Below are 54856 nucleotides of genomic sequence, written 5' to 3'. Positions count from 1 at the left end.
GCCCGGCGCCGTCGGTGACCAAGGTGACCCCAATGGTTCCCTCGACGCCAAGGCCCTGTACGGCACGCCCGGTAGCGGCGGCGGTAGTGGCGGCGGCAACGGCCTGGAAATGGCCGGCTGGGCATTCGAGGACCGGCCCAGCGTTCCGGCTATCGACAACAACTCGGGGACCGTGCGCTTTAAAGTCAAAATTAACGCCGACGGCGAAGTAGAAGCCGTGACGAAGGTTTCCGGTAACGTGTCGCCGGCCCAGGAAAAAGCGTGTAGCGACGCGCTGTACAAGTCGTCCTTCCGCCGTACCACCTCGGCAGTCGGCGGCGCCACTGGCTTCTATACCTTCCGTATCACGGTCCGGTAAGGCAGGCATTTGATATTTCAGGAGCCGTCGGCGGGAAATTCCGGCCGGCGGCTTTTTCTTTGCGCATGAATTACGAAGAAACCCTGGCCTACCTCTACACTCAGCTGCCCATGTTTCAGCGGGTAGGCGCGGCGGCTCACACTAAGAGTCTGGCCAACATCGAGGCGCTGATGGAAGCTATGGGCCACCCCGAGCGGCAGTTCCGGAGCGTGCACGTAGCGGGTACCAACGGCAAGGGCAGTTCCTCACACTGGCTGGCGGCGGTGCTGCAGGCGGCGGGCTATAAAGTAGGCTTGTATACCTCGCCCCACCTGCGGGAGTTCACGGAACGCGTGAAGCTGGACGGCCAGGAACTGCCCGCCGACTACCTAGTGGACTGGGTGGCGCGCTGGCAGCCCGTGTTTGAGCAGCTGCAGCCCTCATTTTTCGAAATGACGGTGGCCCTGGCGTTCCAGTACTTCGCCGAGCAGCAGGTGGATATAGCCATCATTGAAGTAGGCCTGGGTGGGCGGCTGGATTCCACCAACATCATCCACCCGCTGGTGTCGCTCATCACCAACATCAGCTTCGACCACATGGCGCTGCTGGGTAATACGCTGCCCGAAATTGCCGCCGAAAAAGCTGGCATCATCAAGCGCGGCGTGCCCGTCGTTATCAGCCAGTACCAATCCGAGGTGGCCGAGGTGTTCCGCCGGAAAGCCGCCGAGGAAAGCGCGCCCATTGTCTTTGCCGCCGATGAATACGCGGTAGAATTGGTGCGCGAGCCGGCCTTTGATGAGGAAGAGCAGTCGGTGCGCGCAGTACGCCGTGCCGACGGAAGTAGTGTCGAGTACACCCTGGGCCTGGTAGGCGACTACCAGCGCCTGAACCTGCCCGGCGTGCTGGCTTCGGTGGACGAGTTGCGCCGCCAGAGCTTCACCATTTCCGACGAGGCGCTGCAAACCGGCCTACGCAAGGTGCGGGAGCTAACCGGCCTGCACGGGCGCTGGACCATACTGGGCCGCAGTCCGCTCATCATCTGCGACACGGGCCACAACGAGGCTGGCCTGGGTATGGTGATGGCGCAACTGGCCCGCGTGCCGCGCCGGCAGCTGCACTTGGTCCTGGGCACCGTCAACGACAAGGACGTGCCTCACATGCTGGCCCAACTGCCCGCCGAGGCCACCTACTATTTCTGTCAGGCCAGCATTCCAAGAGCCTTACCGGCCTCGGAGCTGGCGGCGCAGGCTGCCGCCGCCGGGCTGCGGGGCACTCCCTTTGGCACCGTGCCCGCCGCCGTGCAGGCCGCCCGCGCCGCCGCGCAGGCCGATGACGTCATCTTTATTGGTGGCAGTACCTTCGTTGTGGCTGAAATCCCCGAGCTGTAAGTTTCTGGTTGCTGGTTTATAGTTGCTGGTTGTTCTTCAATGAAAATCAACACATCAGCACATTTTCCACATTAGCGAAGCGCCGCACATTTGCACATTTTCATCACATTAGCACATTCCCTTCGTGAGTCGAATTAAACTTGTTCGTTTTGCCGAAAATGCCACCCGGCCCGAGATTGTAGAGCCGGGCAAGGACACGTACCAGCAGCTGACCGGGCGCTGGAACGAAGCCTTTTTTCTTCAGCGCAGCCGATAACGCTGGAAATGGGCTGCGGCAAGGGCGAATATACCGTGGGGCTGGCCGCCCGCTACCCCGAGCGCAATTTCCTGGGCCTCGATATCAAGGGTGAAAGAATCTGGCGGGGGAGCACCCGCGCCCGGGAGCAGGAGCTTACCAACGTGGGTTTCCTGCGCACCCAGGCCCTCACGCTGTTGGCGCATTTTGCCCCGGGCGAGCTAAGCGAAATCTGGATTACCTTCCCCGACCCGCGCCCCCGCCTCGGCGACGCCAAGCGCCGCCTCACCGCCCCGCGCTTTCTGGATCTGTACCAGCGGGTGCTGCGCCCCGGCGGCCTGGTACACCTCAAAACCGACAGCGAAGCCCTGTTCGACTACTCCCTGGAAACCGTGCAGGCACGGCCCGGAGCCACGGTGCTGGCTCATACCAAGGATTTGTACGCCACGCCCGAACTGCTGCCCCACGCCGAAGACATCCAGACGCATTACGAGCGGCGCTACCGCAGTGAGGGTATTCCGATTAAGTATCTGCAGTTTCAGCTAAGCTAACCCTTGCCGTTCGTTATGGAGCCTATTCCGACCATTCACCTCTTTCCGGTGCTGGATGAGCACCTGCTGGCGCTGCTGCGCGGCCTGCGCCCCGAGCAATGGGAGCTGTCTACCGTCGCGCCCAAGTGGCGGGTGCGCGACGTGGCCCTGCATCTGCTCGACGGCAACCTGCGCGCCCTTTCCATGCTCCGCGACGGGTACTTCGGGCAGGCTCCGGCCTCTACGGACTACGCGGGCATTGTGCAATTTCTGGATGAGCTGAACCACAGCTGGGTGCAGGCCGGCCAGCGCCTCAGCCCGGCCGTGATTACCTGGCTGCTGGAGCTGTCGGGGCCGGAGTACTGCCGGCTGCTGGCCTCGCTCGATCCGCAGGCGCCGGCCGCATTTTCGGTGGCCTGGGCCGGTGAGCAGGAATCCCGAAACTGGTTTCATGTAGCCCGCGACTACACCGAAAAGTGGCACCACCAGCAGCAGATCCGGCAGGCAGTAGGCGAGGAGCAGGCCCTGCTAACGGCTGAGCTATATCATCCGTTTCTGCAAACCTGCCTGCGCGCCTGGCGCTGGCACTACCGCCACGTAGCCGCCCCCGAAGGCACGCAGGTAAGTCTGCACATTACGGGAGAAGGCGGTGGGTACTGGCAATTGCGTCGCGCAACGAGCACCTGGGAGCTGGCAGAATCCGAGGCCACGGAGCCAGTAGCGCGCATCACCTTGGCAGGGCCGGTAGCCTGGCGGCTGTTCACCAAAAGTCTGCCCCGGGCCGCTGCCGAGCAGTACGTGCTCTTGGAAGGTGACCGGGCGTTGACCGAGCCATTCTTCAGCCTGCTCACGATTATGGGGTGAACGGTTTTCTGGCTGAGTGGTTGGTTGCGTTATAGCGTCCAGTCATTCAATCATTTAACCATTTAATCCTCCAGCGCTTCGAAGACTTTCTCCATTTCATCAAAATCCCGCAGGCCGGGCTTGATTTCGTGGCCGCCTTCGAGCACGATGCCGGCCACTTGCACCTGCTGGAGCAACTGGCGCAGCGTGATACCCTCAGCAAAGCCCGCGGCCAGCCAGACCGGGTAGGAGCGGGCCTGCTCGCTAAGGTGGGCCAACTGCACACCCGTGAGCGGGGCGGGCGGGACGTCGGGCAGCACAATGCCCTCCGTATGGGCTACCAGCTGCCGGAAGCGCAGGTCCACGTCTTCGGGCAGCATGTCAGGAATCCAGTGCGCGAGCTGTAGTGCCGGGCAGGCAAGGCGGGCCAGCTCGTGGGCGGGCCGGGCGCGGTGCAGCAGCACGTAGTGCAGGCCGCACTGCGCAACCAGGGCGTTGATATCGTCGATGGGCAGGGAATGAAATTCGCCTACTAGCTGTACGCCGGCTACCCAGCCGCTCAGCTCCTGCACCACGGCGGGCTCCAGGAAGCCGGGCAGGGCGGGGTCGAGGCGGAAGGTGAGGTAGTCGGCGCCCATGCCGGCGCAGTAGCGGGCATCCGACAGGTTATTGATGCCGCGCACCAGCACGGAAGTAATCAGAGACATACGAAACGGTGAGGAAAGGCGAGCAGAGCGGGAGGCAGGCAGTTAAGGCCGCAATATCCGAAACCCGGTCTAATTATTCAGTTCTAAATGCAATCCGCCTGTTTTCTCCCCGCCGCCCCACTATCCAGCCAGCTAATTAGAACGTCCTGCAACCCTCCAAGTATTCCACCAGAAAACCATCCAACGACCCAACCTCCGTACCTTTGCGCATTCGGCCGGAACCTTTCACGCTTCGGGCGCAATTCACATCACGTATGAATACTTCGAAAGGACGGGTGCTGGTAGCCATGAGCGGCGGCATCGACAGTAGCGTAGCGGCCGTGCTGTTGCACGAGCAGGGCTACGAGGTGGTCGGGATGACCATGAAAACCTGGGACTACGCCTCGGCGGGCGGCTCCAAGAAAGAAACCGGCTGCTGCTCGCTCGACAGCATCAACGATGCCCGCCAGATTGCCGTGGAGCTGGGCTTCCCGCACTACATCATCGACATCCGCGACGAGTTCGGCGACTTTGTTATCAGCAACTTCACCGAGGAATATCTGGCCGGACGCACACCCAACCCCTGCGTGCTCTGCAACACCCACATCAAGTGGGATGCCCTGCTGCGCCGCGCCGATCAGCTCGGCTGCCAGTTTATTGCCACCGGCCACTATGCTCAGGTGCGCGAGGAAAACGGCCGCTACGTTATCAGCAAGGGCCTCGACGACAATAAGGACCAAAGCTACGCGCTCTGGGGCGTGAGCCAGGAAAGCCTGAGCCGCACGCTGTTCCCATTGGGCCAGATGCGCAAAACCGAAATCTACGACGAGGCCCGGCGCCGCGGCTTCACGGAGCTGGTAAACAAGCCCGAGAGCTACGAAATCTGCTTTATTCCCGACAACGACTACCGCGGCTTCCTGCGGCGGCGCGTGGCCGGGCTGGAGGAGCGCGTGGCCGGCGGACAGTTTGTGCTGCGCGACGGCACCGTGATTGGCACCCACGAGGGCTACCCGTTCTACACCATCGGGCAGCGCAAGGGCCTGGGTGTGGCCCTGGGCTTCCCGGTGTACGTGACGGAAATCCGCCCTGAAACCAACCAGGTAGTGCTCGGCAACTACGAGGAACTGGCCAGCACCCGCACCGTGGTGGGCAAGCTGAACATGGGCAAGTACGCCTCCCTGGTCGGCCGCGGGCTGGTGCCCAGCACCACCAAAGTGCGCTACAACCACGGCGGCTCCCCGGCATTTCTGGAGCAGATCGACGATAAAATCTACGTATATTTCGAGGAGCCCGTGCACGCCATCACGCCCGGTCAGGCCGCTGTTTTCTACGAAGGCGCCGACGTACTGGGCGGAGGCTGGATTGAGCGTCACATTATCGAGGAAACCCCCGTATCAGCCACTCAAACCGTAACAACTCTATGATGCACGTAGCTGGGTGGCTGCGCCGCGCCCTCGCGGTGGTAGCTGTGGCCGGGGTGGCCTACGCCTGTGATTCTGAAACCGAGGAAGCCACGCCCCGGGGCACGGACTACTACCCCGTAGCCACCGGCACCTACCGCATCTTCGAGGTGGAAGACGTAGAGTGGAAAGACAATCAGCCGACCAGCACGCATTCCCAGTTCCGGGAGCGGATTACCGACACCTTCACCGATGCCGCCGGGCTGTTGAGCTACCGCGTTATCCGCTCGAAGCGCGCCTTGGTCTCCGATGCCTGGCGCGACGACAGCGTGTACGTGTTGACGCCCACCAGCCAGACGCTGCAGCTCTCGGGCCAGAACATGCGCACTGTGGAGCTGGTGTTTCCGGTGCGCGAAGGCCGCCGCTGGAACCCCTACGCCTTCTCCGATACCGATACGCTGGGCCGCCGCTATATTGACGTGAACAAGCCCTTCACGGCCGGGGCCAAAACCTACGACGAAACCATCACCACCACCGACGACGGGGACGACGACGCCTACTACTTTTCCAGCCGCCGGCAGGTGTTTGCCAAAGGCGTAGGGCCGGTGTTCCGGGAACGGAAGCGGTATTTCTATTGTCAGAACCCGAACCCCGACCAGGGCGGCTGCCCCGTGGCCGCCGGCTACATCCAGACCGGCCGGGAGCGGCGGGAAGTGCTGCTGGAAACCGGCCAGCTGTAAGTAGCTTTTGTTTTTCTACGTCCAGTATTCGGGCCGGCGTTGGTCGGCCCGTTTCTTTTTCTCTTCTTCTATGAAACGACTTGTTACGACTCTACTGGTAGGCGCGGCCCTGTGGGTCGGCAGCGTGCCCGCTTCGGGCCAGACTACGGCGCGCAAGCGGCTGGTTTATTTCAAGGATAAAACTGAGTCGCCCTTCCGCCTCGACCAGCCCGGAGCCTTTCTTTCCCCGCGGGCCCAGGAACGGCGCCAGCGTCAGAACATTCCTCTCACCGTGCAGGACCTACCCGTGAACCCTGGCTACGTAGCCCAGGTGAAGGCTGTAGCCGGGGTGAGCTACTGGTACCCTTCGCGCTGGTTTAATGCCGTCATGATCAGCTGCGACGATGCTACCCTGGCCAAGGTGCAGGCCCTGCCCTTTGTGCGCCAGGCCAGCACCCTCAACCGCCCGGCCGCTACCACGCCCCAGCCCACCACCTACGCCCCCCGGCTGCCAACGCAACTGCTGCTCCGGCCGGGCAGCGCTCCACCTATGGCAAGGCCTACGCCCAGGCCGTGCAGATCGGGGCCGTGGCCATGCACGATGCTGGTTTCCGGGGTGAGGGAATGCAGATTGCCGTATTCGACGCGGGATTCCCGAGCGTAGACAAGCTGGCTCCTCTGCAGCCCCTGTTCACCGAAAAACGCCTGGCCAGTACCTTCAACTTCGTGGATAAAAGCAAGGGCGTGTTTCTGCGCGACTCTCACGGCACCAGCGTGCTGTCTACCATGGCGGCGGATCAGCCGGGCTTTTTCACCGGCACGGCCCCTAAGGCAACGTATCATCTCTGTATCACCGAAGACGTTAATTCCGAAACCCCGGTGGAGGAAATGAACTGGCTGGTGGCCGCCGAGTACGCCGATTCCGTGGGCGTGGACATTATCACCTCGTCGCTGGGCTACACCACCTTCGATTCGCAGGTGCCCAGCCACACCTACGCCGACCTCGACGGCAACACGGCCATTGGCTCCCGCGCCGCCGACCTGGCCGCCCGCGTGGGCATTCTGGTGCTCAACAGTGCCGGCAACGAAGGCAACAAAGAATGGAAATACGTGGGCGTACCCGCCGATGCCGACTCCATCATTGCCGTGGGGGCCGTCGATTCGACAGGGGTGCGCAGCGCCTTTAGCTCCGTGGGGCCCACCGCCGACGGCCGCATCAAGCCCGACCTGGCCGCCCGGGGTGGCTTGGCCGCCGTGCTTCGCCCCTCGGGCACGGTGCAGCTGGGCAACGGCACGTCCTACGCCTGCCCCATTCTGGCGGGCATGACGGCCGGCTTCTGGCAGGCCAACCGCACCCGCACGGCCCAGGAAATCATTGCGCTGCTCAAGCAGTCCGGCACCCAGGCCGCCGCCCCCGATAATCTGCTCGGCTACGGCATCCCGGATTTCGTGCGGGCCTACAACCTGGCTAATCCCGGTACGCCCCTGGGTAACCGTGCGGCCCGCACCGTGGGCACCGTGCGTGTTTTTCCCAACCCCACGGAGGCTGACTTCGTGCTGCTGGCTTTGCCCGCCGAGCTCCAGCGCCAGACCCTGAAGGTACGTGTGTACGATGGGCGCGGCACCCTTATCAGCACCCAAACTCTCATGGGCCAGACCGCGCCGATAAGCCTGCGTACCGGCCGCCTTGCCGCCGGCGCCTACACCTGCCTGATCAACGCCGGCACCGCGCAGTATTCCACCCGCTTCGTGCGCCGGTAGCTGAGCTGCTGTAGGGGCTTGTCCCCGCCTGGTCGTTGAACAATAGATGCGGATGAGTGCTGAACTCGTCCAACGGCGGGCGGTGACAAGCCCCGCGCCCTCCTATATTCGCTTTACACTCCACCCTCTATTCCTTTGCTTTCATGCTACAAATGATGATTTCCAAGCGCATTGGGCGCCGCCAGTTCCACTTCACCGTGCAGGGCGTCAACTTCCACGAGGTGGTGGCCGAGTACGACCGGCTCAGTTTCCCCGATGTGCTTAACTGCGGTATCTGTGGGTCCGACAACCTCGATTTATCGTCCCGCGTGGCTCAGGACAAGTTCAAGTACACCTCCGTGAAGTGCGTGGACTGCCGCGCCGACCTGACCTTCGGCAAGATGCAGCGCGACGACCAGACCGTGTTTCTGCGCCGCCGCGAAAACGGCGACCTGGACTGGCAGCCCTGGCGCCGCCGCGACGAGGCGTAGTCGGCCGCATGCTGGCGGGCCCAGCGTACAACGTCTGACTGGTTGAAGGTAGAACCACTGCCCCAACCGGCCGACTTTGTACGCTGGGCCCGCTTTTTTACGTTCTGTGCTGCCGCCGGTATCCAACCCAACGCCTACCTTCGTGTTCATGACCGCACCTCGCCGCCCCATACCGCTGCTGGCTCCTTCCTTGCTGGCCTCCGACTTTGCCAACCTGCAGGCTGAAACCGAAATGCTGGCCCGCAGCGCCGCCGACTGGCTGCACTGCGACGTGATGGACGGCCGCTTCGTGCCCAATATCTCCTTTGGCCTGCCTGTGCTTCAGGCCATCCACCGCCATGCCCGCCAGCCCCTGGATGTGCACCTCATGATAGAGGAGCCCCAGCACTACCTGGCCGCTTTCCGCGACGCGGGCGCCGCCAACCTCACCGTACACTACGAGGCCTGCCCGCACTTGCACCGCGTAATACAGCAGATCAAGCAGCTGGGCTGCCGGGCCGGCGTGGCCCTCAACCCGCACACTCCCGTGTGGGTGCTCGAAGACATTGCCGCCGACCTCGACCTGGTGTGCATCATGTCCGTAAACCCCGGCTTCGGGGGCCAGAGCTTTATTCCAAATACCCTGCGCAAAGTAGCGGCCCTCAAGGAGCTATTGGTGGATTGCGGCTCGCCCGCGCTGATTGAAATCGATGGGGGCGTGAGCAGCGACAACGCCGCTGCCCTGGTGCAGGCGGGCGCCGACGTGCTGGTAGCCGGCTCCTTTGTGTTCAACTCCGCTGACCCCGTGCGGACGCTGGCCGAGCTGCGCGAGCAGGTAAGTGCCACCGTAGCTACTGAGGAAGCCGAATGAAGAACGTGGGGTGGAGCGGGCGGCCAGCCGCTCTGTGGTTGGTGCTACTGCTGTTGGCGCTGGGCTTGCCGGCCGCTATAGCTCAAACGGCCGCGCGCGTGCTGGTGGAAGGCGTGGTGCTGGACGCCGCCGGGCAGCCGGTGGAGCTGGCGGGCGTAGGCGTAGAAGGCCAGCCCGGCGGCACCAACACCGATGCCGCCGGCCGGTTTTCTTTTTCCGTGACTCCACCTACCGGGGCGCGCCCACTTATGCTGGTGGTGCGCCGCATTGGCTTCCAGCCCTTGCGCCAGCCCCTGGACCTGGCCAACTCCCGGGAGCTGAAGCTTACGCTGCAAACCGATACCCGCTCCCTGCGCAACGTGACTATTCGGGCCCGCCCCGGCGCCACCGACGTGCGCGAGCAAGTCAGCATCACACCCCTTGACCCGCGCGCGGCCAAGGAGCTGCCTTCCGCCTTCGGCGACTTTAATAAGATCCTGACCACGCTGCCCGGCGTAGTCGCCAACAACGAGCTGACGAGCACCTACGCCGTGCGCGGGGGCAACTACGAGGAAAATCTGGTGTACGTGAACGGCTTTGAGGTGTACCGCCCGTTCCTGGTTACCTCCGCCCAGCAGGAAGGTTTGAGCTTCGTGAACCCCGACCTGGTAGACAACGTGGAGTTTTCGACGGGCGGCTGGCAGCCCCGCTACGGCGACAAGTTGGCCTCGGTGCTGAGCGTTAACTACAAGCGCCCCGAGCGGTTTGCGGCCTCGGCCACGGCCAGTCTCACCGGCGGCACGGCCCACGTGGAGGCTACCTCGCCGGGCCGCCGGCTTACCTACCTGGTGGGGGTGCGCTACAAGAACCCCACCTACGTCTTCAACACGCTCAAAACTGCCCAGGGCCAGTACAATCCCACGTTCTACGACGCGCAGGTGTACCTTACCGCCGCCCTGGGCCGCGACACCACCGACCCCGGCCGCACCACGCTCAGCCTGCTCACGGCCGTGGCCCACAATGATTTTCTGTTCACGCCCGTGTCGGGCAAGGCCACTTTCAGCACCGGTACGGCCCAGTTTCAGCGCCTGACCATCCTTTACGACGGGCACGAGCGGATGCAGTACGACACCTACCAGACGGGCCTGAGCTTGCGCCGCCGCTTTTCGCGCACCTTCACCGGGGAGCTGCAGGCGGGCTTGCTGCTATCCAGGGAGCTGGAATACCGCGACGTGGAGGCTGGCTACTTTTTCGCCGATATCAACCGCGACCCCAACTCGCCCGACTTCAACCAGGAAGTGCGCCAGCGCGACGTAGGCTCCCGCTTCAATAACTCCCGTAACACCCTTCGCGCCCGCGTGGGTACCCTGGAAGCCCGCACCGAGTGGACGCCCGGCAACCGCCACAGCGTGCTGGCTGGCGCCAAGGCCGGGCAGGAGCAGATCGAGGACGTACTGAATGAGTACAGCTACGTCGACTCGGCCGACTTCGTGCCTGACTTCCGGCGCACCCGCCTGCGTTCCGACCTGAACCTGGACAGCTACCGCTACCAGGGCTACGTGCAGGACCGTGTGGCCCTGGACTCCCTGCGCACGCTCACCTACGGCCTGCGCGCCCACTACTGGACGGTAAACGGGCAACTGGTGGTGAGTCCCCGGGCCCAGTACTCGTTTATCACGCGTCGCAACCCGCGCCTCTCGTTTAAGTTCGGGACGGGCCTGTACTACCAGCCGCCATTCTACCGCGAGCTGCGCCGCCAACAGGCCGAGCGGGCCACGCCCCAGGCCCCGCTGGTGTACGCGGCCTCCCTGAACCCGGAGCTGCGCGCCCAACGCTCTTTGCACGTCATTGCTGGCTCCGACCTGCAGTTTGAGCAGTGGGGGCGGCCCTTCCGCCTCACGGGCGAGGTGTACTACAAGTACATGACGGACGTGGTGCCCTACGATATAGACAACGTGCGCCTGCGCTACTACGCCCGCAACAACGCCACGGCCTACGCCGCCGGCTTTGATGCCCGGGTGAGCGGGGAGTTTGTGAAGGGCGACGAGTCCTGGATCAGCCTGGGCGTGCTCACCACCCGCGAGAATCTTTCCGACGACTCCCTGACGGTATTCAATGCCGATGGGCAGGCTGTGGGTAAGGAGCCAAAGGGTTACATCCGTCGCCCGAGCGACCAACGCCTGAACCTGGGCATCTTCTTCCAGGACCATTTGCCCAACATCCCCTCGGTGAAAGGCTACGTGAATCTGGTGTTTGGCTCAGGGCTACCGTTCAGCCCGCCTGATGCGCCGGAGCTACGCGGCACCACCAAGCTTACCCGCTCCTACAAGCGCGTGGATATTGGCTTTTCCAAAGTGCTGAGCTTGAATAGCAACGCGGCCACCCGCCGGGTCGGGCAGCTGGAAAGCCTCTGGCTGGGGCTGGAAGTGCTCAACATCATTGCGGCCAACAACGTGGGCGGCTACAACTACGTGCAGGACCTGAACGGCCTGACCTACGCCGTGCCCAACTACCTCTCGCCCCGCGTGGTGAACGTGCGCGTAATTGCACGGTTCTAGACAAGGTGCCAGCAAGGCAAACCCTTTATGGGCTTACTCCCAGCCAGCCGAACAGCGTAAGGTGAACACCCAGGATGAGAGGAAAGACCAGATAAGCGGCCCATTGCTGGCGCCGCGTACCAGACGACGACATACTCGCTTGGTTTAGCACCAGCAGGTAAGCCGGCAGCAGGCCGAAAAAGAGGAAGGCGTGAATGAAACCCTGACCTTCATGGTCGTGGGTGCCGCCGCCGTAGTGCTTAATACCAGCATCGTGCGCGCAGATTAGCAGAGCCGCCAGCGTGGAGCGCAAAGCCAGAGGGCCAGGCGCCCGGAGCAGCAACAGCGTGAGAACCAATACCACCAGGGGCGTGAGCAGGATTTCCAGGGGAGCGGCATAGTAGGCGAGCAGGACGTTGGCACCGACCAGCATCAGGCTGGCTAACAGGGCCAGGAACAGTTGCATAACGAGGCCCGGGTTACTGATGCACGTCCTTAAACCGAAGCATAGCGCCTAACTGCTCTTCCTTTTCGGCATCGAAGCCGCAGGTGGCCGTAAAGCGGACAGGGTTGCGGTAGGTGCCAAACAGCCAGTCCCACACCACCAGGTCGCCGTAGTTGTGGCTGTGCTGCTGGTACTGGTGATGGACGCGGTGCATTTCGGGCCGCTGAAAAATGTAGCCCACCCAGCGGGGCGTGCGCACGTTGGTGTGGTAGAAAAACTCACCCAGGGCCGTGCAGAGGGTGTAGATGGCACCGGCCGCCGGACTCAGCCCCAGCACCGTGTACACCAGCAAGCCGCCAAGGAGCGAGTTGACCGTCATTTCCAGCGGGTGCTTGTAGAAGGAGGTAATAACCTCAATGCGCCGGGGGCTGTGGTGAATCTGGTGAAAGTGCAGCCACAGAAAATCCTGGGTGTGGCGCCAGCGGTGCCACCAGTAGAATACGAACGTGGCCACCACGTAGGCCAGCAGGCCGCCGGCCACCGGCCCCAGGTGCCGGGAAACGTGCAACAGCGAGTAGGCCGAAAACCATTTTTCCCAAGTGAAGCCCGCCACCACAACCACCAGCAGTTGGGCCAGGTTGACGGTCAGTACCCGCCGCGGCCAGGTGAGAACCCAGGGCAGCTGCCAGCCTGGAACTACACGCTCCAGCACAAAGCAGAAGACAAACGCCAGAAAAATAACGACCAGCAGAGGCGGAGCTGACAGGCGGTAGCCGCCAACGAGCAGCGCAGCAAATAGAGAAGCCATAACCAAAGGAGCTAAGAGGGTGTTTGGGAATTCACTCGGTTGTAGCACGTCGTAACGTCATGGTCAGATTGGCGAGCAGTATCCAGGCCGCATGGCTGGCCGGGGTGCGCTCGTAATCCACGACGATGCGCCGAAAGCAGTTGAGCCAGGCGAAGGTGCGCTCCACGACCCAGCGCTGGGCCACGGGCACGAAGCCCCGGTCGGCACTGGGCGGGCGGCTGGCCACTTGGTGCTGCCAGCCCAAGGCCCGGACCTGCTGCGCAAAACGACCGTGGTAGGCCCGGTCGGTGAGCACGGTGCGCAGCCGGCTGGCCCAGGCCGGGCGCAGCTGCTCGCGCCGGGGCAAGAGCGGGTGGGCCGCCCGGCTGTCGTGTCCGCTGGCCGCGTGCACGACCACCTGCCAGATGCGGCCGCCCGTGTCGCACAGGACCTGGCGCTTGCGGCCGTTCACCCGTTTGTGCGCGTCGAGGCCGCGCTGCTGGTTCAGGCGCGGGGCCAGTTTGACGCTTTGCGCGTCGACTAGGGCCAGCGACGGGGTGGGCAAGCGCTGACTCGCCAGCCGGTCGGCGCGGTTGCCGGCCTCGTTAAGCCGTTGCAGCGTGCCGGTGGCTTGCCAGCGGGCGAAATAGTAGTACACCGCCGACCAGGGCGGGAAACACGCCGGCAGGCTGCGCCACTGGCAGCCCGTGCGGCACACGTAGCGCAACGCGTCAACGACTTGGCGCAAACACAAGCGGCGCTTGCGTTGCAGGGGCAGCAGCGGCGCAATAACTTGCCACTGCGAGTCAGTAAGGGGTTGATAGCACTCACCCATAAAGCGAAAAGGAGCCTAGGAACTCCCCACGCAACTTACTGGCTCGTTTCTTTTGGCCCGAACCTAATTCCCAAACACGCTCTAAGTGAAAGGATGCTCCAAAAGTCAGATTTCGGGGATTCGAAACGCTTGATATATGTCAAGAACTGCGGCGGGCGCGCAGGCGGCTCAGGGTTTCGGGGGTGAGGCCCAGGTGAGAGGCCAGCAGCTTGAGCGGCACCCGCTGGAGGATGTCGGGAAAGTCGCGCAAAAGCTGCTCGTACCGCTCGGCGGCTGAGTACATGCGCAGGTGCAGGGCCCGCTGCTCACTGAGCATGTAGTAGCGCTCCGTGAGCGTGCGCCCGATAAAGTTAAACTCCGCAAACTCCCGGTACAACTGCTGCAATTGCGCGTAGCTGAGCGACCAGAGCCGGCAGTCTTCCAGGGCCTGCAGGTATTCATGGGAAGGCTGTCGGGCAAAAAAGGAGTGAATCGAAATCACGAAATTCCCCTCCGGCATAAACCAGGCCGTGACTTCCTTGCCGTCCTTGAGGTAAAACCCGCGTACCAGTCCCTGCTCCAGAAAATACAGCCGATTGGCCGTTTGCCCGGGCTGGAGCAGATAAGCCCGGTCGGCCACCGCTTCCGGGTGCGCCAGCTGCCGCAGCGCCGCTACCAGCCCTTCCGACATCGGGTGAATCGACTCGCACACGGAAAGAAACGCTTCCATGCTCGCCAAGGTAATGCCTCCGCGGCCGATAAGAAAACAGGCGCCGTTTCGGGGCGCCTGTTAGAGTCGAGAGCAAATAATCGAAGATGCTTAGTACGCTTTGGCCTGCCACTCGGTGAGGGCAATGCGCATGTTAGGCTGCTGGGCCTTGAAGTTGGCGTCGTCTTTGTCGCCGAGCTTGAGGGCCTTGCGGGCGTAGAGAACGGCCGTGCCGTAGTCCTGCTTGGAGGCCATAAGCCGGGCCTTGATCCAGGTGTTGGTGTAGGACTCGTTGAGGCGGATGGACTCGTTGATGTAGTGCAGGGCCTGCTCGGCCTGCAGGTTGTTCTGTACCATATACTCGGCGGCCTGGGCCAGCAGCTGCCAGTTGTTGGGGCGGGCGGCCAGGGTTTGCTCGATGCCGGCCAGCACCTGCGCGTGCACGTCGGTTTCGATGACAAGTGAGCCGGTAAGCCTTTCCCAGCTCAGATTTAAGTGCGCGGCCGTGGGGCGCACGTCGGAAAACCAGTAGCACAATGTCTCGCGGAAGGCGGAAGCTTCCGGCACGATGGGCACGCGCACCACGTCCTGGGTTGCATCGTAGCCCTCCGCGCCCCAATGGGTGGTCACCTTATTCAGCACAAACTGCCAGTCCTGGTCCGACACGGGCAGCACAAAGAGCGAGTATTTGCCCGCCAGCACCAGCTTGCCGTTCAGGTGCACGTTGCTGGAAAAGCTGATGACGGTATTCTCGTTGGCGCCGGCCCGCCAGATCTGGTTGTAGGGTACCAACTGGCCCCATACGCCCCGGCCTTTCACGCTGGGCGAATGATACTCCACGGTTACGTCGGTGAGGCCCACGGTTTGCTGCAGCAGGGCGCGGGGACTGGCCTGGGGAAGCGGCAGCTGTACCTGGGTGGTATCGGGGGAGCCCGATTGCGCGGCGGCGGTAGGACAATACCCGGCCGCCAGCAGCAAAAGTCCGGCAGAGAAAAGAAAGCGCGTAAAAGCCATAAGCAAAACCAGCAACAGGTGCGGCCCCATGTTCGAAACAATAGTGCCAAAAAGTGGGAGCAGGGCGAAAAGAACGAAGATACAGGTTGCTAATTTGATTTTTTCCGATGAAAAGTTTTCAACTCTGGCCGGCGCGCTTACCTTTGCCCCGCTACTCCAAGCCCCGTATGCCTTTCTCCGCGCTTTTCCTGAGCCCCTCAAGCCACCTGGCTGCCCCCGTTGCGGGCCGCCTGGCCAGGGCCGGCGCGTCTGAGACCCAGCATCACCATCACCACGGGCATCATTCCTCTTTCTAGAGGAATATACGCATCATATTGACCCCGTTGGGCGAACCGCACCCCTGGTTCCCCGGCCCCCGAAAAACCGGTGGCCCGGCCGAATATTGGCCTTTTTCCAACGTTTGGGTCTGTTGCCCTGTTTCCCGCCCAGGTTCCCATTCTGAATTACGATTGAGTGTTGGCCATTCCGGGCAATTGCTCATTACTAATTCGTAATTATTAATTGAAAGAAATATGCTCCGTCTGGCCATCCAGAAATCGGGCCGCTTAAGCGAAGACTCCCTGAATCTGATTCGGGAGTGCGGCATCAGCTTCCTCTCGGCTTCCTACAAGCTCAAAACCGAAGCCACCAACTTTCCCCTCGAAATCCTCTACCTGCGCGACGACGACATTCCTGGCTACGTGCAGGACGGCGTGGCCGACCTGGGCATCGTGGGCCAGAACGTGCTGGTGGAAGCCGGTTTCCCGGCCCTCGAGGTCGAAGGGCTGGGCTTCAGCAAGTGCCGCCTGAGCCTGGCTGTACCCCGCGCCGCCGCCTACGATTCGGTGCAGGACCTGCAGGGCGTGAACATTGCCACCTCGTACCCGCAGATTCTGGGCGCTTACCTCTCGGAGCGCGGCGTGAAAGCCAACCTGCACACCATTAGCGGCTCGGTGGAAATTGCCCCCAGCATCGGGCTGGCCGAGGCCATCTGTGATATTGTGAGCAGCGGCTCCACGTTGCTGGGCAACGGCCTGCGCGAGGTGGAAACCGTGTTCCGGTCCGAGGCGGTGCTTATTGCCAACCAGAACCTGAGCGCCGAGAAAAAGGAGCTGCTGGAGCAGCTGCAGTTCCGGATGCAGGCCGTGCGCCGCGCCCGCCGCAACAAGTACATCGTGCTCAATGCCCCCGTGGCCGCCCTCGACGCGGTGAAGGCCCTGCTGCCCGGCATCAAGTCGCCGACGGTAACCAAGCTGGCCGAAGAAGGCTGGGTGTCGGTGCAGTCGGTGGTGAACGAGGACGACTTCTGGCACATCACCAGCCAGCTTAAAGCTGTCGGTGCTGAAGGCATCCTGGTGCTCCCGATTGAGAAAATGATTTCATAGAGACTTGGGGTCTTGGGGACTTGGTTGATGGTCGAATCAGCCTACGTATCCCTCAAGCTCCGGCTGAACAAAATCCAAGTCCCTAAGACCCTAAGTCCCCAAGACCCTAAAAGATGAACATCTTCCAATATCCCGTACAGGCGGAGTGGGCGGCGCTGCAGCAGCGGGCGGCCCAGCAGCAAACCCAGGACGTGGAGCTGCGCGTGCAGCAGATCTTTGAGGACGTGCGCCGGCGCGGCGACGCGGCCCTGCTCGACTACGCCCGCCAGTTCGATGGGGCCGACCTCAGCGGCGGACTGCGTGTAGGGACCGAGGAGCTGGCTGCCGCCGCGGCGCAGGTGCCAGCGGAACTGCAAACGGCCATTTGGCAGGCGCACGCCAATATTCTGCGGTTCCACCAGGCGCAAATACCGCAGGAGGAGCGCGTGGAAACCATGCCGGGCGTGACGTGCTGGCGGCGGGCGGTGCCCGTGCAGCGCGTGGGCCTCTACATTCCGGGCGGCACCGCCCCGCTGTTCAGCACCCTGCTGATGCTGGGCGTACCCGCCCGCCTGGCCGGCTGCCCCGAAATCCTGCTCTGCACCCCGCCCCAGAAGAACGGACTGGTGAATCCCATTATCCTCTTCACGGCTCAGCTGCTGGGCATCAGTACTATCGTGAAGGCCGGCGGGGCCCAGGCCGTGGCCGCCTTGAGCGGCGGGACGGATTCGGTGCCGGCCGTGGATAAGATTTTCGGGCCCGGTAACCGCTACGTTACGGCCGCCAAGCAGCTGGCTACCCGCTACGGCGTGGCCATTGATATGCCGGCCGGCCCCTCAGAGGTGCTCGTCATTGCCGACGAATCGGCCAACCCAGCTTTCGTGGCCGCCGACCTGCTCAGCCAGGCCGAGCACGGCCCCGATTCGCAGGTGATGCTGCTGTCCGACTCCTTATATATACTGGAGCAAACCAAAGCCGAGGTGGAGCGCCAGCTGCGCGAGCTGCCCCGAGCTGAGGTAGCCGCCCAGGCCCTGCAGGAAAGCCGCGCCATTCTGCTGCGCACGCCGGAGGAAATGCTCTACTTCTCGAACCAGTACGCGCCCGAGCACCTGATTCTGGCCGTGCGCAACCCCGAGCAGCTGGCCGAAGGCGTAACCAACGCCGGCTCCGTGTTCCTGGGCCACCTCACGCCGGAAGCTGTGGGCGACTACGCCTCGGGCACCAACCACACGCTGCCCACCAACGGCTACGCCCGCAACTACAGCGGCGTGTCGCTGGATTCATTCCTGAAGAAAATTACTTTCCAGCGGCTCACTCCCGAAGGTTTGCTCAACGTGGGCCCGGTGGTGGAAACCATGGCCGAAGCCGAGGGCCTCCGCGCCCACGCCCGTGCCGTCACCCTTCGCCTGGAGGCGTTGGCCGGCGGGAAGGAGTAAGTCTTAAGTATAGGAAGAAAACAGAACGTCATGCTGAGCGAAGTCGAAGCATCTCGCGTGCTGAGGTCAGAACTAAATTAATACGAGAGTGAAAGAGCAACTTCACCCAATAAGCTATACCACGCTTAAAGCAACGCATACTTGCTTGGTGGCCGTTGGGGAAGCTCAGTTAGCTCTGACTGTTTCTCATATTCTTGCTGGGAGTCAGCTTGAAAAACCGGTGTTGCATAATGCCCCGCAACAGCTTTGCACGAATCAATACTCTCTTCATCTTGAAACTGATGAAATAGAGTCTATTCATGAGATTCTCTTAGATACTGAAGCCGCTTCAGTCGGAAGCAATGGCGAGTCAACTGGGCAGACTAGTTTCTATGCATCATTAGTTGACACGTGGAGTGACTTGTTAGAGCAGGCAAATCAGTAGAGATACTTCAGCAAGCTCAGCATGACGTTCTGTTAAATCCGAAACATCCGTTTAAATCCGTGATTCATGTTCAACCTTGATAGCCTCGTGCGTCCCAACATCCGGGAAATGAAGCCCTACTCGTCGGCCCGCGACGAATTCCAAGGAGAGGCCCAGGTCATGCTCGACGCCAACGAGAACAGCCTCGGCAGCGCCGGTCCCGACCAGTTCAACCGCTACCCCGACCCGCTGCAGCGCGCCGTGAAGGCCGAACTGGCCCTGCTGAAAGGCGTACGTCCCGAGCAGATTTTCCTCGGCAACGGCTCCGATGAGGCCATCGACCTGCTGGTGCGCCTCACCTGCGTGCCCGGCCAGGACAGCCTGCTTATCCTGCCGCCCACCTACGGCATGTACGAGGTGGCCGCCAACCTCAATGATGTGCGCGTGGAGCGCCTCCAGCTGACGCCCGACTTTCAGCTTTCGCCCGAAATTGTAGCCGGCGTGCTGGCTTCCGCCGCCAAAATCGTGTGGCTCTGCTCGCCCAACAACCCGACCGGCAACCTGCTCCACGCCGAGTACATGGAGGAAATCCTGCGCGGTTTCCGCGGACTGGTGGTGGTGGATGAGGCCTACGCCGATTTCGCGCCAACGGCTGGCTGGACGACCCGCCTGGCGGAGTTCCCGAACCTGGTGGTGCTGCAAACCTTCTCCAAAGCCTGGGGACTGGCCGGTCTGCGCCTGGGCATGGCCTTCGCCTCGCCGGAAGTCATCGGCTACCTCAACAAAATCAAGCCGCCCTACAACGTGTCGGAAGCCACGCAGCGCCACGCACTCCAGGCCCTGCGCGACGCGCCCCGCTTCGAGGAGTTGCGCCGGCAGTTACTGAAGGGTCGCGACTGGCTGCAGGAGCGGCTGCCCGCGCTGCCCATCGTGGCGGAGGTGTTCCCCTCGGATGCCAACTTTCTGCTGGTGCGTTTCCACCTCGATGCCACGGCCGTGTATGATTTCCTGGTAGCCCGGGGCATCATCGTGCGCAACCGCACCACCCAGCCCGGCTGCGCCGGCACGCTCCGCCTCACCGTGGGAGCCCCCGCCGAGAACGAGCTGCTGCTCCAGGCCCTGCGGGAGTTTGCCGGGTAGCGTATGGCAGCCTACAGTGAGTATATCGGGGATGGAATTGTCGAGAACCTAGAAATCGACTTCAAGGCCAAACGCGTAACCTTAGAAGTGAAGCGATGGGAAAATGAAGAATTGTCGGAGACTGTTACAGTTGTTTTTTCAGGAGTAGAGCTGCAAGAGTTCTGGGATTTCGGCAACACGACTATTCTCTTTAATTTGAGGGAAGCTGATTCGTCTAGTGAGTTCATGAATTTGCATGCTGATTACTTTCACAGAATGCGAAAACACTTGCCAAGTGCCTTGTTGGATGAAATAAACTCAGACCCTGCTAACCGCTTCTTCTCCTTTGAATCAACTTGTGGGTTTGAAGGATTTGTTATCTGTAAAGAGTTTCAGTTGTCGAATTACTCACCACTTACGACGAAAGAGTAATGCAGCTCGTGCTGTTCTGCGGAATTCAGGCTACCGGAAAATCGACGTTCTACCAACAGCGGTTTTTCCACTCCCACGTGCGCATCAGCCTGGACCTGTTGCGCACGCGCCACCGGGAACGGCGTTTGCTGGAGCTGTGCCTGCAAACCCAACAGCCCTGCGTGATAGACAATACCAACCCCACGCAGGCCGAGCGGGCGGTGTACCTGACAGCTGGGAAGACCGCAGGCTTCGAGTTGGTTGGCTACTTTTTTCAGTCGGTGGCGGCACAGTCGCTCGTCCGAAACCAGCAGCGCCCGCCGGAGCGGCAGGTGCCCGACAAGGGAATACGCGCTACCCGCAATCGGCTGGAGCTGCCTACCCGGGCCGAGGGCTTCGACCAACTTTACTTTGTGCGCCCGCTCGGCAATCAGGAATTTGACGTGACCAACTGGCAGGATGAAATTTGACGACCTCGACGCGCGAATGCGCGTTTTTGAAACCGCCCACGACCACTGCGCGCTGCCCGGCCTCTACCTGGTGGCCCGCTTGGATGGGCGTGGCTTCACCCGCCTCACCAAGGAAGTACACCCGTTTGAGGCGCCCTTCGATGTGCGGATGCGCGACTACATGGCCGAAACCACCCGTCATCTGCTGGATTGTGGTTTCCGGATAGTTTACGGCTTCACGCAGAGCGACGAAATTTCTCTGTTGCTGCACCCCACAGAGGATTCCTTTGGACGCAAGCTGCGCAAGTATACCTCGGTGCTGGCGGGCGAGGCCTCAGCTAAGTTCTCCCTCTTGCTCGGCGACGTAGGCGTGTTCGACTGCCGCATTTCCCAGCTGCCGCGCCGGCAGGATGTGGTAGACTATTTCCGGTGGCGGCAGGAAGACGCGGCCCGTAACTCCCTGAACGCGCACTGTTACTGGCTCCTCCGCAAGCAGGGACGCTCGGTGGCTGAGGCCACGGCGCAGGTGAAGAGCCAGCGTACTGCCTCCAAGCACGATTTAATGTTTGCACACGGCATCAACTACAATGAGTTGCCGGCCTGGCAAAAGCGGGGCCTGGGGCTGTATTGGGAAGAGTATCCGAAAATCGGTTTCAACCCGCATACCCAGGAATCCGTGGCAACAATGCGTCGCCGGCTCGCGCTCAATTTAGAATTGCCGTTGGGCGATGCGTACGCAGAGTTCGTCCGGGTTCTTTTACCGGCGGCTGATTAAGGGCTGCCGCTGTTTATTTGTATACGCTCAAGTCGCCGGGCCGCAACAACTCGGCGTCAAGTTTCTTCTTCATGAAAAAAGTACTCTTCATTGACCGCGACGGCACCATCCTCGTTGAGCCGCCGACGGATTTCCAGGTGGACGCGCTGACGCGGGAAAAATTTCAGTTTGTGCCCGGCGCCATCACCGGCCTGGCCCGCATTGCCCGCGAGCTGGATTATGAGCTGGTGTTGGTGAGCAACCAGGATGGCCTCGGCACAGCCAGCTTTCCGGAGGATACTTTCTGGCCGGCCCACACCATGATGCTCGACGTGCTGCGCTCGGAAGGAGTGGAGTTCGTGCGTGAGCACATCGACCGCAGCTTCCCCCACGAGAACCTGCCCACCCGCAAGCCCGGCACCGGCATGCTCACCCAGTACCTGGGCGAAGGCAGTGGCTACGACCTCAAAAACTCCTTCGTCATCGGCGACCGAGTGACCGACGTGGAGCTGGCCCAGAACCTGGGCTGCCAGTCTATACTATTGAAGCCGGAAGGGGAGGGCGACGAGCGCGCCGCGCTGACCACCATGAGTTGGGAAAAAATATACCAGTTTCTGCGTCTGCCTGCTCGTACCGCCGTGGTACAACGCGACACGAACGAAACTAAAATCCGCATTGAGCTGAACCTCGATGGCAACGGCCGGCCTGAGATGCACACCGGTTTAGGCTTCTTTGACCATATGCTCGATCAGCTCAGTAAGCACTCGGGCGTGGATATGCGCATCACGGTACAAGGCGACCTGCACATCGACGAGCACCACACCATTGAGGACACGGCCATTGCCCTGGGCGAAGCTTTCACCCAGGCCCTCGGCGACAAGCGTGGCCTGGCCCGCTACGGCTTCCTGCTGCCGATGGATGACGTACTAGCCCAGGCCGCCATTGACTTCTCGGGCCGCCCCTGGATTGTGTGGGATGCTGAGTTCAAGCGCGAGAAAGTAGGGGATATGCCCTGTGAAATGTTTTACCATTTCTTCAAGAGCTTCTCCGATGCTGCCCACTGCAACCTCAATATCAAAGCCGAGGGTCAGAACGAGCACCACAAGATCGAAGCCATCTTCAAGGCCGTAGCCAAGTCCATAAAAATGGCCCTGGTGCGCGACGCCGGCCGCATGGAAATCCCCAGCACCAAAGGCATTCTGTAGCTTACCCATTTGTTTAAACAAATGGGTAAAGGTCTGCCTAGATAGATGTTGTGCGCAATTTGTTGTTCCGAGCGAAGCCAACATCTCTTTTGTAAGAAAGCGGGATAAGGTCTTCCGTTACGAACCCCCAAAGATAAAAGCAGCAAATAAATCACGCAAACCACGTTTATTCATTTGAATAATATCTAATAAACTCACACCTCTTGCTTTAATATACTCAAATGGAAATAGCCATAGTTGATTACAAAGGCGGCAACGTACAGTCGGTGCTTTTTGCGCTGGAACGACTGGGCGTGCAAGCCACGCTCACGGCCGACCACGAAATAATTCGCCGCGCCGATAAGGTACTGTTCCCGGGTGAAGGCGAGGCCGCCTCCGCCATGCAGGAACTACGGGCTCAGGGCCTGCACGAGCTGCTGCCTACGCTTACGCAACCCTTCCTGGGAATCTGCCTGGGGATGCAACTGCTGGGCCGCCATACCCAGGAAGGCGGGGGCACCGAACTGCTCAATATTCTACCCTTCGATGTAGTGCGCTTCCCAGCCACCGCGGAGTTCAAAGTGCCGCACATGGGCTGGAACAACCTGCAGGCCCTGCGCGGTCCGTTGTTTGAAGGGCTGGGTGCAGAAGACTACGTGTACTTCGTGCACAGCTACTACGCCCCGGTGGGCGCGTACACCATCGCCGAATCAACATACCCTGCGCCATTCAGCGCTGCCGTGCAGCACCAGAACTTCTATGCCGTGCAGTTTCACGCTGAGAAGAGTGGTCCCGTCGGCACCCGCATCCTGGAAAACTTTCTCAAGCTGTAAGCCCGTAATGATGAACAGTCATGCTGAGCGGAGTCGAAGCATCTCTACCGCTTCGTTGGGGTAGTAATTGATTACCCTCAGTAGAGATGCTTCGGCTCCGCTCAGCATAACGTTCTTCTTAGCCGCTATCAGCACCAAGTACCAACCTAAATGGAAATCATTCCCGCCATCGACCTCATCAACGGCCAGTGCGTGCGCCTGACGGAGGGCGACTTCACCCAGCAGACTACCTACGACGCCGATCCGCTGGCCGTGGCCCAACGCTTTGAGGCGGCCGGCGTAAAGCGCCTGCACCTGGTAGACCTCGACGGAGCCCGCGCTAAACGCCCCGTAAACCTGCCCGTGCTGGAGCGCATTGCCCGCCATACCGCCCTGCACATCGACTTCGGGGGTGGACTGCAGAGCGAGGAAGCCGTACGCCAGGCCTTCGACGCCGGGGCCCGGCAGATTACGGCCGGCAGCATTGCCGTGCGCGAGCCCGCCACCGTGAATGGCTGGCTTCAAACCTTCGGGGCGGACCGCATCATCATTGGGGCCGACTACCGCGACAACCACATTTCCATCAACGCCTGGGCTGAGCAGAGTGAGCGGACGTTGCGCGAGTTTGTGGAGGGCTACCTGGCCAGCGGGGCCACTACCTTTATCTGTACTGACGTGAGCAAGGATGGCAAGCTCCAGGGCCCGTCTCTGGCTACCTACACCGAGTTACGCGAGCAGCTGCCCGCCGCCCAACTTATTGCCAGCGGGGGAGTGACTACTCTGGCTGATGTGGAAGCCCTGGCCGCTGTGGGCATGCACGGGGCCATCATCGGCAAAGCCATCTACGAAGGCACCATCACGCTGGAGCAACTGAGGCCCTGGCTGTAACTGTTTAATTTTACCAACTGATTTCCTCCGTGTATTCTGCACAAGTCGGGATGTCCTGAACCTTGCGGAAGTCGTTGGTTTCAACGTTTAGCTCCCAGATAGCACTGTGGCTTCCGAAAGGATCAACCAGTAACTGCAGGCGTGATTCTCCAACATAACGGAGTGCATGAACATATTTTCTGTCTGTGAGAGGAATAATCTGTTTACCGCGCTTCGAATGCCATACTGTAACATGCTCGCCCGCAACTACTGCCCATTTATGGGTGCGACTTATGTAGCCGCAGGCTGGGTCGCCATAGAAGTCGTCTTCTAAGACATGCTCACCATTTCTTTTTCGAATGAGAATGGCGTCCTCAAAACTATGTCCTAGTAGAAATTCAGGCGTTTCATCAAGTACTCGTAATTCTGGATAAGCTCTACGCCAATTAATCTGCCCCATTCACTTAATACAAGAAGGTGTGGATTAAAGATAGCCTCAGACAAAAACCAAACAACCCAATGCTAACCAAACGAATCATACCCTGCCTCGACGTGAAGGACGGGCGCACCGTGAAAGGGGTGCGCTTCGAGGGCCTGCGCGACGCCGGTGACCCGGTGGCCCTGGCCGCTCGCTACGCCCGCGAGGGCGCCGACGAGCTGGTGTTCCTCGACATCACCGCCACCAACCAGAAGCGCGCCACGCTGGTGGCCCTGGTGCGCGACGTGGCCCGCGAGCTGGATATTCCCTTCACTGTGGGTGGAGGCATTGGCACGGTGGCTGACGTGGAAGCTTTGCTTATGAACGGGGCCGACAAAGTGAGCATCAACTCGGCTGCCCTGGCGCGCCCCGGGCTGATTGACGAGCTGGCCGCCCGCTTCGGTTCCCAGTGCATTGTGGTGGCCGCCGATGCCCGGTACCACGAGCCGGAGGGCTGGCAGATCTACACCCGCGCCGGTACCCACAACACTGGCCTCGACGCTGTGCAATGGTGCCGCGAGGTGGCCGACCGCGGTGCCGGTGAAATCCTGCTTACCAGCATGAGCAACGACGGTACCAAGGACGGCTTCGCCCTCGACATTACCGGAGCCGTGAGCCGAGCCGTGTCGGTGCCGGTAGTGGCCTCGGGTGGGGCCGGGTCCAAGCAGGACTTTACCAACGTTTTTCAGCTGGCCCACGCCGATGCGGGCCTGGCCGCCAGCATCTTTCACTTCGGCGAAATCGGCATCCGCGAGCTAAAAGAGCACCTGCGCCAGGACGGCATTGCCGTGCGGCTGTAAAGTAGTAGTGAGTAGGTAGTATTGAGTAGAGTTTTACAGCTCATGTCATTGATACCAGCCAGCCCGACTACTCATTACCCATTACCAACTACTCAATACTAAAGAATGGATTTTGCCAAAATGCCCGATGAGCTGATTCCCGTAATAGTGCAGGATGCCCATACGGGGCAGGTGCTGATGCTGGGCTACCAGAACGAAGAAGCGCAGCGCGTAACCCGTCAGACGGGCCGCGTGACGTTCTTTTCCCGCTCCAAGCAGCGCCTCTGGACCAAGGGCGAAACCAGTGGGAACTACCTCACCGTGGTAAGTGAGCACGAAGACTGCGACCAGGACGCGCTGCTCATCCTGGCCCACCCCGACGGGCCCACCTGCCACCGGGGTACCACCAGCTGCTTCGAGCAGCCCGACCAAGTGCGCTACCCAGCCCCGGCTGTGAGCTTCGTGGCGGAGCTGGAGCGCCTGGTGCAGCGCCGCCACCAGCACCCCGACGAAGACCCCAAATCGTACACCGCCTCGCTGTTTCGCAAGGGCATGCCCAAAATAGCCCAGAAAGTGGGAGAGGAGGCCGTCGAAACTGTTATTGATGCGGTAGCCGGCAACACCGAGGGCCTTAAAGGCGAAGCCGCTGACTTGCTTTACCATTTGCTGGTGCTGCTCACGGCCTCAGGCTTATCCATAGAAGATGTGGTAGCCGTGCTCAGGCAGCGCCACAGTACCATCTCCGGCGGTCTGCGCCGGGAGTAGCGGAGTAGCATCGAACAGCTAGCCCCTTGTGAAAAGCTGTCTGTGGGCTTATAAAGGCGGGCAACGTTCACTCACTTACTATTTCTGTAGTTTATGACTTCTTATGCTATCCAATTGTTACCCCTACATGCCGAACAAGCTGCTATTTTCCTTCGGTGGATTCAGGACCCGGAAGTTATTGCATACTCGCTGTCAGTGTTTCAACAGTTGAATACACTGGCTGAAGTTACACAATGGCTGACGGCTACGCTGGCGGATACCCGAAGCCTGACACTGGGAATTTATCTGGCCGAAACCGAGGACTTGATTGGCTACGCGGGCATTACCAGCATTTCAACGGTCAATCAATCCGGCGAATATTTCATCCTGGTGGGCGATAAACAGTACTGGGGCAAAGGCATTGCCACGACGGTTACCCGGCAAATTGTAGCGCGGGGCTTTGCAGAGTTAGGCCTGAACCGGATTATGCTGACGGTTTCCGAGCCGAATAAGGGAGGGGTGAAGGCTTATCGACGAGCGGGCTTCCAGGTGGAGGGCCGGCTACGCCAGGCATGCTTCCGCAAGCAGGCGTTTCATGACAAGCTGGTGATGTCGGTTTTGCGCGAGGAGTGGACCGCGTAGCTTCTTCCGTTCCGCTATTTACTTGTTGTCTTACTCTTGCAACCGGGCCCAAACCTATTCGTTTGGGCCCGGTTGCGTATGGGGCAGCTACGCTTCCTGAAAACCTTCCGTACTTTGCGCTCCGTTTTACCCATTGTTTCTATGCCTGCTCCTGACCGCGCTGCTTACCTTGCCTCCCAAAGTCTCACGGTGCTCGTGCCCGTGTATAATGAAGAAGAAAGCCTGGGGCAGTTTGTGGTGGAGATGGACAAGTTCCTGGCTGAAACCCCCGTGCCCACCACCGTGCTGTTCGTGAACGACGGCTCCACCGACAATTCCCTGGCTCTTCTGCGCGAGGTCTGCCGCCAGAAGCCGGCCTACGAGTTTATCAGCCTAAGCCAGAACCGGGGGTTGAGCACGGCCGTGAAAGCCGGCATCGACCACGCCCGCACCACGCTCATCGGCTACATCGACTCCGACATTCAGACCACGCCGCTGGATTTTATGACTTTCTTCGAGTTTCTGCCAGAGTTTGATATGGTCAACGGCATCCGGGCCAAGCGTCAGGATACCTTCGTGAAGAAGCTGTCGTCGGTCATTGCCAACACCGTGCGCCGCACCCTCATCAACGACGGGATTCAGGACACGGGCTGCCCGCTGAAAATCATCAAAACCGACTATGCCCGCCGCATTCCCCTGTTCCATGGCATGCACCGCTTCCTGGGGGCGTTGGTGCAGCTGCAGGGCGGTAAGGTGAAGCAGCTGCCGGTGCGCCACTTCCCGCGCTTTGCCGGCACGGCCAAGTATAACCTCTGGAACCGGGCCTGGAAGCCGCTGGTCGATACGTTTGGTTTCCGCTGGATCCGCAGCCGCTGGAAAAACTACGAAATCGGGGAGCACCACCGGGCCGAAACCGCGGTAACCGAGTCATCGGGCAACTAAGTCAGGCGCTATGACTTCGCAAACCGTTGCCCTGGGCATTGGGCTGGTCTCGCAGCTGTTGTTTTCGTGCCGGATTGTGCTGCAATGGGTGCAGAGCGAGCGGGCCAAGCGGGTGCTGGTGCCCACGCTGTTCTGGCAGATCAGCCTGGTTTCCTCGTTTCTGATGATTGTCTACGGCATTCTGCGCCACGACCCGGTTATTCTGCTGGCCCAGCTCATCAGCTACGCTATTTATATCCGCAACCTGCAGCTGCTGGGCGAATGGCGCAAGCTCAATGGCTGGTTCCGGGCCGCCGCCTACGTATTTCCGGTGGCCATGCTGGGCTGGTTTATCCTGGGCACTCAGCACTTCAGTTTGCGGGCCATGCTGGGCAGCCGCATTCCGGCCGGGCTGCTGGCGCTGGGCGCCATCGGGCAAACCATTTTTCTGCTGCGCTTTGTCTACCAGTGGATTTACTCAGAGCGCAAGGGCGAGTCTTCCCTACCGCTGAGCTTCTGGGTTATCAGCTTCGTCGGCTCAGTGCTTATTCTAGTGTACGCCGCATTGCGCCAGGATGCCGTGCTGCTTATCGGGAACGTGTTTGGCTCGGTGGTGTACGCCCGCAACATTGTGCTCCTTCGGCGGGAGCAGGCCCGGGCCCGGCAGCAGGCATCCATTGGCTAAAGCCGGTAGTTCTGCTTTCTATTACGGCGTTTCCTGCTGACTCATCCACTGCACGAAAGCCTGCAGGCCTTCGGCCAGGGGAGTGCGGGGGGCGTACCCCAAGAGCTGGTGGGCCTTGGTAATGTCGGCGAAGGTTACGTCCACGTCGCCGGGCTGCATGGGCTGAAAGTGCAGCTCGGGCTCCACGCCCACGGCCTTGCCTACAGCTTTAATAAGCTCCCGCAGGGTTACGGGGCGGTTGTTGCCCAGGTTCAGGGTTTCGTACACGCCCGTGTGCGTGAGCAGATGTTCCACGCCCGCCGAAATGCCCGCCACTGTATCCAGCACGAAGGTATAGTCGCGGGCTGTGCTGCCGTCGCCAAACACGGGAATGGGCTGTCCGGCCTGCAGCAGGCGCACAAACTTGTGAATGGCCAGGTCGGGCCGCTGGCGGGGGCCATACACGGTAAAAAACCGGGCGTTGAGCACGTCCAGCCCGTAGAGGTGGTGGTAGGTGTAGGTGAGCTGCTCGCCGGTGAGCTTGGAGGCCGCGTAGGGCGAGATGCACGTGGCCTGCAGGTTGGCGTCTTCCCGGAACGGCCGCGCCGGCGTATTGCCGTATACAGAAGAGGACGAGGCAAAAAACAGCTTTTGGATGCCCCGCTGCCGCATCCATTCCAGCAGGTGGGTGGTGCCCAGCACGTTGTTGTCGAGGTAGTCGATGGGCGCGTGCACCGAGGGGCCTACGCCGGCTTTGGCGGCCAGGTGGACCACTACCTCAATCGGGTCGGCCGGCAGCGCGTCTACCAGCGCGTCCTGGCCGTGGCGCAGGTCCACTTCGTGAAAGCTGAAGCGCGGATGCTGCCGGAATCCGGCCATATTCTGTTCTTTGCGATGGCGGCCGTAAAACGGGTCAAAGTTATCCAGGCCCGTCACGCAGTGCCCACGCTGCAGCAGTAGCTCCACTAGGTGTGACCCAATAAATCCAGCGCAACCAGAGACCAATACAGACGCCATTGGCAAAAGAGAAAACAGGAGGGAGGCTTCCCGAAAACAAGCAGGGAAGAAGGCAAAGGTAGCCGATTTTGCCACCCGGCCGCCGTAGCGTACGTAGGCACTCACTTCTATGAAACAACCTTTATGGGGCTGGAAGGCCTTTTTAACCTGGGCGCTGGTTCTGGGCAGACTCCTGGCGGCGCGGGCGCAGAACGCCACGCCGTTGTCCGTCAGTCAGGTACAGGTGATAGGGCACGCTGGCTCTGGGTTTTTCACGCCCATCAATCCGTTCAATTCTTCCCCACCCAGCTCCTGGCGCGGTATCGTGCGGGCCTTGCGGCGCGGGGCCGATGGGGTGGAAATTGACGTCCAGCTCAGCCAGGACAGCATTCCACTGCTGTACCATAATACCAACCTACCGTCCATGACTTCTGCCGCCACGGGCTGCCTGAGTTCCACGCCAGCCACCGCGGTGCTGGCGCTGCGCTACCGCGGTGGCTGGCCCTACGACTGGCTGCAGCGGGAACGGCCTCAGCGCCTCGATACTGTGCTGGCCCGCCTGGCCCGGCGCCCCGTATTCCCCATCCTGCACCTGGACCTGCACGAATCCGACGACTGTACCCCCTACGGAGACGGAACCCGCTCCCGCACCCTGGCCCGGGCACTTCAGGCGTTGCTGAGTCACTATGCCATTCCTCCGCAGCGCCTCCTGATTCTAACCAGCCAGCCAGCCACACTGCGCTATCTGCGCCAACTGCTGCCTGGGGTGCCACTGGGCCTGGAGGTGACAGAAAACTTCGACGCCGGACTTCAGCAGGCGCAGGAGCTGGGCGTAGAGGCGGTAGTGCTGGCCAAGCGCGTGGCAACTCCCGAGCGGAGCGCGGCTATCCATCGGGTGGGCCGGCAGGTTGTCATCTTCGGAGGCCGTTCCCCGAAGGCCATCCGGCGGCTGCTGGCCTGCCAGCCCGAGGCCCTTGAGGCTGACAACGTGCAGTTGCTGCTGCGGCTGCGCCGGCAGGCACTCCGGCATCAGGGACAGTAAGCAGTTATCAGCGCATTTTCCACTTAAAACCGCACGAGAGAAGTTGACAGTATTTACCCGGTTTCTGCAAACCCGCGTCGGGCGGGTGGTTTCAGTTTTGCTTATCTGCGGCTGTAATTTTTTCGTGCACCTGGGCACTCCGGAGGTGGGCCTGATGGAGGCGCGCAACTTTGTGGCGGCCCGCGAAATGGTGGCCGGCGGCTCCTGGCTGATTCCGACCATGAACGGGGCCCTCCGCCTGGCCAAGCCTCCGCTGCCTACCTGGGCGGTAGCCGCCCTGCAAACCCTGACGGGGCCTACCGATAACCTCGGCATCTTACGTCTGCCCGCCGTCTGCATGGCCACGCTGCTGGTTTTCTTTTTCTGGGGACTGGCCCGGGAGCTTACCCGCCTGCTGCCGGCAGAAGCTGATGCGCCGGGGCGCACGGCTTGGCTGGCGGCCGTAGTGTTGGCCAGCAGCCTGCTGCTCATCACCGTGGGCCGCGACGGGCAGTGGGACATCTTTTCCAACGCCTGGATGGTAGGCTGCCTCTGGCTGCTGGTGCGTGGGCTTCGCACGGGGGCATTAGGGGCGTATGCCGGGGCCGGCTTGCTGCTGGGTTTCACCATCCTAAGCAAAGGCCCGGTAGCCCTGTATGCGCTCTTGCTGCCTTTTCTGGTGGTTTACTTCACCCGTGTGGGGCCCCGGCCCGGCGCCATAGCCAAGCCCATCGTAGGCATTCTGCTGTTTCTGGTAACAGGAGGGGTGGTAGGTGGTTTCTGGCCCTGGTATGTATGGAGCCACGTGCAGCCGGAAGTATTGGTTGTAGCTCGGGTAGAAGTGGCTTCCTGGGGCGAGCGGCACGTGCAGCCGTCCTGGTACTACGTCAATTTTCCGGTGTTTACCGGGGTGTGGGCCCTGGTAGCCTTGGTGTCCCTGGTGGTTCCGTATGCGCGCCAGCGGGCGGCGCGGTACATCCCGTATGTCTTTTGCCTTGGGTGGCTCTTGGTCACGTTGTTCCTGCTGAGCGTGGTACCCGAGAAGAAAGAGCGGTATATGCTGCCGCTGATGCTGCCACAGGCACTGCTGCTCACCGGGCTTCTGCGGAGCTGGGAAACCACGTTCCGCTCGTCGGCCGCCAGCCGGCCTGATCGGGTGCTGGTGGGCATTTGGGCGGGTTTGCTGCTAGTGGTGTGCGTAGCTTTGCCCATCGCCATGCTGGTGGTAGCGTTGCCGGGGTTTACGCCGGACAGTCTGCATTTCTGGCTGGTTACGTTCGTTGCGGGGCTGTTGGGGGGCGTTTGCCTGGCGGTCAGGGTTCGGCACACTAAAACCCGCTGGGCTGATGCTGGTTTCGGTTGTGCTGATGGGGAGCGTCCTGGTCTTATTGATGCCCGCGTATCCGCAGTGGGAGAGCCGGAAGGGCGAGGCGGACATTCAGCGTATGCAGCACGTGCGGGCGACGCTGGATGACAAACCGTATGTCTGGTACAGTCTTAATGAATTGCACATCAAGCAGGTATGGGCGGCCGGTCGTGCCGTGCCGCGCTGGCAGCCGGATACCACCCGGCTGCTGGCTACTCCAATTGTCATTATAAATTCTCAGCCCACAGTCTCAGCTGCCGCTCTTGGCAAGCAGCTGCCACCCGTTACGATAAGCAAAGTGGATAGCTTCTACGTGGGCCGGGACCGAAAATCGGAACAACTGTTCGTGTTCCTGGTGCGTCCATTGTTATAGGCATACCTGGCAGAACCCAGTATCAAAAAAAGCCACCCTGGATAGGGTTACGCCAGTACCATCCAGGGTGGCTTTTTTTGATTGAAAAGTTACTCATGGGAAACCTGCCGCCGTATTTTTTCCAGCAGGCTCTGCACAATTGCCAGGTCGGTAGCGTCCTGAATCGTTAGATCGGTATGCAGACCCGGACCGCTGAGTTGGATGCGGAATATGGGAGTAGAAGTGTTCTGTGGTAGATCTGCTGGAGTTGTCTGGCTCGCTGATGGATTTGGGTAAACCGGTCCTTGCGGGGGAGTTATTGGAGGTTCTGTTGCATGACTGATGGAGGAAGCCGGGAGTTTTGGCTGCAGAGAAGAAACCGTAGAAGAACTCTTATCCGAACTGGCAACTACTCCCGAGTTGCGGGAAGGCAGATTGAACAATGCTGAGACAGGATCATCTGCATCATCCAGAGCAGGTTCAACAGAGGGTACAAGCGGAGGGGTTGCCGGCAGACTATTTATAGGCTCTGGCAGTGTGGGAGCCGTAGACGCTTCGGATACAGGTACAGTTGTTCTGCTGGCCGCGGAGTCACTGGACTCCGATGAGCGAGGACCACGAAATATATTCAGGGGCATATCACCAGCGGCTAACTCACGCCGGGGGCCCTGTTGAGCCGTGAGCTGATCGATATCCGCAATCGTGTTTTGCTCGTCGAGGATGTCGACCATGCGGGCCCCGTCAATAAAAGCCTTGGCTACATTCTGGGCATTGATTTCCTCTACGCCAAACTCCCGAATGAGCATCACGTCCAGCATATGTACGGGAAGTTCTCTGTTGCGGAACTTCCGGCATATCTGGGTGAATAGCGGAGGATGAAGAAAGGCTTCCCGGTGGTAGATTTTTTCTTCCTGTTTGTCATAGGCGTGCTTGATCCGCCGAAACAGGTTGGTTGTGGTTAGAAACTCCCGCTTGCTGGTAAGTAAACCGAACTTGACAGCAGAACCTACAATAGCCTTGAAGGATCCGCTTACTTTTCGATTCAACTTACGAGCAGTGGTTTCCAGTGCGCATTTACCACCGGTATCATCTACTACTTCAGCTACTTCCCAGGCACTGGTATAAGAGGTCCGTGGGTAGTCAATGGTTTTAGGCATAAACAGAGGCAATTGAAATGAAAGCAATAAAGGTAAAGAGTAATGGTATAAAGTCAATAAAAGTACAAAAAAGCTTATTATTCACATACTTTTTTGTACTTTTTATTGCCATTATAGTCTAATACTCAAAAATATTAATCACTACAATAACATTAACCCATGTAACAAATATTATATACCAAACTACCGTAGGGGCGGACCTGAAAGGAGCGGAGGGCATACACTACATCGAGTAAGGATTGCTCTAAAACGAGGCATGGGTCCGTAAAGGAAAGAAGCTGAACAAAATCTTATCTACATCCGCATACGCCTCAGACGTATTATATGAAGCAAAACCAGTGGCTTAGTCAAAGGCGCCCGCAAATCATACCTAGCAGGCAGGCACCGACTGTACTCAAATCTTGAAGAGGAATCTTTATCAGAAACAGGGACTCATTCATATAAATAAGTGGCTTAGGAAGCGTTGGATTTGACGGCCTCGAAACGGCCCGACTCACGGGCCTGAGCGTGCGTGCCATCAATGATATATTCGTCACTGGCTGGCCAAACAGACCAGAGCCAGAATAATGGCGGGGATAACCGTATCTAGTTACTTACCTACAGTTGCTTACTAATACCAATATAAACAGAAGCCAGAACCAACTAACGGGCCCTGATATATCAACCTACGGGCCCTGATATATCAACCTATGATTTTGTCTTATAATTTATATTATGTTAAGTGATGTTTTATAAAACAGGCCGAATAGCTAATTCGGCCTGTTTTACTTAAGAAATTGTCTCCCCTATTTCATGCCATCAAGCATCTTATTCATTCGCTCTGCGTCAGCATTGCGCTTGAGCGTGGTATATACCCGGCTCAGTGATTTGATGGTTGCCTGATCTTTAGGCTGGAGTTCCAGTGCTTTCTCGAAGTATGGAAGCGCCTGGTCAAAGTACTTCTTTCCATCGGCTTCCATCTTTTTACCCGACTTCATATAAGCAGCCTGATCCATGCGGCTCACCTTCGTGTACAGGTCGGCACCTTTGTTGAAGTTGTACACGCCCAGGTTGAATTGCGCATCAAAGTTATTCGGGTCAATTTCTACGGCCTTCTTGTAAGCGGCAAATGCCTGATCCGTCTGCTTGTTCTGGTCCAGAATCGAGCCTTTCACCGCGTACAGGTTGGCATTCGTGGGGTCGGCCGCAATGGCGCGGTCAATTTTGTCGAGAGCCTGCTTGCCGCGGCCGGCACTCAGCTCCATGTTCAGATCTTCGAGCATGAAGCCTTTATTGTTGGGATACGCGGCCAAGGCATCCTGCACCACTTTGCGGGCAGCGGCTTCATCCTTTTCCTGGCGGGCAATCTGCAGCAAGCGGCCGTACATCTGCGGCGACTTGTAGTTGATGCCCATCAGCTTGTTGTAGTTTTCCTTGGCACCGGCGAAATCCTGCTTGGCTTCCGAGGCGTAGGCAGCATACAGATACGCCGTAGTATCCTGCGGGCGAATCTGCTGGGCCATTTTGTACGAGTTGATAGCATCGTCGTACTTCTGGCCGTTATAATTTTCTACCCCGGCGTTGAGGGCCACGGCATAGAGATTGTCCAGCTTGCCCACGGCCAGCTTACCATATTCGCTGTCTTTGCCTTCCAGCTCAATGGCTTTCTGATACGACTCGAAGGCCACCTTTGCGCCCTCGCCGGGCTGCAGCATCTTGCTGTAGATTGGCATGCCCAGCATGCCTTCATACACTTCGCCGCGGGTGTACCAGGTTTTGGCTTTGCCCTTGGTTTTCTCGTTCTGAACGGCTTTGTCAATCTCCGTGCGGGCTTTGTCCAGGGTGCCCTGCCGCTGGTACAGGACGGCATTGGTTACGGCTGAGTTTTGGGCCAGGGCGGCTTGCATAGCACAGGCGGCCGCAATAGTCAGGAGGAACTTCTTCATTGGGTTTCTTTTGAAGAAAAATGAGGATTAGGGTGAGTGCCAAAGCAAACGGCAGAACCCGCTTCCGAGTTCTGCCGCCGCAAGTTAATTAGCGCTGAGCGAATCAGGATCAGTCAGAGCATCCAGTTCCGGGGAGCCCCCGGCCGGGCCAGCTTCCAGCCCGCCGCCTTCCAGCGCATCAGTTGGCAGAGAGTCAGCTTCTTCTACCTTGTCATCGGCTTGCACTTTGGCTACCGAAGAAATTGCGTCGCCGTCGCTGATACGCAGCAGGCGGACGCCCTGGGTGGCGCGGCCAATGGTTCGCAAATCCGCCATCCGCAACCGGATGGTGATGCCCGAACGGTTAATAATCATCAGATCATCCGTATCAACCACCGTTTTAATGGCTACCAGCGCCCCGGTTTTGTCGGTGATTTTCATGGCGCGCACGCCTTTGCCGCCCCGGTTGGTAATGCGGTACTCATCGAGCGAGCTGCGCTTGCCGTAGCCGTTTTCGGAAACAACCAACAACTCCTGCCCTTCGTCCGACACGCACACCATGCCGACCACGCGGTCCTGGCCATCATCGGCGAGGGTGATACCGCGCACGCCGGCTGCGTTGCGGCCCATGGAGCGCACTTTGCCTTCGTGGAAGCGCACCGCTCTGCCCGACCGCAAGGCCACGATAATCTCGCTGTTGCCGGTGGTGAGCTGCACGTCCAGTAGCCGGTCGCCCTCGTTGATGGTAATGGCGTTGATACCGGCCGTGCGAGGCCGCGAGTAGGCTTCGAGCGGCGTTTTCTTTACCGTACCCTGCTCCGTGCAGAACATCAGGAAAGTATTTTCCAGGTAGTCCGGGTCGCGCAGGCCACGCACGTTCAGCACGGAGCGGACGCTGTCTTCGCGCGGAATCTCAATCAGGTTCTGAATGGGCCGGCCTTTGGTGGCCTTCCCTCCTTCCGGCACTTCGTACACTTTCAGCCAGAACACCCGGCCCAGCTCGGTAAAGAACAGCAGGTACTCGTGGGTGGTGGCTACGAACAGATGCTCGGTGAAGTCATCGGTTTTGGACGTGGCGCCGCGGGCACCAACCCCGCCCCGAGCCTGGGCCCGGTACTCATCCAGCGCGGTACGCTTGATATAGCCTTCACGGGAGATGGTAATGACCATGCTCTCGTCGGCAATCATGTCCTCCATGGAGAAGTCGCCGCCGGCATACTCGATGGCCGTACGGCGCTTGTCACCGTACCGCTCCCGAATATCGAACAGCTCGTCCTTGATGATCTGGCGCTGCAGCACGTCCGAAGCCAGCACCGATTTCAGGTGGTCAATCAGCTTCATCAGCTCATCGTACTCAGCTATAATCTTATCGCGCTCCAGGCCGGTCAGGCGCTGCAGGCGCATATCCAAGATGGCGCGGGCCTGTACTTCGCTCAACGAAAAACGCTCGATAAGCTGCGTGCGGGCTACTTCCGGGTCGCGGGAGCTGCGGATCAAAGCAATGACCTCGTCGAGGTGGTCGAGGGCAATGAGCAGGCCTTCCAGGATGTGAGCGCGCTTTTGGGCCTCGGCCAATTCAAAGCGGGCCCGGCGCACGATAACCTCGGCGCGGTGCTCCACAAAATGATGAATCAGCTCCTTCAGGTTCAGCGTCATCGGGCGGCCTTTCACCAGGGCCACGTTGTTGACACCGAAGGATGATTGCAGCTGCGTGTAGCGGAACAGGTTGTTGAGCACCACGTTGGGTATGGCGTCGCGCTTTAGGTCATACACAACGCGCATCCCGTCGCGGTCAGATTCGTCGCGCAGATCGGCAATGCCTTCAATCTTCTTCTCGTTGATGAGGGCCGCCGTTTTCTCAATCATGGAGGCCTTATTCACCATATAGGGAATTTCAGTCACCACAATCTGCTCCTTGCCCGAAGCGGTGGTTTCAAACGTGGCCTTGGCCCGCATCACCACCCGGCCGCGGCCGGTTTCAAACGCCTGCTTAACGCCCTCGTAGCCGTAAATCACGCCCCCCGTGGGAAAATCCGGCGCGGTTACGTGCTCCATCAGCTCGGCAATGGTGATGTCCGGATTGTCCAGGTACGCCACAATGCCGTTGACCACTTCCGTGAGGTTGTGCGGGGCCATGTTGGTAGCCATACCCACGGCAATGCCCGACGTGCCGTTGATGAGCAGGTTCGGGAATTTGGCGGGCATCACGCTGGGCTCTTCGAGCGAGTCGTCGAAGTTGGGCTGAAAGTCCACCGTGTCCTTGTCCAGGTCGCCGAGCATTTCGTCGGCCAGGCGCTTGAGGCGGGCTTCGGTGTAGCGCATAGCGGCCGGCGAGTCGCCGTCGATGGAGCCGAAGTTGCCCTGCCCATCTACCAGCGGGTAGCGCAGGCTCCAGTCCTGGGCCATGCGCACCATGGTATCGTACACGCTGGTATCGCCGTGTGGGTGGTACTTACCCAGCACTTCGCCCACGATACGGGCACTTTTCTTATAGGATTTGTTGTAGGAAACGCCCAGCTCGCTCATGCCGTAGAGCACGCGCCGGTGTACGGGCTTCAGGCCGTCGCGCACGTCGGGCAGGGCCCGGGAAATGATAACCGACATCGAGTAGTCGATGTAGGCGCCGCGCATCTCATCTTCAATGTTAATCGGGATGATTCTCTCGCCTTCTGCTTCTGCCATAAGAGGTCGGGAAGGCCGGCTGAAGCTCCACCTTGGAGCCGGCCGGCGGTTACAGGATTAAGCCTGCAAGGTACAAAAAAATGCCCGTTTTGCCTAGCTGCGCTAGGTTTTCGGCTTGCTTTTATCGGATTTGTGCCGGCCGTCTTTCTGGTCGTGCACTTTGATTTTTTCGCCGATGGCCGGACTCTGCTTTTTCCAAAGCGGCTGGCCCCGGTAGCGCGCCCCGTTGTGGGTGTGGGCCTTACGGGTGCGGCAGGATTCGATGGGGCAGTTACGGCAGGATGCGGCCAGCAATACCAGGGCCAGGGCCGGAACGAAACGGGTGAATACTCGACTTGTCATGGGATAAAAGTACGATTCGTGGCGGGGTTAAGCGGCCGGGGGCAAGTCACTTCCCTCCCACTCGCGCAGAAACTGCGCCAGGAAGCTTTCCATAAAGGCCTGCCGCTGCCCGGCCACCCGGCGGGCCGCCGGCGTGTGCAGCCGCTCGCGCAGGTGCAGCAGCTTCTCATAGAAGCTGGTTGATGGTAGGGCCGGCATTGGTCTTATAGCTCTCAAACGAGCTGTGAGCCACGGGCGGAACGGACGGGTCGTGCAAGGGCCGCCCCTTGTGGCCCCCGTAGGCAAAGGCCCGCGCCACGCCAATAGCGCCAATGGCATCGAGGCGGTCGGCATCCTGCACCAGCTCACCCTCGGACGTACTCATGGGCGTGGGCACCCCAAGCCCCTTGAAGCTGATTTCGCGGATGATAGTCTCGACGTGGCCGATAACCGGCTCGGCCACGTCCAGGCTTTGCAGCCAGGCCCGCGCGGCCCGGGGGCCGGCTTCCTCGTCGCCGCCGTGAAATTTCCAGTCGGCCACATCATGCAGTAGGGCCGCCAGCTCCGTCACCAGCGGGTTGGCGCCGGGCGTTTCGGCAGCCAGGGCGCGGGCCGTCTGCCACACCCGGCGGATATGCTCCCAGTCGTGGCCGGAGCCTTCGTGCAGGAATTTTTCGCGCACGAAGTCAGCCGTGCGGGCTATCAGGTCAGCGGAGGAAAGCGGCATGGCTCGTGGGGGTAAGTAAGCCGCAAAAGAACGGCAGCGCGCGGACACTATTGCAGCCACCACGCGCCGCCGGACCTAACCACATGAGCGGCTACTGAATAAAATCGGGCCGGATCATGTTCTCAAACGTGAAAATCTCGTCCCACTTGGCCTGCGTGAGCAGCTGGCGCTCCGTCACGGCAATAGCATACACCGACTTGCCGGTGCGCAGGGCTTCCTTCGCAATTTCGGCCGACGTTTCGTAGCCCAGCACCGGGTTGAGCTGCGTGACGATACCAATGCTGTTGCGCACCAGCTCCTCGGCCCGCTCCTTGTTGGCGGTGATGCCTACCACGCACTTTTCGCGCAGGGTGTGGCAGGCATTGGTGAGGTAGGAAATGGACGTAAATAGGGCAAAGGAAATAACCGGCTCCATCACGTTCAGCTGCAGCTGCCCCGCCTCGGCGGCCATGGTCACCGTCAGGTCGGCTCCGATAACGTAGAACGCGGTCTGGTTGACGACTTCCGGCACCACCGGATTTACCTTACCCGGCATAATGCTGGAACCCGGCTGCAGCGGAGGCAGGTTGATTTCAAAAAAGCCCGTGCGCGGCCCTGAGGACAGCAGGCGCAAATCGTTGCAGATCTTGGACAGCTTCACGGCCGTGCGCTTGAGTACTCCCGACAGCTGCACGTAGGCCCCGGTGTCGTAGGTGGCCTCAATCAGGTCACCGGCCAGCTGCAGGTCCAGCCCGGTGATGGTGCGCAGGTGCCGGGTGACCAGCTCAGCGTAGCCGGCCGGGGCGTTGATGCCCGTGCCGATGGCCGTGGCGCCCATATTGATTTCGCTGATCAGCTGGCGGCTGTCCTCGATGCGCAGCAGCTCCTCGCGCAGGTTGGTGGCAAACGCCTTGAACTCGTCGCCCATGCTCATAGGCACGGCATCCTGGAGCTGGGTGCGGCCCATCTTGAGTACGTTCTGGAACTCCTCGCCTTTCTGGGCAAAAGCTTCCGCCAGCTGCTCCAAAGCCTGCCGGTAGCTCACCAGCTTGTTGCTGAGCGCAATCCGGAAAGCCGTCGGGTAGGCGTCGTTGGTGGACTGGGAGCAGTTGACGTGGTTGTTGGGGTGGCAGAACTGGTACTCGCCTTTCTGATGCCCGAGCAGTTCCAGCGCCACATTGGCAATAACCTCGTTGGCGTTCATGTTCACGGAGGTTCCGGCCCCGCCCTGAATCATATCGGTCAGGAACTGGTCGTCGAACTCCCCGCTGATAACCCGGTCACACGCCCGGGCAATACCGCCGGCAATGGTGGCATCGAGCACCCCGAGTTCCTGGTTGGCCAGCGCGGCGGCTTTTTTCACGTAGGCCAGTGCCTGTACAAACAGCGGCTCGGATTTCAGCGGAATACCCGTAATCCGGAAGTTTTCGATGGCTCGCAGCGTCTGGATGCCGTAGTACGCGTCTTGCGGGATGGGTCGTTCGCCCAGGAAGTCGTGTTCGAGCCGGGAAGTTGGCATAAAGCAGCAAGGTAAGTGAGGAGCTTCCTACGGCTGCGCTGGGGCCGACGTTGGCTTCAAGCGCCCGTATTCCGGGCTACAGTCCGGGCCTATGCCCCAGCAGGCGGGTCGGAATCCGGAGCCGGCTGCTCGTCCAGCGCTTCAAGCTGCTCAAGCTCTTCCACTATATGCTCGGGGTTGAAGTTCGCCGTGAGAGCGGACAAATCCGCTAACAGTTCATCATCTGCTGATTTTTCCGGGTCGGCGGCGGGCAGGTTAACTGGTTCCATGGGCAAGGATGTTAGACCGTCAATAATACAACCTAAAAGCCCGGAATGATGCCTGGGGCGCAGAAAAGTCTGGGTACGGCCTGCCCGGTAGCCTGTGCACACGAGACCTAAAATCCGCGCCGAGTGCCAACTAATTTTCGTTGGCCGGGGTATTGCAGCAACCGACGGCCGCGCCCGGGGTATATAGCAAAGGGAAATGCTTTACCTTTCGTCCGAACCCTTTTAGCCTGCTGCCGGTTGCTTTCTTATGACAACACCAACAAGTAAACGTCCTCGTCCTCGCAAAGCCCCTGAAACGGCCGCTCCTACCCTTTCCCACGCCGAGCAGCTACAGGCGCTGCACACCCGGGAAGAAGGGAAAACCGTGATGTACAAGCAGGACGCCTGGGGCCATATCGAAACCCGCTTTGTTCGCTCCCAGAACGTAAAAGCCTGGGAAGAAAAAGGCTTTTTCGTCCGCTAGCCCAGCTTTTACTCATAGCTCAACCAGCCCCGGCCAATCAGGCCGGGGCTTTGCTGTTTACGGGCGTAAGGGCAGGCCAGCTTCTTAGCTATTACGGCTGCTTCAGATACGCGGCCGCCGTACGGTTGTTGGGGTTCAGCGCCAGGGCACGGGTGTAGTGCTGCGTAGCCAGCTTCTTATTACCCAGCGCGGCGTAGGTTTCGGCCAAGCTGTCGTAGGTGTTGGCGCTGGTGGGGTACAGGCGCGCATTGAGCCGAAACACGGCCAGTGCATCAGTGAGCTTATCCTGCTCCACCAGAGAGTAGCCCCAGGCGTTGACCGCATCTTCCGGCAAGGCGTAGGCAGCATCCTTGCGTCGGGCTTTTTTCACTTCTTCTTCGAGGTTGGCAAAGCCGCGCTGGCGCAGAGTCCGGTGCAGGGCGCGCAGGGTTGGCGGCAGGCCGAAGCCGTCAGCCACGCGCATATCGGGCAGGTAACAGGCTGCCAGCGCATCAATGAACCGCTCCGGGCTCGCGCCCTGCAGGTTGGTCAGCACCACAATGGCCAGGTCATCCTTTGGGTAAAGAAATACAGCGGAGCGGCCGCCGCCCACGGGCGCCACAGCCGGATGCTCGGGCCGCGTGACGGTAGGCCAGCCCAGGGCATAGCCGGTGAGCTTGCCACCGAAGCCGCGCTCCGAGCCGTCGTTGAGGCGGCCCGCAGTCCAGAGCGTGGTCAGGCTGGCGGGCTGCAGGAGCTTGCCCTGTTGCAGGGCTACCAGCCAGCGGGCCATTTCTTCAGCTGTGGAGCTCATGCCAGCCGCCGCGCGCAAGGAAGGCGGAAACACCTCGAACAGGTTACGCATCTCCTTGCCGCGGCGGGGCTGCCCATCAATGTACCGGGTAAAGGTGTAGCCCCGGGCGCCGTGCAGGAGCACATCGTGGGCGTCGCCGGAGGTAGTGCGGGGCATGCCCACCACCTGGAACTGCCGCTGATGGATAAACTCGGCGAAGGGCTGGCCGCTGAGCTTATCGATGAGCTGGCCCAGCAGCAGGTAATTGGTTTGGTTGTAGGCGAACTTTTGGCCGGCCGCAAAGTCCAGCGGCTGGGTTTGCACCTGGGCCCAGGCCGCTTTTTCGTTGTTTTCGGTTACTAGCGCATCCTCGGGCATGATATCGGGCAGCCCGGAGGTGTGCGTGAGCAGTTGCCGCACGGTGACCGGGTGCCAGGCGGCGGGCAGCTCGGGCAGGTAGCGCCCTACCGGCGCGCCCACGTCGAGCTTGCCGGCTTCCACCAGCTGCATCACGGCCACACCCACGAAGGCCTTGGTGATGGAGTTCAGGAAAAAGCGCGTCTGCGTGGTGACCGGCACTGAGTCCTGTACGTTAGCCACGCCGTAATTGCCCAGCTTCACAATCTGGCCGTGCCGCACCACCGCCAGTTGCAAGCCCGGGATGCGTAACTGCTGCATGGCGCTTTGCACGAGCTGGTCAACGCTGTCGGGAGTAGATTGGGCCTGGCTGGCTCCTACGCTGCCAAGCAGCAAAAGCAAAGCAACGGCAATGGCGCGAAAGAAGAAAGGATACCGGTAAGTTTTCATGGCTTGGTGGAAAGAAGAAGGAAAGTAGAATGGCGGTGAATGTGGCGGTGAGTGGGTACCTGGGGCTGCTGCAAACCGTAGCAGCAGTCCAGCAGAGCAAATAATCAGGTGGCTGAAAGCTCCGACCCAGGCAGCTCGCTACAAACATACAAATAGAACCTTGTTATACATAGTAGTATACAGAAATAAAACATAGACTCGTCTTGTTGACGGTCTTTGCATCTAATCTATGGGGCTGGATACGCCGTTTATCCACGTTTCTACTTACCGGGCAAACATGCATAGTTTGGGTAGGCCCGCTGTATCTGTGGCCACTCTGCCCGCAATGCGCGACCAGAAAGATGGTGACGGTGGCCACCAGGATGCTAACTGGTATAGAAGGCCGCAGAAAATCAGCCCTGAGCCAGGAGCACTAACTTACTCGGGCAATAATGCTCCGAAGTTCAGCGCTGACGGCGTCTTGCTAGCTGCTCTGCCAGATCAGCAACAGGCGGTGCATGGCTACCCGGCTGCGGTTTTTGACGGTACCCACTGGCATATCCAGGAACTCGGCAATTTCCTCCAGGGTCATCTGCTGCTGCAAGCGGTACTGCAGCACTTCCTTGTAAATGGGCTTCAGGCGCGCCAAGCAGGTAGCCAAATCAGCGCTGAGCATGCTGGCGGCGGGCGTCACCAGTTGCCGGACGGGTGCGCACTCGGTGATATCCGTGCTTTTAGCCCATTCACGGTTGGCCCTGAGCCGAAGCGTGTCGATGGCCTGGTGCTGGCAGATGGTTAGCGCCCAGGTGAAGAGCCGGCTTCGGGTGGCATCGTAGTGAGCGAAGCTCTGCCAAAATTTGAGCATGCTTTCCTGCAGTACATCCTCCGCCAGTTCCGGGCTTTTGACGACACGTAGAATGACCCGATGCAGGGCCACGCGGTAATTTGTATAGAAAAAGGTCATAGCAGCCTCGTCGCGGGCATAGAGCCGCTGCACAAGCTGGGCTTCGGCCTCGGCCGCAGAGCTGGATAGAATGCTAGTCACGGGTAGGTGGGGCAACGAAGAACGGTACCTCTAGTACGGCTGGGCTTTCGGCCCGTGCTGTGCTGTGGTCCAGTTTCCGTTGAATCAACTAACCTGGTCGTTCAAACCGCCGTCTCTATCGGTAAATATTGTTTTCCCTCTTCCCTGATGATGACTGGGCGCAGACAGTCCCTATAACTCCACCAAGCTGCTTTCTAACAAGCGCCTGCGGCATGCGGCCGGCAACGCCGTGGAATGAATGGAAGAAAAGATACGTCTATTAGCCGCAGCCTTGCTGGCTGACTTTCGTCCAGTCCATATGCTTGGGCAAAGCAATCTTGCGGATATAAGCCTTCCATTCCTTTTCCAGCCGGCTCACGGGGAAGCCGTAGATAACAGGGAATTTTTCGAAGCCTTCGAGCCAGAGCCTTTTCATTTTCTCGACGCCGTACTGCTCGTAGAGGTACTTAAACAGCCCGGCGCTTTGCAGGTAGGCGGCCACCTGTTCCGTACGCGCTGCATTGTCAAAGTCATTGATCAGACGGGCCAAAGGCAACAGCTTCCCCGTTTGCAGCAGGTAGGCGTTGATGCTGTAGATGGCATTCTCGTACCAGCATTCATTATCGCAGTACACGGCTCCTCCCTCGTTGAGCAGGCGCGACTGCGTAACGCCCCAAACCTCATTGGCGAGCAGGTGAAATACTTCGTGCCTGGCCTGCAGGCGCCGCGTGGGGGTGTTAACCAGAAAGATGGCATCCTGCCCGACCAGGGCAAAACCGCCAGCCGGGCTCAGGCCCGTCAGTTCCTTTAGTTCCTGCTTCGAATCGACGAGCGTCAGGTATACGCCCTTGTGGTAGGCAGACACCTGGAGTACGCTCAGGATGCGCGGCCAGGCAGTAGCCAACTCAGTTTTGAGCTCAGGCAAGTGCGCGGCCGTGTAGGAGTTGCCCCGAAAGAACAGGCGGAAGTTGGCGTAGTTGATGGAGGTAAGGGCCAGCGTGTCGTTATAAATAAACTGCCGCACGTACGCCTGGGGTGGGGTGAAGACGATTTCCTCCGCAGGGCCGGTGAACGTCGTCCGCTCCCGGTAAAGCTGGGCCAGCCGGGTTTGCCGGGTAGCGTTGCGCTCGACATGTATAAGCAGAGCAGGCCAGCGGGCATCGGCGTGCAGGGGCTGCAGCTGCGCATCCTGCCGCAGCGTATCGGCAAGGGTGAATTCCTGCCGGGCCATCATCTGCAGGTAGGAAAAGGCACTGTCCGTCACCGAGGCCTGTGCCCAGGCCCGGGCGGCCTGGTACCGGCTTTCGGCGGGCGGGATGGGAATGCCCGCTCGATCCTGACGCGGGCGGCCTGCCCGTAGAGGGCAGCGGCCAGACGGTACTGGCGGACCTTGGTCAGGGAATCAGCTTTGCTGAGCAGCCCCAGGTACTCGTAGTAGCGCGGGAAGCCCTGTTGGCTAACGCCCGGCGTAGCGGGTAGCAGGCCGCAGAACAGGAAGCCGCAGAAAACCAGTTGCAGGGCCTTCAACCGTTTAGGAAAGGTCATGACCAAAAAGTCTGTACAGAAGAATGTGTTCCAAGAGCAGGGCAAATATCCGTATGGGCCAGCTTTCTTCCTAAGTGAAGCAGCGGCCCCTAAGCTGGGCTATAACCTGCCGGTTGGGGCAGCGTTGGGAAAATAGACCAACGACTTTCTTTTTATGGCGTCTCCCCCAATCGGCCCCCGTGCGCACGGGGCTATCGACTATGGTTTTGTAGCTCTACAGGCGCTGGCACCTAGCCTGTTCAACCTGCACGGCCCCGCCCGGACGCTGTGCTATGCCTTTGCCGGCACCCAGGGCCTGCTCAACACCCTGACAGACCAGCCGCTGGCGCTAAGGCGCGTGGTTCCCTTTCGCGTACACGGACAGGTGGAAACGCCCTTCTTGCCCGCGCTGCTCGTGTTGCCCTGGCTGACGGGCGCACTCAAGCAGCCTAATGCCCGGCGTTACTTCGTCTCCTTCTTTGCCGTAGCCCTAACCAATTACTTGCTGACGGACTACCGTGCCATGGAAAAGCCCGCCCAACGTGCTGGTAAGCGGATATGCTAATGGGTTCGGAAAGCCCGTCCTATAGCAGAAGCTGGCTCGCTTCTTAGGGATAAAGACCGCTGCCTTCGTCATGGCCCGCACCATGCAAGCCGAGAACTACACCCCATTCATGACCGCCCTTGCCGCCAATACCAAGCTCAAAACGTTCGTCGAGCATGTGGACCTGTCATCTGATCCAACGGTTCTGGACACCGTGGTAGACCACGCCAAGCAGTTCAACTAACAGGTAGTTCACCTACGTAGGCAGAAACCCTTCTACATAGCAGGGCTTATTTTACTAGGGGTGGGAATAGAACCCGTAAGGAACTTGCGCATCCATCGGGCTGGGAACTGCTGAGCACGTTCGTGCTGGTGGATGGATGGCGACAGCACAGCCTATACAACGTAATGCAGCGGCGGGTAGCGGGGTAGCCAGTATCGTACCCATCGGAGGGCCCTCTTCTTAAAGAAGTAGAATTAGGATAAATATAGGCTGTAAAAGTTGTTTTGGTCAGGTACTTTGACTACTTTGAGCTATTACAGTGGTTATAGGAAATTTAATATCAGGCAGTTCGGTGAAACGACGGCCACGCAGGTAATCGATAGTAACCACACAACGACATGCCCATGCTTGGCTTCAACACGCTTGCCCTATCCTTCCTCATGTCCTTCTTCCGGCCGTCACCTGTTACGACGCCGGAGGCTACCCTGCCATTTGAATTGCGCATCACCTTCAAGAACAATAAGGTGGAACTGGACAATCAGCAAGGGTGCACTTTCTCTCTGCTGGTGTTCAAGGCCAACCGGCAGGTCGTACTGAATCAGAGCGGCATGGTGAACCTAGAGGCGGAGCCTAAGGCCGTCGATGACTCCCGCTTTCTGTTCAGGTATACCAAGCAAGGCAAGACGATTTATCTGACCGGCATAAAGGGCATGGCCTGGAAAACACTTACGTTCCAAGAAGATGGAAAACCGCATGTTTTGGATCAAAATGGGTTGAAGTAACAGCCCCTGGCCTTAAGCAAAAACAAAAGCCCTGACCATCCAGTCGGGGCTTTTTACTTGTGTTAAGCAAGCTAAGTCGCAGGGCTGGCTCTTTTCTTAGGGGAAGTAGTCAGTAAGCTAAAAGGACAAGTGACAATTTGGGGCTTTACCAAGCACTGCTACAGCCGATAGATCACCCGCAACTGCAAATACGCCTCACGTATCACCCCTGCCGGACCTTTTCTGAGCCAAGCATACCAAGAAAAAACCCCTTGCAAATCATTGATTTACAAGGGGTTTTATTACCTATGAGCCCCCAGCCGGGATCGAACCAGCGACCTACTGATTACAAGTCAGTTGCTCTACCAGCTGAGCTATGGAGGCGTTTTGGTGGCACAAACCTACGGCATTGATGGAAAACAGCCAAACATACGCCAAAAAATTCCCTGGCACATTAGCGGAGCAAGCGCTAAGTAAATTACTATCAGCGGCTTTTTATTTATCCCCTGGTATCTAAAGCCGCCAAACAAAGCCGGGCCCGCTACAGATTGAATTGCAACGGGCCCGGAATGGCACGGCTATTTTGGACGCGCTAGCTACGGATAACCTTCAGCTGGCGCTTCAGGCCTTCAATTCGCTGCTGGGCTTCGTCGATGCGGCCCTGGTATTCCTCGCGCAGCTGGCCGGCGTTTTTCGAGCGGGCGAAGAACTCCAGGTTGGTTTTCAGAGTCGAAATATCATTCTCCAGCTCGTTGATTTCGCGGCGCAGGGCCTGCTCCTTCTTGTAGAGCTGCTGGGTATCGGAGGAAGCTTTAAGGCGGTCTACTTGTAGCTGGAACAGCAGGTCGTTGCGCTCGGCGTATGAAATACCAGGCACAGCGTCCAGGTATTTGCCCATCAGAGCCTGGAAACGACCTTCAGCCCGCTCCGCATCAGCGCGCGGGCCGCTGCCAGCGCCAGCCTGCCACTCCGCTACCAGCTCACGGAATCCTTCGAGAGTACCGGGGGCATCGGGGGTCAGGGCATCCACCGTCTGGGCTACCTGCTCCAGGCGGCTGGCCTGCTCCTTCGACACCTGCTGAGCCTGCTGCTCACGCTGGCGCGACTCTTCGTGCTTGCGCTCGAAGAAAGCATCACAGGCCGTGCGGAACCGGTTCCAGATTTTGTCGGACTGCTTTTCGGGCACTCGGCCAATCGTTTTCCAATCCTTCTGCAGGCGAATCACGATTTCGCGGCCTTCCTCCCAGTTGGGGTTCTGCAGGGCGGCTTCAGCCTGATCAATCAGCTCCTGCTTGCGCTTGAGGTTGGCGCTCTTCTCCTCATCAAGCGCCTTGAAGAACTGGTTTTTGCGCTGAAAAAACCCTTTGTAGGCGCCCCAGAACTGCTTGTTGAGCTGATCGGCCTTGTCGCGGGGCACGAGGCCGGCGGCATCCCACTCTTCCTTGAGCTTCTGCAGGGCATCCGTCTGGCTGCGCCACTCGTTCACCCGGTCGGTGTGGTACTCGGCGTAGGGCTTGATTTGCTCCAGCAAGGCGGTCTTGCGCGTCAGGTTCGCATTTTCCTGGGCCGAGCGGGCATTCAGGAATTCCTTTTTACGGTCGTGTACCTTTTCCGAAGCCGCCAGGAAGCGGTTCCACACGGCATCGCGCTGCTCCTGCGGTACGGGGCCCACGTGCTTCCACTCTTCGTGCAACTGGCGCAGCTCCTGCAGGGCTTTGTTGATGCTGGACTGCTGGCTTAATGCCTCGGCGCGGGCTACCAGCGCTTCTTTGGCTTCGAGGTTGCGGCGGCGATCCAGCTCCTTCATTTCGAAGAACAGGCCGCGGTTGTTGTAGAAGATGTCCAGCAGGCCGTGGTAGCTGTTCCACAGTTCCTGGGCCTCTTTCTGCGGTACGGGACCCGTGGCCTTCCAGTCGTTCTGCAGGGCCTTGATGCGGGCCGAGCTGTCCTTGGTTTCGGCCGACTCTACCAGGCTGCGCAACTGCGACAACAGGTACTGCTTGTGCGTAAGGTTCTTAGTACGCTGTTCTTCCTCGGCTTTGGCGTCGCGGGTGCGGCTTTCGCGGAATTCCTGCAGGGCTTTCGTCAGCTCGGCGTGGCCTTCCGGACCGGTGTAGGCAAAATCATCCGCCTCGCCCCCACCCGCCGTGAAGCGCTGGCGGGCCGCGGTGCGGTCGGCAGCCAGGGCCGTTTCGTACTGGCGGTTAAGATCAAATATCTGCTTGCGATTCTGGCGGGCGTCGGGCCGGCGCAGCAGCGAGAGCAGGAAGGCTCCCTGGGCAGGCAAATCAAGCGTAGCGAAGTCTGGCGCGGCCGTTTCTGGCACATAGTCCTCTTCGTCCTCGCTGGTAGCTTCAGGCACGCTAAGGGCTGCCGCAACGGTGGGCTCTGCTTCCGGCACCTCGGCGGCTACAGTTTCTCCGGTTGCCGGAACTGCTGTAGGCTCGGCGGTTGGTGGAGCCGGGCTCACGGCATCCGGGGTTTCGGGCGCAACGCTGGCAGCGGCGGGCTCCGTGGTTGAAGCTGGCTGCTCTTCTTCCGTGGGCTGGGCTACCGGTGCTGCCGGGGCTTCGGCGGGCGTTTCCGTAGTCAGGGCATGGTCGTTCTGTTGGCCGGGGTGCTCCAGGGCACGGCGCTGCGGTTCTGACACGGGCTCCTCGGAAGCGGATGTTTCCGGGGCACTGGCTTCTGGCAGCGTCTGGTCCGTAGCAGCAGCTGAAGGTTCCGCCGTGCCGGCGCCGGGTGCCTCGGCCTCAGGCAGCGGCGGTGTACCCTGGGCTGGCTGCTCGGTAATCTGACTGGTGGCGGGGGAGGTTGGCTCGGCGGATGCCGGGGCCGGCTGCTTGTTGCTGATTTCGGCCAGACGGCGCTCCAGGATGCTCATTGGCGACTCCGCAGCGGGCTGATCGGCGGAGTTGTTGGGGACGGGTTGTTCGTTTTCGGGTACCATAAGTTCAGGGGACAAGGCCCACGTGGGGCAGGCAGTAGGGACAGGCGGCGGGCGAGTGGGTTAGTTTAGCCGTGGGTCCAGGGGGTAGTTCGACAGCATGCGGTAACGGCCGCCTTTCTCGCGCAAAATAGCTTGCCAGAAAGCATCAGTAGTCAAAGTAAATACTTTCCCGGCAGCATTAGGATGCACTATCCAAACATTTTCGCGCACCTCCCCTGCCAACTGATCTGCCGTCCAGCCGGAATAGCCTACGTACAGGCGGATTTCATCGGGGGAAAGCTCCCCACTGAGCAGCAGCCCGAGCAGTACCCCGAAGTCGCCGCCCCAGTACACGCCCTGGCCGAGCGGGGCCGCATCGGGGAGGTCAGCGCGCTGGTGCAGAAAGTGCAACGTGTCGGGCTGCACGGGGCCGCCCATGCCCAGCGGTATCTGTGCCAGGGGGCTCGAATCGGCGCCGGGCAGTTCCAGCACGTCGCCCAGCACCAGGGCAGATGGCCGGTTGAGCACGAGCCCAAACGTGCCTTCCACGTCGGAGTGCTGGCACAGCAGCACCACCGTACGCTCGAAGTTGGGGTCGCCCAGGAAGGGCTGGGAAATCAGCAGGCTACCAGCAGTGAGGGTGGACATAAGCAGAGCAGTTGATGAAAAACAGGAGCGGCCGGGCAGCAAAAGGCATCGGCAGCCCCTTACCTGCACGTACGTTGAGCATAGGCTGCCGGGTTATCGATGGGCCGAAGACGCCAACCATTTCCAACCGTACGGCAGCCCGCTCCATTTTTCTTCTGCAGAGAAGATAGGCGCCATGCAAACGGTTTTGCCGAATATTGCGGTGCTACTTTCCGCCTCCGTTAATGGTATCTGCTGTCTCAGCTCAATCAGCTTCTTTCCCTCGTTTTTCCCGGCTGGTTGGCCCCGCCAGCGTAGCTACCCAGCTGCTGCTGGTGCTGTATACATTTCGGGAGGTTATTTTCAAGCCCGGCCAGAACCTGCTGGTCGACCACTACGACGGCATTAAGAGCTACTTCTCCATTGAGTCGTTTCTGCGCCAGCCGCTTTCCGACGGCATGCTGGTGAAGGGCCATAACTACCCGTTTGGGGAGTATATGTACTATACCGATAGTACGCCCCTGTTCACAGAGGCTCTGCATGTGCTGGTGCGCATTTTCCCCGGTTTGCAGCCCTACGGCCTCTACATCTACGACCTGGCAATTCTGAGCGGACTGGTGCTGGCCTCCTGGCTGCTGCACCGCATTCTGCGGCCCTGGAAGCTGCCAGCAGCCCTTCATCTACTGGCCTGCGTGGCCTTGCCTTGGATTTCGCCCCAGACCGTGCGCCTGCAGGTGGGGCACATGAGCCTGGCGTACGTGCCGGCTGTGCTGGTGGGCATCTGGGCCTTGCAGGAAATCTACGGCCGCCACGCGGCGGGCCGGCCGCTAAGCGGATGGCTCGTGGGGCTGGGACTAAGCATTTTCGTGGCCTCGTTCTGGCACTTCTACTACCTGGCTATTATAGGGGCGCTGGTCGGACTTTTTACCGTGGTATGGGCACTGGATCTGTATCGCCAGGACCGGCCGTGGTGGCCCGTGGCCTGGCGCCTGCTGCTGACGCTGGCGGTGGCCGGGGCGGCGGCGGGCCTTACCCTGATTTTGCTGGACGGCCGCTACGCCGAGCGCCCCACCGGCAGCAGCGGCTACGACTGGATTGGCTGGAAGCTTCAATTCCGGGCGTTCTTCCAGGCTCAGTCCGACAACCACCTGCGCTTTATCTTCGACCCCCAGGAAGGCGTGCCCTATGAATCGACGGCTTACCTGGGCGCAATGGTGCTGTACACGCTGGTGGTGTGGCTGGGGCTGCGGCTGTTCCGGCGCCAGCCGGCAGTAGCCGCCTCGGAGGATGTGTACGGGCGCTTCCTGGGGCTGCTGGTCCTGGCCACCCTGCCCATGGTGATGATGGCCCTGGGCGAAAAGTACGAGCTGGATGGAGGCAGTTACCTTATCCGCAACTACTTCAACCCGCTGTTCTGGCTGCACAAGCTCAGCGACCGGGTAACGCAGTTCCGGGCCATCGGGCGCTACGTGTGGCCGTTCTGGTGGGCGCTCAACCTGTCCGTGGTGTGGGGGCTGGCGCGCTGGTGGCGGCGGGCTTCCCTGCTGCCGGTGCGGGCGCTGGCCCTGGTGCTGGCGCTGCTGCTGGTGCCCGATCTGGTGGCGGCCGTGCGCTTCTACCGCAAGTTCACCCAGCGCCCCAACCAACTCACGTGGCCGGCGGCCCGCACCGATATGGACAAGCTCACCCGGGGTCTGCCGCTGGCCGGATACCAGGCTATTCTGCCGGTACCCTACTTCCACGTGGGCTCGGAGGGCGACTACAGCTTCACCATCGACCCCGACGACCCGCACTGCACCCACACCTACCAGCTTTCGTTGCTGACCGGGCTGCCGCTGATGAGCCACAAAGCCGTGCGCACCCCGCCCTACCAGGCCCAGGAGTTGTACAGCATATTCCGTCCCGCCGGCCCCGACCCCGCCCTGCTCGCCCGCCTCGACGAGCGGCCCATTCTGGTGTTTCTGGACAGTACCTACTACAACGGCGCCAACAACTACTACCGCGACATCCTGAAGGAGCGCCCCGGCATGCTGGAAGCCTTCGAGCGGGGCGACGACTTCGTGCGGGAGCGGAACCTGCAGCTGCTCCGCCGCCAGGGGGCGTGGTCGGTGTACGCGTGGTACCCGCGGCGGCAGGCCGCCGCGCCGCAGCCGTAGCGCCGGGCTGAATCTGCCGCTTACCTTTGCCTTCCGCCTTTATTCCTGCTTCACTTATGCTTGACTCTCACCTCGCCGACCTGCGCCAGACATACGCGCAACGCAGCCTCTCGGAAGCCGATGTGCTGCCCGACGCCGTGCCCCAGTTCCGTGCCTGGCTGGATGAGGCTCTGGCTGCCCAGGTAGAGGAGCCTACGGCCATGGTGCTGGCTACCGCCGACGCGCAGGGCCAGCCCTCTGCGCGCGTGGTGCTGCTGAAAGGGCTGCCCGACGATGCGGGGTTCCTGTTCTTTACCAACTATGATTCCCGCAAGGGCCAGGAACTGGCCGGGCAACCGCGGGCCGCTCTCACGTTTTTCTGGCCGGCCCTGGAGCGCCAGGTGCGGGTGGAAGGCACCATCGAAAAAGCCCCGGAGAAAGTTTCTACCGAGTATTTCCAGAGCCGCCCCCGGAGCAGCCAGGTGGGTGCCTGGGCCTCGCCCCAGAGCCAGCCGGTAACCAGCCGGGCGGAGCTGGAACAGCGCGAGCAGGATGCAGCTACGCAGTTCGAAGGCCAGGATCCGCTGCCCCGGCCCACTCACTGGGGCGGCTATGTGCTGCGCCCGCACCGGGTAGAGTTCTGGCAAGGCCGCCCGTCCCGCCTGCACGACCGGATTGTATATGACCGCGCCGCCGACGGCTGGAAACTCAGCCGGCTGGCACCTTAAGGGTGATGAGGTAACACGTGACAGGTAGTAAGTTCGTCCTATCTTCTGCTTTCCTGTCACGTATTACCTGTCACGCGTTACCTCATCACCTCATCCCCTGAAAATTGGCTGAAATTCAACCCGTGCGGGGCTGGCGCTACAACGACGAGTTGGGCCAGCACATTGATGACTACGTTTCGCCTTTGTTTGACGTGGTATCTGCCAAGCAGCGGGAGGCGCTGTACCGCAATCCGCTGAACAGTATCCACCTTTCCGTGCCGCGCGGGGAGGATGCGGCGGGCTCGGCCCTGGCCCGACTCACGGAGTGGCAGCAGCAGGGTGTGCTCTGCCAGGATGCCTTACCGGGTATCTACGTGTACTACCAGTATTTTCGGTTGCCCGGCAACCCCCAGCGCGAGTACTGCCGCAAAGGCTTCATGTGCCACATCCGGGCCTACGACTGGGCCGAGAACGTGGTGCTGCGCCACGAAAACACGCTGCCGGCCAGCGTAAACGACCGGGCCGAGCTGCTGGCCCGCACCCAGTTTCAGACCAGCGCCACCCACGGCCTGTACCGGGACGAAGACTTCGAGCTGGAACGCTACCTGGATGAAGCCATTCTCGACCCGCTCTACCAGACCGAGGAAGACTACCAGGGGGCCCGCGACGTGCTGGCCGTGATTCAGGATGCCCGCGTGATTCAACGGTTTCAGCAGGTACTGGCCGAGCGGCAGGTGATTCTGGCCGACGGGCACCACCGTTACGAAGGGTCCCTGGCTTATCGTCAGGCCCGCGAGCTGGCTGCCGGGGGGCAGGCCACGGGCCGCGAAGCCTGGAACTACCACCTGATGTACCTCACCAACGCCACCGCCGACGACCTGCGCATCCTGCCCACGCACCGCCTGCTGCTGGAGCTGCCCGGTGGCCTCACCGACGCGGATTTTCTGGCCCGGCTGGAGCCCTACTTCACCGTGGTGCCCAAGGACGATGCCTACGACTTACCGGAGCTGATTGCCGGCAAGCCCTGGGCGTACGGCCTCTATCTCGATGGGCAGGCCTACAAGCTGCGCCTGCGGCCCGAGGTGCATGAGCAGCTCAGCTGGCCGCTCACCCCGGAGGTGAAAGCCCTCGACCTGACAGTGCTGCACTTCTTCGTACTCGAAAAAGTACTGGGCATTGCGGGCATCGACGCGCAGCGGCAGTGGCCGGGCGTGGCTTACGTGCGCAACTTCCCCGAGTGCCTCACCCGCGTGGACCGGGGCGAGGCCCGCGCGGCCTTTATCACCAACGAGGTGACCATGGACGAGGTGGAGCGGGTGTGCCACAGCGGGGCCGTGATGCCGCCCAAATCCACGTTTTTCTACCCCAAAACCATCGGAGGCTTCCTGTTTACCTCCATCCGCGACGATGAACACACCCACGCGTTTACTGCTGGCTTCTAACTCCCCGCGCCGCCGTCAGCTGCTCACCGACCTTGGCCTGACCTACGAAGTGCGCCTCAAGGAAGCTGGATGAATCCTTCCCGGCCCACCTGCGCCGCGCCGAAATAGCCGAGTTCCTGGCCGCCCACAAAGCCAGC

General features: G+C 60.3%; 58 protein-coding genes and 1 tRNA gene (2 of these 59 cut by a window edge). 36 read left to right on the top strand and 23 right to left on the bottom strand.

Features of this window, described 5'->3' with window-relative positions:
- The 5 genes from LRS06_RS20830 to LRS06_RS20815 form a co-directional block, all read left to right on the top strand.
- Positions 1-358, top strand: the 3' end of a protein-coding gene (locus LRS06_RS20830; RefSeq protein WP_257873288.1) for a hypothetical protein. It extends 518 nt beyond the left edge of the window; only the last 358 of its 876 coding nucleotides appear in the window; its start codon lies off the left edge, out of view; the stop codon is at positions 356-358.
- Positions 359-423: 65 nt separating this feature from the next.
- Positions 424-1725, top strand: coding sequence for a folylpolyglutamate synthase/dihydrofolate synthase family protein (locus LRS06_RS20825; RefSeq protein ID WP_257873287.1), 1302 nt, complete (start codon positions 424-426; stop codon positions 1723-1725).
- Positions 1726-1849: 124 nt separating this feature from the next.
- Entirely contained in the window at positions 1850-1981 is a 132-nt protein-coding gene (locus LRS06_RS25465; RefSeq protein ID WP_308239920.1) for a hypothetical protein, read from the top strand.
- A gap of 8 nt (positions 1982-1989) precedes the next feature.
- On the top strand, positions 1990-2511 hold the full coding sequence (gene trmB / locus LRS06_RS20820; protein ID WP_308239919.1) for a tRNA (guanosine(46)-N7)-methyltransferase TrmB: 522 nt from the start codon (positions 1990-1992) through the stop codon (positions 2509-2511).
- 15 nt (positions 2512-2526) lie between these two features.
- On the top strand, positions 2527-3354 hold the full coding sequence (locus LRS06_RS20815; protein WP_257873286.1) for a maleylpyruvate isomerase N-terminal domain-containing protein: 828 nt from the start codon (positions 2527-2529) through the stop codon (positions 3352-3354).
- Between the two features lie 62 nt (positions 3355-3416).
- On the opposite strand, the gene LRS06_RS20810 is transcribed toward LRS06_RS20815, so the two are convergent.
- Positions 3417-4040, bottom strand: coding sequence for a hypothetical protein (locus LRS06_RS20810; RefSeq protein WP_257873285.1), 624 nt, complete (start codon positions 4038-4040; stop codon positions 3417-3419).
- A gap of 254 nt (positions 4041-4294) precedes the next feature.
- Here LRS06_RS20810 and mnmA point away from each other — a divergent pair, with 254 nt between their 5' ends.
- The 7 genes from mnmA to LRS06_RS20775 all read left to right on the top strand — a co-directional run bounded on the left by mnmA (position 4295) and on the right by LRS06_RS20775 (position 11756).
- Positions 4295-5443 (top strand): tRNA 2-thiouridine(34) synthase MnmA, encoded by a 1149-nt coding sequence (mnmA, locus tag LRS06_RS20805; RefSeq protein ID WP_257873284.1) that lies wholly within the window; start codon positions 4295-4297, stop codon positions 5441-5443.
- Positions 5440-6159: a hypothetical protein gene (locus LRS06_RS20800; RefSeq protein WP_257873283.1), complete on the top strand. Its 720-nt coding sequence runs from the start codon at positions 5440-5442 to the stop codon at positions 6157-6159. The genes mnmA and LRS06_RS20800 overlap by 4 nt, the downstream gene beginning before the upstream one ends.
- 70 nt (positions 6160-6229) lie before the next feature.
- Complete coding sequence (locus tag LRS06_RS20795) at positions 6230-6802, top strand: hypothetical protein (RefSeq protein WP_257873282.1); 573 nt, start codon at positions 6230-6232, stop codon at positions 6800-6802.
- Positions 6763-7899: a S8 family serine peptidase gene (locus tag LRS06_RS20790; RefSeq protein ID WP_257873281.1), complete on the top strand. Its 1137-nt coding sequence runs from the start codon at positions 6763-6765 to the stop codon at positions 7897-7899. The genes LRS06_RS20795 and LRS06_RS20790 overlap by 40 nt, the downstream gene beginning before the upstream one ends.
- Positions 7900-8051: 152 nt before the next feature.
- Entirely contained in the window at positions 8052-8369 is a 318-nt protein-coding gene (locus LRS06_RS20785; RefSeq protein ID WP_257873280.1) for a hypothetical protein, read from the top strand.
- Between the two features lie 148 nt (positions 8370-8517).
- Positions 8518-9219, top strand: coding sequence for a ribulose-phosphate 3-epimerase (gene rpe / locus LRS06_RS20780; RefSeq protein ID WP_257873279.1), 702 nt, complete (start codon positions 8518-8520; stop codon positions 9217-9219).
- Positions 9216-11756: a TonB-dependent receptor gene (locus LRS06_RS20775; protein WP_257873278.1), complete on the top strand. Its 2541-nt coding sequence runs from the start codon at positions 9216-9218 to the stop codon at positions 11754-11756. The genes rpe and LRS06_RS20775 overlap by 4 nt, the downstream gene beginning before the upstream one ends.
- A 25-nt stretch (positions 11757-11781) precedes the next feature.
- Here LRS06_RS20775 and LRS06_RS20770 read toward each other — a convergent pair whose 3' ends face one another.
- The 5 genes from LRS06_RS20770 to LRS06_RS20750 all read right to left on the bottom strand — a co-directional run bounded on the left by LRS06_RS20770 (position 11782) and on the right by LRS06_RS20750 (position 15504).
- Positions 11782-12201: a hypothetical protein gene (locus LRS06_RS20770; RefSeq protein WP_257873277.1), complete on the bottom strand. Its 420-nt coding sequence runs from the start codon at positions 12199-12201 to the stop codon at positions 11782-11784.
- Positions 12202-12214: 13 nt separating this feature from the next.
- Entirely contained in the window at positions 12215-12988 is a 774-nt protein-coding gene (locus tag LRS06_RS20765; RefSeq protein WP_257873276.1) for a sterol desaturase family protein, read from the bottom strand.
- A gap of 31 nt (positions 12989-13019) precedes the next feature.
- Complete coding sequence (locus LRS06_RS20760; RefSeq protein ID WP_257869898.1) at positions 13020-13802, bottom strand: IS5 family transposase; 783 nt, start codon at positions 13800-13802, stop codon at positions 13020-13022.
- Positions 13803-13941: 139 nt separating this feature from the next.
- Positions 13942-14511 carry a Crp/Fnr family transcriptional regulator gene (locus LRS06_RS20755; protein ID WP_257873275.1) on the bottom strand — a complete coding sequence of 190 codons (570 nt, stop codon included), beginning with the start codon at positions 14509-14511 and terminating at the stop codon, positions 13942-13944.
- A 90-nt stretch (positions 14512-14601) separates the two neighbouring features.
- Positions 14602-15504 carry a DUF2911 domain-containing protein gene (locus LRS06_RS20750; RefSeq protein WP_257873274.1) on the bottom strand — a complete coding sequence of 301 codons (903 nt, stop codon included), beginning with the start codon at positions 15502-15504 and terminating at the stop codon, positions 14602-14604.
- A 512-nt stretch (positions 15505-16016) separates the two neighbouring features.
- Between LRS06_RS20750 and hisG the strand changes: the two genes are divergently transcribed.
- The 10 genes from hisG to hisA all read left to right on the top strand — a co-directional run bounded on the left by hisG (position 16017) and on the right by hisA (position 24303).
- Complete coding sequence (gene hisG, locus LRS06_RS20745; RefSeq protein ID WP_257873273.1) at positions 16017-16868, top strand: ATP phosphoribosyltransferase; 852 nt, start codon at positions 16017-16019, stop codon at positions 16866-16868.
- A gap of 113 nt (positions 16869-16981) precedes the next feature.
- Complete coding sequence (gene hisD, locus LRS06_RS20740) at positions 16982-18283, top strand: histidinol dehydrogenase (RefSeq protein ID WP_257873272.1); 1302 nt, start codon at positions 16982-16984, stop codon at positions 18281-18283.
- 88 nt (positions 18284-18371) lie between these two features.
- The gene (locus LRS06_RS20735) at positions 18372-18707 is read left to right on the top strand and encodes a hypothetical protein (protein ID WP_257873271.1); all 336 of its coding nucleotides are present in this window, start codon (positions 18372-18374) and stop codon (positions 18705-18707) included.
- 66 nt (positions 18708-18773) lie between these two features.
- Positions 18774-19826: a histidinol-phosphate transaminase gene (gene hisC, locus LRS06_RS20730; RefSeq protein ID WP_257873270.1), complete on the top strand. Its 1053-nt coding sequence runs from the start codon at positions 18774-18776 to the stop codon at positions 19824-19826.
- Positions 19827-19829: 3 nt separating this feature from the next.
- The gene (locus tag LRS06_RS20725) at positions 19830-20237 is read left to right on the top strand and encodes a hypothetical protein (protein WP_257873269.1); all 408 of its coding nucleotides are present in this window, start codon (positions 19830-19832) and stop codon (positions 20235-20237) included.
- Positions 20237-20686: an ATP-binding protein gene (locus LRS06_RS20720; RefSeq protein WP_257873268.1), complete on the top strand. Its 450-nt coding sequence runs from the start codon at positions 20237-20239 to the stop codon at positions 20684-20686. The genes LRS06_RS20725 and LRS06_RS20720 overlap by 1 nt, the downstream gene beginning before the upstream one ends.
- On the top strand, positions 20676-21440 hold the full coding sequence (locus LRS06_RS20715) for a tRNA(His) guanylyltransferase Thg1 family protein (RefSeq protein ID WP_257873267.1): 765 nt from the start codon (positions 20676-20678) through the stop codon (positions 21438-21440). Before LRS06_RS20720 ends, LRS06_RS20715 begins: the two co-directional genes overlap by 11 nt.
- Before the next feature lie 71 nt (positions 21441-21511).
- The gene (gene hisB, locus LRS06_RS20710) at positions 21512-22624 is read left to right on the top strand and encodes a bifunctional histidinol-phosphatase/imidazoleglycerol-phosphate dehydratase HisB (protein WP_257873266.1); all 1113 of its coding nucleotides are present in this window, start codon (positions 21512-21514) and stop codon (positions 22622-22624) included.
- A gap of 221 nt (positions 22625-22845) precedes the next feature.
- The gene (hisH, locus tag LRS06_RS20705; RefSeq protein WP_257873265.1) at positions 22846-23436 is read left to right on the top strand and encodes an imidazole glycerol phosphate synthase subunit HisH; all 591 of its coding nucleotides are present in this window, start codon (positions 22846-22848) and stop codon (positions 23434-23436) included.
- Between the two features lie 150 nt (positions 23437-23586).
- Positions 23587-24303, top strand: coding sequence for a 1-(5-phosphoribosyl)-5-[(5-phosphoribosylamino)methylideneamino]imidazole-4-carboxamide isomerase (gene hisA / locus LRS06_RS20700; protein WP_257873264.1), 717 nt, complete (start codon positions 23587-23589; stop codon positions 24301-24303).
- A 10-nt stretch (positions 24304-24313) separates the two neighbouring features.
- On the opposite strand, the gene LRS06_RS20695 is transcribed toward hisA, so the two are convergent.
- Positions 24314-24742 carry a hypothetical protein gene (locus LRS06_RS20695; RefSeq protein ID WP_257873263.1) on the bottom strand — a complete coding sequence of 143 codons (429 nt, stop codon included), beginning with the start codon at positions 24740-24742 and terminating at the stop codon, positions 24314-24316.
- Between the two features lie 59 nt (positions 24743-24801).
- Between LRS06_RS20695 and hisF the strand changes: the two genes are divergently transcribed.
- From hisF to LRS06_RS20670, 5 genes are all read left to right on the top strand, one after another.
- A complete protein-coding gene (gene hisF, locus LRS06_RS20690; RefSeq protein WP_257873262.1) occupies positions 24802-25560 on the top strand; it encodes an imidazole glycerol phosphate synthase subunit HisF in 759 nt (252 codons plus the stop codon).
- Between the two features lie 105 nt (positions 25561-25665).
- Complete coding sequence (gene hisIE, locus LRS06_RS20685) at positions 25666-26304, top strand: bifunctional phosphoribosyl-AMP cyclohydrolase/phosphoribosyl-ATP diphosphatase HisIE (RefSeq protein WP_257873261.1); 639 nt, start codon at positions 25666-25668, stop codon at positions 26302-26304.
- 93 nt (positions 26305-26397) lie between these two features.
- Positions 26398-26925 carry a GNAT family N-acetyltransferase gene (locus tag LRS06_RS20680; RefSeq protein ID WP_257873260.1) on the top strand — a complete coding sequence of 176 codons (528 nt, stop codon included), beginning with the start codon at positions 26398-26400 and terminating at the stop codon, positions 26923-26925.
- 141 nt (positions 26926-27066) lie between these two features.
- Entirely contained in the window at positions 27067-27846 is a 780-nt protein-coding gene (locus LRS06_RS20675; RefSeq protein ID WP_257873259.1) for a glycosyltransferase, read from the top strand.
- 10 nt (positions 27847-27856) lie between these two features.
- Complete coding sequence (locus LRS06_RS20670) at positions 27857-28510, top strand: lipid-A-disaccharide synthase N-terminal domain-containing protein (RefSeq protein ID WP_257873258.1); 654 nt, start codon at positions 27857-27859, stop codon at positions 28508-28510.
- A gap of 21 nt (positions 28511-28531) precedes the next feature.
- Here LRS06_RS20670 and LRS06_RS20665 read toward each other — a convergent pair whose 3' ends face one another.
- Positions 28532-29506 carry a GDP-mannose 4,6-dehydratase gene (locus LRS06_RS20665; RefSeq protein ID WP_257873257.1) on the bottom strand — a complete coding sequence of 325 codons (975 nt, stop codon included), beginning with the start codon at positions 29504-29506 and terminating at the stop codon, positions 28532-28534.
- A 109-nt stretch (positions 29507-29615) separates the two neighbouring features.
- On the opposite strand from LRS06_RS20665, the gene LRS06_RS20660 reads away from it, so the two are divergent.
- Positions 29616-30527, top strand: coding sequence for a glycerophosphodiester phosphodiesterase (locus tag LRS06_RS20660; protein ID WP_257873256.1), 912 nt, complete (start codon positions 29616-29618; stop codon positions 30525-30527).
- Positions 30528-30570: 43 nt separating this feature from the next.
- The gene (locus LRS06_RS20655) at positions 30571-31980 is read left to right on the top strand and encodes a glycosyltransferase family 39 protein (protein ID WP_257873255.1); all 1410 of its coding nucleotides are present in this window, start codon (positions 30571-30573) and stop codon (positions 31978-31980) included.
- Between the two features lie 354 nt (positions 31981-32334).
- Here the strand turns inward: LRS06_RS20655 and LRS06_RS20650 are convergent, their stop codons facing one another.
- The 8 genes from LRS06_RS20650 to LRS06_RS20615 all read right to left on the bottom strand — a co-directional run bounded on the left by LRS06_RS20650 (position 32335) and on the right by LRS06_RS20615 (position 40782).
- Entirely contained in the window at positions 32335-33381 is a 1047-nt protein-coding gene (locus tag LRS06_RS20650; protein WP_257873254.1) for a hypothetical protein, read from the bottom strand.
- A 785-nt stretch (positions 33382-34166) separates the two neighbouring features.
- On the bottom strand, positions 34167-35306 hold the full coding sequence (locus LRS06_RS20645) for a tetratricopeptide repeat protein (RefSeq protein ID WP_257873253.1): 1140 nt from the start codon (positions 35304-35306) through the stop codon (positions 34167-34169).
- Positions 35307-35390: 84 nt separating this feature from the next.
- The gene (gene gyrA, locus LRS06_RS20640) at positions 35391-37967 is read right to left on the bottom strand and encodes a DNA gyrase subunit A (protein ID WP_257873252.1); all 2577 of its coding nucleotides are present in this window, start codon (positions 37965-37967) and stop codon (positions 35391-35393) included.
- Positions 37968-38069: 102 nt separating this feature from the next.
- Positions 38070-38309: a hypothetical protein gene (locus tag LRS06_RS20635; RefSeq protein ID WP_257873251.1), complete on the bottom strand. Its 240-nt coding sequence runs from the start codon at positions 38307-38309 to the stop codon at positions 38070-38072.
- 27 nt (positions 38310-38336) lie between these two features.
- Positions 38337-38507, bottom strand: coding sequence for a hypothetical protein (locus LRS06_RS20630; RefSeq protein ID WP_257873250.1), 171 nt, complete (start codon positions 38505-38507; stop codon positions 38337-38339).
- A complete protein-coding gene (locus tag LRS06_RS20625) occupies positions 38476-39015 on the bottom strand; it encodes an HD domain-containing protein (RefSeq protein WP_257873249.1) in 540 nt (179 codons plus the stop codon). Before LRS06_RS20625 ends, LRS06_RS20630 begins: the two co-directional genes overlap by 32 nt.
- A 91-nt stretch (positions 39016-39106) precedes the next feature.
- Entirely contained in the window at positions 39107-40513 is a 1407-nt protein-coding gene (gene aspA, locus LRS06_RS20620; RefSeq protein WP_257873248.1) for an aspartate ammonia-lyase, read from the bottom strand.
- Positions 40514-40602: 89 nt separating this feature from the next.
- The gene (locus LRS06_RS20615) at positions 40603-40782 is read right to left on the bottom strand and encodes a hypothetical protein (protein ID WP_257873247.1); all 180 of its coding nucleotides are present in this window, start codon (positions 40780-40782) and stop codon (positions 40603-40605) included.
- Positions 40783-41029: 247 nt separating this feature from the next.
- On the opposite strand from LRS06_RS20615, the gene LRS06_RS20610 reads away from it, so the two are divergent.
- The gene (locus LRS06_RS20610; RefSeq protein WP_196955764.1) at positions 41030-41245 is read left to right on the top strand and encodes a hypothetical protein; all 216 of its coding nucleotides are present in this window, start codon (positions 41030-41032) and stop codon (positions 41243-41245) included.
- 91 nt (positions 41246-41336) lie between these two features.
- On the opposite strand, the gene LRS06_RS20605 is transcribed toward LRS06_RS20610, so the two are convergent.
- The 4 genes from LRS06_RS20605 to LRS06_RS20590 all read right to left on the bottom strand — a co-directional run bounded on the left by LRS06_RS20605 (position 41337) and on the right by LRS06_RS20590 (position 45372).
- Entirely contained in the window at positions 41337-42824 is a 1488-nt protein-coding gene (locus LRS06_RS20605; RefSeq protein WP_257873246.1) for a serine hydrolase, read from the bottom strand.
- 463 nt (positions 42825-43287) lie between these two features.
- On the bottom strand, positions 43288-43848 hold the full coding sequence (locus LRS06_RS20600; RefSeq protein ID WP_257873245.1) for an RNA polymerase sigma factor: 561 nt from the start codon (positions 43846-43848) through the stop codon (positions 43288-43290).
- 259 nt (positions 43849-44107) lie between these two features.
- A complete protein-coding gene (locus tag LRS06_RS20595; protein ID WP_257873244.1) occupies positions 44108-45061 on the bottom strand; it encodes a peptidase MA family metallohydrolase in 954 nt (317 codons plus the stop codon).
- Positions 45062-45087: 26 nt separating this feature from the next.
- Positions 45088-45372, bottom strand: coding sequence for a hypothetical protein (locus LRS06_RS20590; RefSeq protein ID WP_257873243.1), 285 nt, complete (start codon positions 45370-45372; stop codon positions 45088-45090).
- A 154-nt stretch (positions 45373-45526) separates the two neighbouring features.
- Between LRS06_RS20590 and LRS06_RS20585 the strand changes: the two genes are divergently transcribed.
- Both LRS06_RS20585 and LRS06_RS20580 read left to right on the top strand, forming a co-directional pair.
- Complete coding sequence (locus LRS06_RS20585; protein WP_257873242.1) at positions 45527-45916, top strand: hypothetical protein; 390 nt, start codon at positions 45527-45529, stop codon at positions 45914-45916.
- A 600-nt stretch (positions 45917-46516) separates the two neighbouring features.
- The gene (locus LRS06_RS20580) at positions 46517-46900 is read left to right on the top strand and encodes a hypothetical protein (RefSeq protein WP_257873241.1); all 384 of its coding nucleotides are present in this window, start codon (positions 46517-46519) and stop codon (positions 46898-46900) included.
- Between the two features lie 290 nt (positions 46901-47190).
- Here the strand turns inward: LRS06_RS20580 and LRS06_RS20575 are convergent.
- The 3 genes from LRS06_RS20575 to LRS06_RS20565 all read right to left on the bottom strand — a co-directional run bounded on the left by LRS06_RS20575 (position 47191) and on the right by LRS06_RS20565 (position 50456).
- A tRNA-Thr gene (locus tag LRS06_RS20575) sits at positions 47191-47263 on the bottom strand.
- A gap of 208 nt (positions 47264-47471) precedes the next feature.
- Positions 47472-49829, bottom strand: a complete 2358-nt coding sequence (locus LRS06_RS20570) for a DUF349 domain-containing protein (protein WP_257873240.1) — start codon at positions 49827-49829, stop codon at positions 47472-47474.
- A 60-nt stretch (positions 49830-49889) separates the two neighbouring features.
- Positions 49890-50456, bottom strand: coding sequence for a YqgE/AlgH family protein (locus LRS06_RS20565; protein ID WP_257873239.1), 567 nt, complete (start codon positions 50454-50456; stop codon positions 49890-49892).
- Positions 50457-50680: 224 nt separating this feature from the next.
- Between LRS06_RS20565 and LRS06_RS20560 the strand changes: the two genes are divergently transcribed.
- The 4 genes from LRS06_RS20560 to LRS06_RS20545 form a co-directional block, all read left to right on the top strand.
- Positions 50681-52591 carry a hypothetical protein gene (locus LRS06_RS20560; RefSeq protein WP_257873238.1) on the top strand — a complete coding sequence of 637 codons (1911 nt, stop codon included), beginning with the start codon at positions 50681-50683 and terminating at the stop codon, positions 52589-52591.
- Between the two features lie 56 nt (positions 52592-52647).
- On the top strand, positions 52648-53298 hold the full coding sequence (gene pdxH, locus LRS06_RS20555; protein ID WP_257873237.1) for a pyridoxamine 5'-phosphate oxidase: 651 nt from the start codon (positions 52648-52650) through the stop codon (positions 53296-53298).
- Between the two features lie 104 nt (positions 53299-53402).
- Positions 53403-54719, top strand: coding sequence for a DUF1015 domain-containing protein (locus LRS06_RS20550; RefSeq protein ID WP_257873236.1), 1317 nt, complete (start codon positions 53403-53405; stop codon positions 54717-54719).
- Positions 54720-54784: 65 nt separating this feature from the next.
- Positions 54785-54856, top strand: the start of a protein-coding gene (locus LRS06_RS20545) for a Maf family nucleotide pyrophosphatase (RefSeq protein WP_308239929.1). 423 nt of this gene lie beyond the right edge of the window; 72 of the gene's 495 nt are visible here — the first part of the coding sequence; its start codon is at positions 54785-54787; the stop codon falls past the right edge of the window.

The sequence above is a fragment of the Hymenobacter sp. J193 genome (assembly GCF_024700075.1).
Classification (GTDB): Bacteria; Bacteroidota; Bacteroidia; order Cytophagales; family Hymenobacteraceae; genus Hymenobacter.
This window is presented reverse-complemented; position numbering and strand designations above follow the sequence as displayed.

Coding starts and splice junctions, on each gene's coding strand:
- LRS06_RS20825 (WP_257873287.1), top strand. CDS start 424: ATGAATTACGAAGAAACCCTGGCCTACCTCTACACTCAGCTGCCCATG.
- trmB (WP_308239919.1), top strand. CDS start 1,990: ATGGGCTGCGGCAAGGGCGAATATACCGTGGGGCTGGCCGCCCGCTAC.
- LRS06_RS20815 (WP_257873286.1), top strand. CDS start 2,527: ATGGAGCCTATTCCGACCATTCACCTCTTTCCGGTGCTGGATGAGCAC.
- LRS06_RS20810 (WP_257873285.1), bottom strand. CDS start 4,040: ATGTCTCTGATTACTTCCGTGCTGGTGCGCGGCATCAATAACCTGTCG.
- mnmA (WP_257873284.1), top strand. CDS start 4,295: ATGAATACTTCGAAAGGACGGGTGCTGGTAGCCATGAGCGGCGGCATC.
- LRS06_RS20800 (WP_257873283.1), top strand. CDS start 5,440: ATGATGCACGTAGCTGGGTGGCTGCGCCGCGCCCTCGCGGTGGTAGCT.
- LRS06_RS20795 (WP_257873282.1), top strand. CDS start 6,230: ATGAAACGACTTGTTACGACTCTACTGGTAGGCGCGGCCCTGTGGGTC.
- LRS06_RS20790 (WP_257873281.1), top strand. CDS start 6,763: ATGCAGATTGCCGTATTCGACGCGGGATTCCCGAGCGTAGACAAGCTG.
- LRS06_RS20785 (WP_257873280.1), top strand. CDS start 8,052: ATGATGATTTCCAAGCGCATTGGGCGCCGCCAGTTCCACTTCACCGTG.
- rpe (WP_257873279.1), top strand. CDS start 8,518: ATGACCGCACCTCGCCGCCCCATACCGCTGCTGGCTCCTTCCTTGCTG.
- LRS06_RS20775 (WP_257873278.1), top strand. CDS start 9,216: ATGAAGAACGTGGGGTGGAGCGGGCGGCCAGCCGCTCTGTGGTTGGTG.
- LRS06_RS20770 (WP_257873277.1), bottom strand. CDS start 12,201: ATGCAACTGTTCCTGGCCCTGTTAGCCAGCCTGATGCTGGTCGGTGCC.
- LRS06_RS20765 (WP_257873276.1), bottom strand. CDS start 12,988: ATGGCTTCTCTATTTGCTGCGCTGCTCGTTGGCGGCTACCGCCTGTCA.
- LRS06_RS20760 (WP_257869898.1), bottom strand. CDS start 13,802: ATGGGTGAGTGCTATCAACCCCTTACTGACTCGCAGTGGCAAGTTATT.
- LRS06_RS20755 (WP_257873275.1), bottom strand. CDS start 14,511: ATGGAAGCGTTTCTTTCCGTGTGCGAGTCGATTCACCCGATGTCGGAA.
- LRS06_RS20750 (WP_257873274.1), bottom strand. CDS start 15,504: ATGGCTTTTACGCGCTTTCTTTTCTCTGCCGGACTTTTGCTGCTGGCG.
- hisG (WP_257873273.1), top strand. CDS start 16,017: ATGCTCCGTCTGGCCATCCAGAAATCGGGCCGCTTAAGCGAAGACTCC.
- hisD (WP_257873272.1), top strand. CDS start 16,982: ATGAACATCTTCCAATATCCCGTACAGGCGGAGTGGGCGGCGCTGCAG.
- hisC (WP_257873270.1), top strand. CDS start 18,774: ATGTTCAACCTTGATAGCCTCGTGCGTCCCAACATCCGGGAAATGAAG.
- LRS06_RS20725 (WP_257873269.1), top strand. CDS start 19,830: ATGGCAGCCTACAGTGAGTATATCGGGGATGGAATTGTCGAGAACCTA.
- LRS06_RS20720 (WP_257873268.1), top strand. CDS start 20,237: ATGCAGCTCGTGCTGTTCTGCGGAATTCAGGCTACCGGAAAATCGACG.
- LRS06_RS20715 (WP_257873267.1), top strand. CDS start 20,676: ATGAAATTTGACGACCTCGACGCGCGAATGCGCGTTTTTGAAACCGCC.
- hisB (WP_257873266.1), top strand. CDS start 21,512: ATGAAAAAAGTACTCTTCATTGACCGCGACGGCACCATCCTCGTTGAG.
- hisH (WP_257873265.1), top strand. CDS start 22,846: ATGGAAATAGCCATAGTTGATTACAAAGGCGGCAACGTACAGTCGGTG.
- hisA (WP_257873264.1), top strand. CDS start 23,587: ATGGAAATCATTCCCGCCATCGACCTCATCAACGGCCAGTGCGTGCGC.
- LRS06_RS20695 (WP_257873263.1), bottom strand. CDS start 24,742: ATGGGGCAGATTAATTGGCGTAGAGCTTATCCAGAATTACGAGTACTT.
- hisF (WP_257873262.1), top strand. CDS start 24,802: ATGCTAACCAAACGAATCATACCCTGCCTCGACGTGAAGGACGGGCGC.
- hisIE (WP_257873261.1), top strand. CDS start 25,666: ATGGATTTTGCCAAAATGCCCGATGAGCTGATTCCCGTAATAGTGCAG.
- LRS06_RS20680 (WP_257873260.1), top strand. CDS start 26,398: ATGACTTCTTATGCTATCCAATTGTTACCCCTACATGCCGAACAAGCT.
- LRS06_RS20675 (WP_257873259.1), top strand. CDS start 27,067: ATGCCTGCTCCTGACCGCGCTGCTTACCTTGCCTCCCAAAGTCTCACG.
- LRS06_RS20670 (WP_257873258.1), top strand. CDS start 27,857: ATGACTTCGCAAACCGTTGCCCTGGGCATTGGGCTGGTCTCGCAGCTG.
- LRS06_RS20665 (WP_257873257.1), bottom strand. CDS start 29,506: ATGGCGTCTGTATTGGTCTCTGGTTGCGCTGGATTTATTGGGTCACAC.
- LRS06_RS20660 (WP_257873256.1), top strand. CDS start 29,616: ATGAAACAACCTTTATGGGGCTGGAAGGCCTTTTTAACCTGGGCGCTG.
- LRS06_RS20650 (WP_257873254.1), bottom strand. CDS start 33,381: ATGCCTAAAACCATTGACTACCCACGGACCTCTTATACCAGTGCCTGG.
- LRS06_RS20645 (WP_257873253.1), bottom strand. CDS start 35,306: ATGAAGAAGTTCCTCCTGACTATTGCGGCCGCCTGTGCTATGCAAGCC.
- gyrA (WP_257873252.1), bottom strand. CDS start 37,967: ATGGCAGAAGCAGAAGGCGAGAGAATCATCCCGATTAACATTGAAGAT.
- LRS06_RS20635 (WP_257873251.1), bottom strand. CDS start 38,309: ATGACAAGTCGAGTATTCACCCGTTTCGTTCCGGCCCTGGCCCTGGTA.
- LRS06_RS20630 (WP_257873250.1), bottom strand. CDS start 38,507: ATGCCGGCCCTACCATCAACCAGCTTCTATGAGAAGCTGCTGCACCTG.
- LRS06_RS20625 (WP_257873249.1), bottom strand. CDS start 39,015: ATGCCGCTTTCCTCCGCTGACCTGATAGCCCGCACGGCTGACTTCGTG.
- aspA (WP_257873248.1), bottom strand. CDS start 40,513: ATGCCAACTTCCCGGCTCGAACACGACTTCCTGGGCGAACGACCCATC.
- LRS06_RS20615 (WP_257873247.1), bottom strand. CDS start 40,782: ATGGAACCAGTTAACCTGCCCGCCGCCGACCCGGAAAAATCAGCAGAT.
- LRS06_RS20610 (WP_196955764.1), top strand. CDS start 41,030: ATGACAACACCAACAAGTAAACGTCCTCGTCCTCGCAAAGCCCCTGAA.
- LRS06_RS20605 (WP_257873246.1), bottom strand. CDS start 42,824: ATGAAAACTTACCGGTATCCTTTCTTCTTTCGCGCCATTGCCGTTGCT.
- LRS06_RS20595 (WP_257873244.1), bottom strand. CDS start 45,061: ATGATGGCCCGGCAGGAATTCACCCTTGCCGATACGCTGCGGCAGGAT.
- LRS06_RS20590 (WP_257873243.1), bottom strand. CDS start 45,372: ATGACCTTTCCTAAACGGTTGAAGGCCCTGCAACTGGTTTTCTGCGGC.
- LRS06_RS20585 (WP_257873242.1), top strand. CDS start 45,527: ATGGCGTCTCCCCCAATCGGCCCCCGTGCGCACGGGGCTATCGACTAT.
- LRS06_RS20580 (WP_257873241.1), top strand. CDS start 46,517: ATGCCCATGCTTGGCTTCAACACGCTTGCCCTATCCTTCCTCATGTCC.
- LRS06_RS20570 (WP_257873240.1), bottom strand. CDS start 49,829: ATGGTACCCGAAAACGAACAACCCGTCCCCAACAACTCCGCCGATCAG.
- LRS06_RS20565 (WP_257873239.1), bottom strand. CDS start 50,456: ATGTCCACCCTCACTGCTGGTAGCCTGCTGATTTCCCAGCCCTTCCTG.
- LRS06_RS20560 (WP_257873238.1), top strand. CDS start 50,681: ATGGTATCTGCTGTCTCAGCTCAATCAGCTTCTTTCCCTCGTTTTTCC.
- pdxH (WP_257873237.1), top strand. CDS start 52,648: ATGCTTGACTCTCACCTCGCCGACCTGCGCCAGACATACGCGCAACGC.